This is a genomic window from Streptomyces cavernicola, assembly GCF_029968035.1.
GTDB lineage: Bacteria > Actinomycetota > Actinomycetes > Streptomycetales > Streptomycetaceae > Streptomyces > Streptomyces cavernicola.
Genome location: NZ_JASCIQ010000055.1, coordinates 1 through 49,287, shown reverse-complemented (window position 1 = coordinate 49,287; position 49,287 = coordinate 1). Strand labels below are relative to the sequence as shown.

At 69.1% G+C, this 49,287-nt stretch carries 50 protein-coding genes and 2 pseudogenes; 12 read left to right on the top strand and 40 right to left on the bottom strand.

What is annotated here, in order from left to right; genetic code table 11:
- Nucleotides 1-23: 23 nt before the first annotated feature.
- Nucleotides 24-1,028 carry a MerR family transcriptional regulator gene (locus QIS96_RS34670; protein ID WP_282546822.1) on the bottom strand — a complete coding sequence of 335 codons (1,005 nt, stop codon included), beginning with the start codon at nt 1,026-1,028 and terminating at the stop codon, nt 24-26.
- A 145-nt stretch (nt 1,029-1,173) separates the two neighbouring features.
- On the opposite strand from QIS96_RS34670, the gene QIS96_RS34665 reads away from it, so the two are divergent.
- Nucleotides 1,174-1,749 (top strand): sigma-70 family RNA polymerase sigma factor, encoded by a 576-nt coding sequence (locus QIS96_RS34665; RefSeq protein ID WP_282546821.1) that lies wholly within the window; start codon nt 1,174-1,176, stop codon nt 1,747-1,749.
- 7 nt (nt 1,750-1,756) lie between these two features.
- Here QIS96_RS34665 and QIS96_RS34660 read toward each other — a convergent pair whose 3' ends face one another.
- The gene (locus QIS96_RS34660) at nt 1,757-3,136 is read right to left on the bottom strand and encodes a cryptochrome/photolyase family protein (protein WP_282546820.1); all 1,380 of its coding nucleotides are present in this window, start codon (nt 3,134-3,136) and stop codon (nt 1,757-1,759) included.
- A 37-nt stretch (nt 3,137-3,173) separates the two neighbouring features.
- Nucleotides 3,174-4,775: an SDR family oxidoreductase gene (locus QIS96_RS34655; RefSeq protein WP_282546819.1), complete on the bottom strand. Its 1,602-nt coding sequence runs from the start codon at nt 4,773-4,775 to the stop codon at nt 3,174-3,176.
- A 767-nt stretch (nt 4,776-5,542) separates the two neighbouring features.
- Between QIS96_RS34655 and QIS96_RS34650 the strand changes: the two genes are divergently transcribed.
- The gene (locus tag QIS96_RS34650; protein WP_282546818.1) at nt 5,543-6,118 is read left to right on the top strand and encodes a fasciclin domain-containing protein; all 576 of its coding nucleotides are present in this window, start codon (nt 5,543-5,545) and stop codon (nt 6,116-6,118) included.
- 177 nt (nt 6,119-6,295) lie between these two features.
- Nucleotides 6,296-6,499: pseudogene (locus QIS96_RS34645) on the top strand (DUF255 domain-containing protein); the annotation flags it as partial.
- Between the two features lie 26 nt (nt 6,500-6,525).
- Here the strand turns inward: QIS96_RS34645 and QIS96_RS34640 are convergent.
- From QIS96_RS34640 to QIS96_RS34625, 4 genes are all read right to left on the bottom strand, one after another.
- Nucleotides 6,526-8,106, bottom strand: a complete 1,581-nt coding sequence (locus tag QIS96_RS34640; RefSeq protein ID WP_282546817.1) for a hypothetical protein — start codon at nt 8,104-8,106, stop codon at nt 6,526-6,528.
- Nucleotides 8,107-8,429: 323 nt separating this feature from the next.
- The gene (locus tag QIS96_RS34635; protein ID WP_282546816.1) at nt 8,430-9,044 is read right to left on the bottom strand and encodes a hypothetical protein; all 615 of its coding nucleotides are present in this window, start codon (nt 9,042-9,044) and stop codon (nt 8,430-8,432) included.
- A gap of 3 nt (nt 9,045-9,047) precedes the next feature.
- Nucleotides 9,048-9,392 carry a helix-turn-helix domain-containing protein gene (locus QIS96_RS34630; protein WP_282546815.1) on the bottom strand — a complete coding sequence of 115 codons (345 nt, stop codon included), beginning with the start codon at nt 9,390-9,392 and terminating at the stop codon, nt 9,048-9,050.
- 9 nt (nt 9,393-9,401) lie between these two features.
- Nucleotides 9,402-10,505 carry a tyrosine-type recombinase/integrase gene (locus tag QIS96_RS34625; RefSeq protein ID WP_456316904.1) on the bottom strand — a complete coding sequence of 368 codons (1,104 nt, stop codon included), beginning with the start codon at nt 10,503-10,505 and terminating at the stop codon, nt 9,402-9,404.
- Nucleotides 10,506-10,609: 104 nt separating this feature from the next.
- On the opposite strand from QIS96_RS34625, the gene QIS96_RS34620 reads away from it, so the two are divergent.
- The gene (locus tag QIS96_RS34620) at nt 10,610-11,353 is read left to right on the top strand and encodes a class I SAM-dependent methyltransferase (protein ID WP_282546814.1); all 744 of its coding nucleotides are present in this window, start codon (nt 10,610-10,612) and stop codon (nt 11,351-11,353) included.
- Nucleotides 11,354-11,449: 96 nt separating this feature from the next.
- Here QIS96_RS34620 and QIS96_RS34615 read toward each other — a convergent pair whose 3' ends face one another.
- From QIS96_RS34615 to QIS96_RS34575, 9 genes and pseudogenes are all read right to left on the bottom strand, one after another.
- Nucleotides 11,450-11,854, bottom strand: coding sequence for a hypothetical protein (locus tag QIS96_RS34615; protein ID WP_282546813.1), 405 nt, complete (start codon nt 11,852-11,854; stop codon nt 11,450-11,452).
- A gap of 103 nt (nt 11,855-11,957) precedes the next feature.
- Nucleotides 11,958-13,718, bottom strand: a complete 1,761-nt coding sequence (locus tag QIS96_RS34610; protein ID WP_282546812.1) for a relaxase/mobilization nuclease domain-containing protein — start codon at nt 13,716-13,718, stop codon at nt 11,958-11,960.
- Entirely contained in the window at nt 13,718-14,215 is a 498-nt protein-coding gene (locus tag QIS96_RS34605; protein WP_282546811.1) for a plasmid mobilization protein, read from the bottom strand. Before QIS96_RS34605 ends, QIS96_RS34610 begins: the two co-directional genes overlap by 1 nt.
- A 142-nt stretch (nt 14,216-14,357) precedes the next feature.
- Nucleotides 14,358-14,582, bottom strand: a complete 225-nt coding sequence (locus QIS96_RS34600; RefSeq protein WP_282546810.1) for a hypothetical protein — start codon at nt 14,580-14,582, stop codon at nt 14,358-14,360.
- A 101-nt stretch (nt 14,583-14,683) separates the two neighbouring features.
- Nucleotides 14,684-15,722: pseudogene (locus QIS96_RS34595) on the bottom strand (DUF2637 domain-containing protein).
- A complete protein-coding gene (locus QIS96_RS34590) occupies nt 15,719-16,285 on the bottom strand; it encodes a WhiB family transcriptional regulator (protein ID WP_282546809.1) in 567 nt (188 codons plus the stop codon). Before QIS96_RS34590 ends, QIS96_RS34595 begins: the two are co-directional and overlap by 4 nt.
- Nucleotides 16,286-16,404: 119 nt before the next feature.
- The gene (locus QIS96_RS34585) at nt 16,405-17,112 is read right to left on the bottom strand and encodes an ATP-binding protein (RefSeq protein WP_282546808.1); all 708 of its coding nucleotides are present in this window, start codon (nt 17,110-17,112) and stop codon (nt 16,405-16,407) included.
- The gene (locus QIS96_RS34580; protein ID WP_282546807.1) at nt 17,112-18,131 is read right to left on the bottom strand and encodes a hypothetical protein; all 1,020 of its coding nucleotides are present in this window, start codon (nt 18,129-18,131) and stop codon (nt 17,112-17,114) included. The genes QIS96_RS34585 and QIS96_RS34580 overlap by 1 nt, the downstream gene beginning before the upstream one ends.
- 1 nt (nt 18,132) lies before the next feature.
- Nucleotides 18,133-18,459 carry a transcriptional regulator gene (locus QIS96_RS34575; protein ID WP_282546806.1) on the bottom strand — a complete coding sequence of 109 codons (327 nt, stop codon included), beginning with the start codon at nt 18,457-18,459 and terminating at the stop codon, nt 18,133-18,135.
- Nucleotides 18,460-18,885: 426 nt separating this feature from the next.
- On the opposite strand from QIS96_RS34575, the gene QIS96_RS34570 reads away from it, so the two are divergent.
- Complete coding sequence (locus tag QIS96_RS34570; protein WP_282546805.1) at nt 18,886-19,320, top strand: Secondary metabolite protein; 435 nt, start codon at nt 18,886-18,888, stop codon at nt 19,318-19,320.
- Nucleotides 19,321-19,348: 28 nt separating this feature from the next.
- Here QIS96_RS34570 and QIS96_RS34565 read toward each other — a convergent pair whose 3' ends face one another.
- Complete coding sequence (locus QIS96_RS34565; protein ID WP_282546804.1) at nt 19,349-20,200, bottom strand: helix-turn-helix domain-containing protein; 852 nt, start codon at nt 20,198-20,200, stop codon at nt 19,349-19,351.
- A 338-nt stretch (nt 20,201-20,538) separates the two neighbouring features.
- Here QIS96_RS34565 and QIS96_RS34560 point away from each other — a divergent pair, with 338 nt between their 5' ends.
- The 4 genes from QIS96_RS34560 (at nt 20,539) to QIS96_RS34545 (ending at nt 24,235) form a co-directional block, all read left to right on the top strand.
- The gene (locus tag QIS96_RS34560) at nt 20,539-21,081 is read left to right on the top strand and encodes a regulator component (RefSeq protein ID WP_282546803.1); all 543 of its coding nucleotides are present in this window, start codon (nt 20,539-20,541) and stop codon (nt 21,079-21,081) included.
- On the top strand, nt 21,078-22,256 hold the full coding sequence (locus tag QIS96_RS34555) for an MAB_1171c family putative transporter (protein ID WP_282546802.1): 1,179 nt from the start codon (nt 21,078-21,080) through the stop codon (nt 22,254-22,256). The genes QIS96_RS34560 and QIS96_RS34555 overlap by 4 nt, the downstream gene beginning before the upstream one ends.
- Nucleotides 22,257-22,260: 4 nt before the next feature.
- The gene (locus QIS96_RS34550) at nt 22,261-23,412 is read left to right on the top strand and encodes a cytochrome P450 family protein (protein ID WP_282546801.1); all 1,152 of its coding nucleotides are present in this window, start codon (nt 22,261-22,263) and stop codon (nt 23,410-23,412) included.
- 229 nt (nt 23,413-23,641) lie between these two features.
- Nucleotides 23,642-24,235 (top strand): RICIN domain-containing protein, encoded by a 594-nt coding sequence (locus tag QIS96_RS34545; protein ID WP_282546800.1) that lies wholly within the window; start codon nt 23,642-23,644, stop codon nt 24,233-24,235.
- Between the two features lie 238 nt (nt 24,236-24,473).
- Here the strand turns inward: QIS96_RS34545 and QIS96_RS34540 are convergent, their stop codons facing one another.
- The 13 genes from QIS96_RS34540 to QIS96_RS34480 all read right to left on the bottom strand — a co-directional run bounded on the left by QIS96_RS34540 (nt 24,474) and on the right by QIS96_RS34480 (nt 34,035).
- A complete protein-coding gene (locus QIS96_RS34540; RefSeq protein WP_282546799.1) occupies nt 24,474-24,938 on the bottom strand; it encodes an NUDIX domain-containing protein in 465 nt (154 codons plus the stop codon).
- 64 nt (nt 24,939-25,002) lie between these two features.
- Nucleotides 25,003-25,878 (bottom strand): glycosyltransferase family 2 protein, encoded by an 876-nt coding sequence (locus QIS96_RS34535; protein WP_282546798.1) that lies wholly within the window; start codon nt 25,876-25,878, stop codon nt 25,003-25,005.
- Between the two features lie 94 nt (nt 25,879-25,972).
- On the bottom strand, nt 25,973-26,767 hold the full coding sequence (locus QIS96_RS34530) for a nucleoside phosphorylase (protein ID WP_282546797.1): 795 nt from the start codon (nt 26,765-26,767) through the stop codon (nt 25,973-25,975).
- The gene (locus QIS96_RS34525) at nt 26,764-28,584 is read right to left on the bottom strand and encodes a B12-binding domain-containing radical SAM protein (RefSeq protein WP_282546796.1); all 1,821 of its coding nucleotides are present in this window, start codon (nt 28,582-28,584) and stop codon (nt 26,764-26,766) included. Before QIS96_RS34525 ends, QIS96_RS34530 begins: the two co-directional genes overlap by 4 nt.
- 18 nt (nt 28,585-28,602) lie before the next feature.
- Entirely contained in the window at nt 28,603-29,808 is a 1,206-nt protein-coding gene (locus QIS96_RS34520) for a DegT/DnrJ/EryC1/StrS family aminotransferase (RefSeq protein ID WP_282546795.1), read from the bottom strand.
- Between the two features lie 34 nt (nt 29,809-29,842).
- Nucleotides 29,843-30,310: an RpiB/LacA/LacB family sugar-phosphate isomerase gene (locus QIS96_RS34515; RefSeq protein ID WP_282546794.1), complete on the bottom strand. Its 468-nt coding sequence runs from the start codon at nt 30,308-30,310 to the stop codon at nt 29,843-29,845.
- 182 nt (nt 30,311-30,492) lie between these two features.
- On the bottom strand, nt 30,493-30,999 hold the full coding sequence (locus QIS96_RS34510; RefSeq protein WP_282546793.1) for an NUDIX domain-containing protein: 507 nt from the start codon (nt 30,997-30,999) through the stop codon (nt 30,493-30,495).
- A 247-nt stretch (nt 31,000-31,246) separates the two neighbouring features.
- Complete coding sequence (locus QIS96_RS34505; RefSeq protein ID WP_282546792.1) at nt 31,247-31,714, bottom strand: DUF6082 family protein; 468 nt, start codon at nt 31,712-31,714, stop codon at nt 31,247-31,249.
- 79 nt (nt 31,715-31,793) lie between these two features.
- The gene (locus QIS96_RS34500; protein ID WP_282546791.1) at nt 31,794-32,342 is read right to left on the bottom strand and encodes a hypothetical protein; all 549 of its coding nucleotides are present in this window, start codon (nt 32,340-32,342) and stop codon (nt 31,794-31,796) included.
- A 113-nt stretch (nt 32,343-32,455) separates the two neighbouring features.
- A complete protein-coding gene (locus QIS96_RS34495; RefSeq protein WP_282546790.1) occupies nt 32,456-32,656 on the bottom strand; it encodes a DUF5999 family protein in 201 nt (66 codons plus the stop codon).
- The gene (locus tag QIS96_RS34490; RefSeq protein WP_282546789.1) at nt 32,580-33,158 is read right to left on the bottom strand and encodes a DUF6302 family protein; all 579 of its coding nucleotides are present in this window, start codon (nt 33,156-33,158) and stop codon (nt 32,580-32,582) included. The genes QIS96_RS34495 and QIS96_RS34490 overlap by 77 nt, the downstream gene beginning before the upstream one ends.
- The gene (locus QIS96_RS34485; RefSeq protein WP_282546788.1) at nt 33,155-33,634 is read right to left on the bottom strand and encodes a DUF6415 family natural product biosynthesis protein; all 480 of its coding nucleotides are present in this window, start codon (nt 33,632-33,634) and stop codon (nt 33,155-33,157) included. The genes QIS96_RS34490 and QIS96_RS34485 overlap by 4 nt, the downstream gene beginning before the upstream one ends.
- Complete coding sequence (locus tag QIS96_RS34480) at nt 33,598-34,035, bottom strand: ATP-binding protein (protein ID WP_282546787.1); 438 nt, start codon at nt 34,033-34,035, stop codon at nt 33,598-33,600. Before QIS96_RS34480 ends, QIS96_RS34485 begins: the two co-directional genes overlap by 37 nt.
- A gap of 680 nt (nt 34,036-34,715) precedes the next feature.
- Here QIS96_RS34480 and QIS96_RS34475 point away from each other — a divergent pair.
- Entirely contained in the window at nt 34,716-35,672 is a 957-nt protein-coding gene (locus QIS96_RS34475; RefSeq protein WP_282546786.1) for a hypothetical protein, read from the top strand.
- A gap of 3 nt (nt 35,673-35,675) precedes the next feature.
- Here QIS96_RS34475 and QIS96_RS34470 read toward each other — a convergent pair whose 3' ends face one another.
- The 3 genes from QIS96_RS34470 to hpf form a co-directional block, all read right to left on the bottom strand.
- Entirely contained in the window at nt 35,676-36,707 is a 1,032-nt protein-coding gene (locus QIS96_RS34470; RefSeq protein WP_282546785.1) for an NAD-dependent epimerase/dehydratase family protein, read from the bottom strand.
- Between the two features lie 296 nt (nt 36,708-37,003).
- Nucleotides 37,004-37,945, bottom strand: a complete 942-nt coding sequence (locus QIS96_RS34465; RefSeq protein WP_282546784.1) for a 4-phosphopantoate--beta-alanine ligase — start codon at nt 37,943-37,945, stop codon at nt 37,004-37,006.
- A 270-nt stretch (nt 37,946-38,215) separates the two neighbouring features.
- Nucleotides 38,216-38,533, bottom strand: a complete 318-nt coding sequence (hpf, locus tag QIS96_RS34460; RefSeq protein WP_282546783.1) for a ribosome hibernation-promoting factor, HPF/YfiA family — start codon at nt 38,531-38,533, stop codon at nt 38,216-38,218.
- A gap of 338 nt (nt 38,534-38,871) precedes the next feature.
- On the opposite strand from hpf, the gene QIS96_RS34455 reads away from it, so the two are divergent.
- Nucleotides 38,872-39,876 (top strand): hypothetical protein, encoded by a 1,005-nt coding sequence (locus QIS96_RS34455; RefSeq protein ID WP_282546782.1) that lies wholly within the window; start codon nt 38,872-38,874, stop codon nt 39,874-39,876.
- Between the two features lie 184 nt (nt 39,877-40,060).
- Nucleotides 40,061-41,248, top strand: coding sequence for an alpha/beta fold hydrolase (locus QIS96_RS34450; RefSeq protein ID WP_282546781.1), 1,188 nt, complete (start codon nt 40,061-40,063; stop codon nt 41,246-41,248).
- Nucleotides 41,249-41,288: 40 nt separating this feature from the next.
- Here QIS96_RS34450 and QIS96_RS34445 read toward each other — a convergent pair whose 3' ends face one another.
- The 7 genes from QIS96_RS34445 to QIS96_RS34415 all read right to left on the bottom strand — a co-directional run bounded on the left by QIS96_RS34445 (nt 41,289) and on the right by QIS96_RS34415 (nt 48,938).
- On the bottom strand, nt 41,289-42,671 hold the full coding sequence (locus tag QIS96_RS34445; RefSeq protein ID WP_282546780.1) for a condensation domain-containing protein: 1,383 nt from the start codon (nt 42,669-42,671) through the stop codon (nt 41,289-41,291).
- Nucleotides 42,668-43,942: a cytochrome P450 gene (locus tag QIS96_RS34440; protein ID WP_282546779.1), complete on the bottom strand. Its 1,275-nt coding sequence runs from the start codon at nt 43,940-43,942 to the stop codon at nt 42,668-42,670. The genes QIS96_RS34445 and QIS96_RS34440 overlap by 4 nt, the downstream gene beginning before the upstream one ends.
- A 43-nt stretch (nt 43,943-43,985) precedes the next feature.
- Nucleotides 43,986-45,185, bottom strand: a complete 1,200-nt coding sequence (locus QIS96_RS34435) for a cytochrome P450 (protein WP_282546778.1) — start codon at nt 45,183-45,185, stop codon at nt 43,986-43,988.
- A gap of 90 nt (nt 45,186-45,275) precedes the next feature.
- The gene (locus QIS96_RS34430; protein WP_282546777.1) at nt 45,276-45,839 is read right to left on the bottom strand and encodes a hypothetical protein; all 564 of its coding nucleotides are present in this window, start codon (nt 45,837-45,839) and stop codon (nt 45,276-45,278) included.
- A gap of 108 nt (nt 45,840-45,947) precedes the next feature.
- Nucleotides 45,948-47,141: a cytochrome P450 gene (locus QIS96_RS34425; RefSeq protein ID WP_282546776.1), complete on the bottom strand. Its 1,194-nt coding sequence runs from the start codon at nt 47,139-47,141 to the stop codon at nt 45,948-45,950.
- Nucleotides 47,142-47,306: 165 nt separating this feature from the next.
- Entirely contained in the window at nt 47,307-48,527 is a 1,221-nt protein-coding gene (locus QIS96_RS34420) for a beta-ketoacyl-[acyl-carrier-protein] synthase family protein (protein ID WP_282546775.1), read from the bottom strand.
- A gap of 78 nt (nt 48,528-48,605) precedes the next feature.
- Nucleotides 48,606-48,938: an acyl carrier protein gene (locus QIS96_RS34415; RefSeq protein WP_282546774.1), complete on the bottom strand. Its 333-nt coding sequence runs from the start codon at nt 48,936-48,938 to the stop codon at nt 48,606-48,608.
- Nucleotides 48,939-49,287 lie beyond the last annotated feature (349 nt).

The following is a 49,287-nucleotide window of genomic DNA, read 5'->3' as shown; positions in this document are numbered from 1 at the left end:
CTCGGGATGGCACTCCGTCGTCGTCACCGTCGACTGAGCGTCGACGGCATCGGCTGTGCGCCCGTGCGGAAGAACGATTCAAGGAGGGCGAGGCCGGAGGCGAGTCCCGTGAGGCGGCTCGCGCCCGGCTCCGGGGTTGTGCCCGCCCAGCCCGGTCCCGCGAGCAGGACCAGGGGATGGCTGCGGGCGCCGCGTACGCCCCATTCAAGAGTGCGGAGCGCGCGGACCACGGCCAGGTCGGCGGTGCCACGGGACTGTGACGACAGGACGACGGCGCCCGGCCCGGTGCGCCGGGCCGCCGAGTGGAGGGCTTCCTTCGGCAGCGCGGCCCCGAACATGCGGGTGGGCAGGCCCCGTTCGGTCAGGGCCGCCCACAGCGCTTCGATCGGCAGGCTGTGCTGCTCGTCCGGCATACAGGCCAGGAGGATCGGTCGGCGACTGTCCGCGGCCGGGGTGACCGCCGAGCGGAGCGTGGCCGACACATGCCAGGAGAGGAGGTGCTCCACCTCGACGTACGACTCGTCCGACGTCGACCACTTACGGCCCACGGCGTGCAGGGTCGGGGCGATGATCTGCTCCCAGGCCACCACGATCCCGTACGCGTCGATCGCGGAGCGGAGCTCGGCCTGCACCGCCGAGGCGTCGAGTCGCACGGCGGCGCGCGCCAGGCCTCGGCTCTCCGGCCAGACCCGGCCCAGCGGCAGATCGCGGAAGCCGCCCGGAGTTCGGCCTTCAGCGCGGGGCCGCGGCGCTGCCGCCGTGGGGCGGCCCGGCGCCCGGCCGTCGTCCGCCATCGCCAGCCGTGCCGCTTCCGCGGGCGTGACACCCTGCGCGGTCAACCGGCACATGTGCTCCAACCTGGCCACGTCCTCGGGGGACCAGCGCCGGTGACGCCCCTGCTCGCGGTGGCTCGGGCCGATGCCGTAACGACGCTCCCACGTGCGCAGCGTCGTCTGCGCGACACCGAGCCTCCGGGCGAGCGCCCCGGTGGTCAGTGAGGCCCGAGAGGCCTCGGCGGAAGCACTCACGTTCCCTCCTCCTCATCGCCGTCACCGACTACACCGCCACCTTCCAGGCTAAACGATGCACAAACGACGCATCTTGTGGACGGGATCTCCTCGCGATCACTCTGACGACAGGCGCGACGAGGCGAGTGCTGAGGGAGTGCTGACGATGGCCACGACGCTGCGGCCTCGGGACGATCAGCTGATCGTCGAGGCGTTCCTGCGAGGCGACGAGGACGGCTGCAGGCTGGTGTACGAGCAGTGGGCGGGCCTCGTCCACGCCCTCGCGCGCCGGGCGCTCGGCGACCCCTGCGAAGCCGAGGATGTGACGCAGCAGGTCTTCATCGCCGCCTGGCGCGACCGCCGCGGGTTCCGTCCCGAGCGGGGCACCGCCGCGTCCTGGCTGGTCGGTATCGCCAGGCACAAGATCGCGGACGCGCTCGCGGCACGGGCCCGTCGGGCCCGCCTCGCGGACGCGGTGCGGTCGGATCAGGACGTGGAGCCACGGCTGCCGGAGGGGCATGTGGCGCAGCAGGCCGTGGACCGTGTCCTGGTCCAGTACGAACTGAGCCGGCTTCCCCGCGCGCAGCGGGAGGTTCTGCAGCTGGCCTTCTACGCGGACCTCCCCCAGTCACAGATCGCCGCCCGCACCGGGCTGCCGCTCGGCACGGTCAAGAGCCACGCCCGCCGGGGGATGCACGCGCTGCGGCTGCGTCTGGAGTGCCTGGATCAGACCGCGCGCTGATGGCTCGTCAGTCGCGGCCGCGGGCCCGTTTGAAGCGGGTCAGGCCGTCGGCGAGGTCGATGAGCGGTTCCGGGTAGCCGAGCCCGGCGCGGGTCTCGCCGGGCAGCCGCCAGGGCTCGTGCACCAACCGGCCCTCCACATCGGCGAGTTCCGGCACCCACCGGCGGACGTACGTTCCGCGCGGGTCGAAGCGCTTGCCCTGGACCACCGGGTTGAGAACGCGGTGCGGGCGGGTGTCCGTGCCGGTGCCCGCCACCCACTGCCAGTTGAGCTGGTTGTTGACGACGTCCCCGTCGACGAGCAGGTCCAGGAAATGCCGGGCTCCGATGCGCCAGTCCACGTACAGGGTCTTCGTGAGGAAACAAGCCGTCAGCAGGCGGGTGCGGTTGTGCATCCAGCCCTCGTGGCGCAGTTGGCGCATGCCCGCGTCGACGACCGGGTAGCCGGTGCGTCCGTCCCGCCAGGTGGCGATGTCCTCGGCCGCGTCGTCCTCGCCTCGCCAGTGGTCGTGCCGGGTGCGGTAGTCCACGGTGGCCGCGTCGGGGCGGGCGGCGAGTACCTGGTGGTGGAAGTCGCGCCAGCACAATTGCCGTACGAACGCCTCCGCACCGGGGCCGCCGTGCGCGCGGGCGCGCTGGACGAGTTCGAGGGGTGAGAGGGCCCCGAAGTGGAGGTAGGGCGAGAGGCGGGAAGTGGCGTCGCCCGCCAGGTCGTTGTGCTGGTCCTCGTACCCGGACAGGTCGCCGGACCACCACCGGGCGTAGAGGGCGCGGCCGGCCGTCTCGCCGCCCTCGGGGAGTCCGGGCGAGGTCGCGTCGACGTCCGTGGCCGACGACGGGGCCTCGCCGCGCGACGCGTCGGGGACACGCACGGTACGCGGCGGCGGCAGCGGCTCGCGCAACGACAGCTGCGACCAGCGACGGAAGTAGGGGGTGAACACGGCGTAGTGGTCGGTGCCGGACCCGGCGGGTGTCACCGCGCCGGGGGCGACGGCGGTGGTCACGGCGTCGTGGACGTGCAGTGTCACCCCCGGCGCTGCCAGCGCCTCGCGCAGCCGTTGCTCGCGCCGCTGGGCGTACCCGGTGACGGCGGCGGCCATGTGCACCTCGGTGGCCCCGCACTCGGCGGCGACGGCGGGCACCTCCCGGTCGACGGCGCCGGTCCGCACCACGAGGCGGCCACCCCGGTGCCGGAGCCGCTCGTCGAGGTCGGTCAGACAGTCGGCGAGGAACGCCCGGCGGTTGGGCACGTCGAAACCGGCAGCGTGCACCCCCGGATCGCGTACGAACAGGGGGACGACCTCGTCCGCGGCGCGCACGGCGGCGTGCAGCGGGGGGTGGTCGTGCAGACGCAGGTCCGCGGTGAACAGGACGACCGCGACGGTCATTTCGCCACTCCAGGGGGTGGTGGTACGAGGGGACTCTTCACCGCTCTCTTCGCCGGCCGGCCGCCCGTCGGATGCGCTCGACCGGCGAACCGGACGACGACCGCGAGGCGCCGGTGCCACGACCGCCAGCCGCGGCGTGGGCGATGTTGCGTGCCATGCCCCCGAACACGACGGCGTGGAAGGGCGAGACCGACCACCAGTAGGCGTGCCCGAGGAGCCCGCGGGGATGGAACAGGGCGCGTTGCCGGTACCGGGTGCGCCCCTGCTCGTCCGTGTCGACACGCATCTCCAGCCAGGCCAGACCCGGCAGCCGCATCTCGGCGCGGAGCCGCAGCAGCCGGACGGGTTCGATCTCCTCGACCCGCCAGAAGTCCAGGGAGTCGCCGGCCCGCAGCCGTTCGGCGTCACGTCGTCCGCGGCGCAACCCGACCCCGCCGGCGAACCGGTCGAGCCAGCCGCGCACGACCCAGGCGAGCGGGAAGGAGTACCAGCCGTTGTCGCCGCCGATCCCCTCGATCACCCTCCACAGGGCCTCGGCGGGCGCGGCGACGGGGAGTTCGCGTTCGTCCTCGTACAGGCTGCCGCCGGCCCAGTCCGGGTCGGTGGGCAACGGGTCGCTCGGCGCGCCCGGCGCCCCGGCGGACGACCAGCGGGTGGCGACCTGCGCCTGCCCGACCCGCCGCAGGGCGAGGGCCAGCGCGTCGTCGAACGGCAGCGGGCGGCCGGGCGGGTCGGGCACGTACCGGGCGATGTCGTGTTCGTCGCAGACCACCTCGTGCCGCAGCGACTCGGTGAGCGGGCGGGCGATGGACGCGGGGACGGGCGTGACGAGCCCGACCCAGTGGCTGGAGAGCCGGGGCGTAAGGACCGGGACGGGGACGATGACGCGCGGCTTCAGCCCGGCGACGGCGGTGTAGCGGGCCATCATGTCCCGGTACGTGAGGACGTCGGGCCCGCCGATGTCGAAGGCCCGGTCCACATCGGCGGGCAGGCGGGCCGAGCCGACGAGGTAACGCAGCACGTCACGGACGCCGATGGGTTGCGTACGGGTGTGCACCCAGCTCGGGGTGACCATGACCGGCAGGCGTTCGGTCAGGTAGCGCAGCATCTCGAAGGACGCCGAACCGGACCCGATCACCACGGCCGCCCGCAGCACGGCGGCGGGCACGGGGCCGTCGAGGAAGATCCGGCCGACCTCGGCACGGGACCGCAGGTGGGGCGAGAGGTTGTGCTCGGGGACGCCGCGCGGGGTGAGCCCGCCGAGGTAGACGATCCGGCGCACCCCGGCAGCGTGCGCCCCTTCGGCGAAGACGCGGGCCGCGCGCCGGTCGGTCTCCTCGAAGTCCGGTCCGGTGCCGAGGGCGTGCACCAGGTAGTAGGCGACATCGATGCCCTGTAGGGCGGCGGCGACGGACTCGGCGTCGGTGACGTCGCCCCGTACGGCTTCGACCCGCGGGGCCCAGGGGTGGTCGCGGAGCTTGCCGGGGGTGCGGACCAGGCAGCGGACACGGTGGCCCGCGTCGAGCAGCTCGGGGACGAGCCGCCCGCCGATGTATCCGGAGGCCCCGGTGACGAGACAGTGCAACCGAATCCGACGCCGGACCGCACTGTCCACCTGACCGTTCACCTGCTCGCCCATGACTCCCTCCTCAGAACTTGCCGCTCTCCACCTCAATACTTCGGAACGACCGCCGCATCCGGATGCACGCATCAGCACCCGCTGCGAGAGCACACTCGGCCACCACGCGCGGGGCACTATGTCGTTCACAAGCGCGGGCACAAGGAGTGAGCAGACGCCCAGGGTGTCGAGGAAGGCAACCTGGTCGCCCTTCCTGGCAGCGCCGAAGAGGGCTGCGCACCATGACCCAGCACGCGGCGACGGGGCCCTCGAAAATCGACATCCGCATGGTCACGCTCGCCGACGGGCGAGTCCTCGACCTCACGCCCGCCACTCGCCCCGGCACGGCGTGCCTGGCCGACGAGGAGTCGCCCTACCTGCTGCGGCACGCCGGCACCTGTCGGCCGGTGACCCTGGGAACCCGCCGCCTTCGAGACCTCGCCGCAGGGGGGCGGCTTCGCAGGCGGTTGCGCCTACAGGATCTCGCCGGCTCGCCACGCGCGTGGGCACAGTCCGCTGCCACACCCGCGCAGGAACCTCGGCGACGAGCACGACGCGTTCGCGCGCCGCCATGGCCGAGGGTGGTGAGCTTCTCTGCAGGACGGCAACCAGAACCTGGGAAAGATCCAGAATCCGACACATCCGCCGCCACGACGGCTCCGAATTACCCGTAGGTGGAAGCAGAGCGTCAGGCCGAAAACCTCGGCCTTCCGCTGCCACCCGGCTTCACAGCCGACCCAGGGTGCGGAGGGTTCCCAGAGTCCTCCACCGCCCGGAGAGGTTTGATCATGACTGCTCTACGCGTGCGCAAGGTTCTCGTCGCCGCCGCCGTCCTGGCACTGCCCGCTTCGGTGGCGCTGTCCACATCGGCCACTGCGCAAGGCATGGACGATCCGTTCGGTCCGGCGTGTGCGTCGGTGCCGAAGGACGGCGCGGGCTCGTTCGACGGGATGGCCAAGGACCCGGTGGCCACCGCCGCATCGAACAACCCGGCCCTGTCGACGCTGGTCACCGCGGTGAAGAAGGCCGGTCTGGTCGACACCCTGAACAACGCGAAGGACATCACGGTCTTCGCCCCGACCAACGACGCCTTCGCCAAGATCCCGAAGGCCGACCTCGACAAGGTCCTCAACGACAAGGCACAGCTCACCAAGATCCTCACCTACCACGTCGTGGGTGAGCGGATCACCCCGGACAAACTCCAGGACGGCACGTTCAAGACCCTCCAGGGCGGCGAGTTGACCACCGCCGGCTCGGGTGAGGAGTACAAGGTGAACGATTCGGCGAAGGTCGTCTGCGGCAACGTCAAGACCGGCAACGCCAACGTCTACATCATCGACAGCGTCCTCATGCCGAAGTCCTGAGCGAAGAGTCCGGGTCGCGCGGGCCGCGCGTGGGCACATTCCCGCGCGCGGCCCTGACGCAGGCACCAGCCCTTCCCGCAGACCACGAACGTGCCTCTTTATTCCCGCCTCCGACGCAAAGGCCGGCGGGACGTTGCAGCCGTAGACCGACAGAATCAACCGCGTGAGGTACCCGGCGTGGATTTCCCACAAGCCGCACGACCTAGGAACCGACTTGCCAATGAGTAGTCGCCCTACCTACTCCAGCACGCCTCCAATCCAGTGGACTGGTGGCCATGGGGAGAGGAGGCGATGACGGAAGCTAAGGGGCGGGACGTACCCATCCTCTTGAGTGCGGCGTATTCGTCCTGCCACTTACAGCTTCTGCCAATTTGCTGGTGCCCGAACGGCGGGTAGAGGTCCGGGGGTCAGGGAGTTCGGCGTCCTCGTTGTCGGTGGACAAGCACGGTGGCGTACACGGCGTCGTCGGCAGCTGCGATGCGCTGCCAGGTGTCGGCGGTGGTCTGGCACAGGCCGAGCAGACGGCTGACGACCACGGCGGGCAGTTCGCCGGCGAGTTCTATCAGGGCGGTGCTGCGGGCGATACGCGCGGGAAATCCCAGCTTTCGCAGGTGATGGGACAGGTAGTCGCTGCTGATGTGTTGTCCGGGGAACCGGCCCGGGAAAAGCCAACGGACCTCTGGTGGCGCCCCGGTCTGGACCGCCTGGTCGTGCAGTTCGCGGAGGTAGGCGTCCAGCGGTGGTGGCATCTGGGCGGGTACGTTGCCGAGCTGCAGGGCGAGGTTGGGTCCGTCGAGGCGGATGTCGCGGGTGGTCAGGGTGACGATCCGCGTCAAGGGTTGGGCGAACAGGAGCACCAGCAGGGCAGCTGTCCTGTCGCGGACGGACAGGCCGCGGTCGTGGAGGAGTCGATTCACGAGGGCCCAACGGGCGTCGGCGGCGAGCAGGTCGGCCTTGATGATGGGCACGGGCAGGGGCACGCGCAGGAGTTGGGTGTGGCCGCGGGTGCTGGCCCAGCCGACGAAGGTGTAGACGTGCGTGTGCGTCTGCCGCTGGTCCAGCCACGCATCTATGTGATCTTGGGTGCAGGCGCGGAGCGTGGCGCCTTGCTCGGCAAGCCAGTTGAGCAGGCGCACGGTATGGCGTACCTGCGCTCGGGCCTGGTGGACCTGCATCGAGGTGAGCGGGCGGCGCTTCGAGCAGGCTCGAAGACGGCGCATCAGATGCCATGTGGTGAAGGAATGAAGGACGCGACGTGCTTCTGCTTCCTGAACGCGCGCGAGAGCGGTGGGGATCCAGCGTTGCAGGGCCGCGAGCCGTTCGTCGCGCGGGGGAAGGGCGCCGCCGGCCATCAGGATGGTCCGCAGGTTGTTGACGATCTTGGCAGGGCCCAGCTGGTCGAGCGTCTGGTGGCCGACTGGGCCATGCCCGGCGGCGAGGGCGCGCAGGAGGGTGGCCCGCTGGGGGCGGCGGGAGAGCCACGAGATCATCGCCTGGGGATCGCGGCGCAGCAGAGCGTCGAGGACGGGCTGGACGTCCGGGCGGACGCGGCTGTGGGTGCTGAGCAGTTCATGGAGCTGGTGGTGCGCCGCGCAGGGGGCGCACCGTCCCGCGGCGACGAGGTGGGTCACTTCTCCGCACGCGCGGCAGGCCCGCTTGCTGGCGGGATGGCTGCGCCAGCACGTCGTGCACAGCCCCGCGCCGTCGGGAGCACGCGTGTTGATGCGAACCGTCTTGCCGCAGCTGGCGCAGGGACGGCGCTTGGCTCCGCACAGGGTGCACCAGCCTCGTCCGTCGGGCGTGCGGTAGCTGACGTAGTGCTCGCGTCCGCAGCCCGAGCAGGTTTCGCGTGGGCGCAGCTTGTGGCGGCATGCATCGCATGTCGGGGTGCCGGCATCGATGTAGAGGCAGGGACGTTCCGCACCGCAGCGCACGCAGGTCGCCGTGGGCGGCGTGTAGCAGCGGCCGCACAGTGCCTGGTCGTCCACGCGGGCGTGGATCGGGCGGCGCCGGCCGCACCGGTCACAGGTGCGCTGGGCGAGCGGGTCGCGACGCCGGCACGTGCCGCACAGGGGGCGGCCGTCGAAGGTCCGCCCGATCACCGGGCGCCGACGGCAACAGGCGGAGCACTCGGCGACGTTCGTCTCCGTCCGGCACCGTTGGCAGCAGCGCACGCCGTCGACGACCTTCGTGAGCGCCACGGTGCGCCCACACCGCGGGCACGGCGGAACGACCAGGCCCTCGGCCCCGCGCCGAATCAGCGCCTTGATCAGCGCGGTCGTCCTGACCGGGCCCTTGGCGCCGCCGCCGGTCAGCAGGTCCGGATGGTCCGACAGGGCCCACAGCAGCTGACGCTGGCGGTGCCCGGTGGGCTCCACTTCCCGCACCGCCCGGCGATCGTGGCCATCGAAAGGCCAGGACATGCCTGCTTGATCGCGGAGCACACCGCATCCAGGGGCTGCGCTCCGCCCTCGGGCGGATGCCGTTTGCAGTACGGCCGGCCGTCGCGGTCGCGGAAGGCGACGGACCGGGTTGCGCACACGGCGCAGGCGGTGTCCCGGGTCGTGGTGCGCACGGCGCAGGCGCCGCAGATCCGGGTGCGCCCATCTGCCTCCAGGGCCTTCAGCGGCCGGGCCTGCCCGCACCGTCCGCAGCGCGGCTCTCGTACCTGGTGAGCACCGCAGTGCCGCAGTTCTCGCACCAGCCGCTCCAGCAGCCGCGGCGACTGCGGGCGCCCGGCCGTCAGCCACTGCGGGTCCCCCACCAACATCGCTGCCAGGGCCCGGCGTTGGGGCGCGCGGCGCAGGGTCGCCGCGAGCACCCTGCGTACCGTCTCGGCATCCAAGTGCGGCTCGATCGTCAGGACCGCTTCGGTGATGATCGCTTCCGGGTCGATCGCGTGGCGCGGCAGTTCAGCAGCAGGCACCGGCTACTCCTCGGGTCGTACGACGCGGGCCCGCTTGGGTCGGAACTCCCCGACACCGTCCGCCTCGGCCGGCATCGGGGCGCTGCTCGCGGCGGCCTGGCGACGGGATCCGCGGGCGGCGACGGGCTCGATGAGGTGGTCCATCGAGCAGCCCAGGATGTCCAGCAAGGCCATCAACGTCTTGAGGCTGAGCCGTTCGGGACGTTCCGTGACCAGCCGATAGACCTGGCTGGGCGAGAGATCGATGCCTCGTTCGGCCAGCTTGGGCCGCAGGTCGGTCGTCGAGAACATGCCCTGGGTGGCCATGACCTCCCGCAGGTGCCACCGGTAGTCGAGTTTCTGCGTCACCACTTCTCCTCACTGCCCGCCGCGCAGCGCCCTGTCCAGCACGGTGCGCATCATCGTGTTCATGAAGTCGCCGCTGACGCCGGTGTACAAGGCGGTCGTCGAGGCGTATTGGTGCCCCACCTGCCGTTGGACGAAGGCCGGGTCGGCGCCGTCCTCGATCTGGTGGGTGACGTAGCTGTGCCGCAGGCAGTGCGGCACGAGGTCGCCGTCCAGGCCGAGCGCGTCACGGTAGGCGGCGAACCGGTCCTCGATATCGCGCACCTGCAGCCGTCCGCCCCGCTCGGTCGGCCACAGCACCGCGGCCGGCGCCTTGGTGTACCGGGGGCGGATGTTGCTGACGTAGTCGTCGACCGACTCTACGGCCCAGGGCATCACGCTCAGCACGGTGCGGCGCTTGGGCGGCGAGCCGCGCGTGCGCTTGCCCCAGCGCACGTGCAGCGACCCGAACCGCCCCAGCTCAGGCGCCTTCGCGTTGCGGTACCAGTCGGCGAGATCCAGCCGGGCGCACTCCGAACAGCGCAGCCCCCAGCCGTAGATGACTTTGAAGACCGTGGCGTCCCGGTACGCGGCCAGGGCGCCCTTGCGGCCCAGCCTGATGGCCCGCTCGACCTGGGCGTCGGCGTAGTCGAGGAAGTACTGGATCTCCTCGCGGGTCATCGGGCGGCGAGCGGCTTCGCCCTCGTAGTCGACGAGGTGGGCGGCGGTGTTCCACTCGTGGCAGATCTGCACCGGGTGGGTGCCGAAGCGCAGCTCGCACTCTTGCGGCCACTGGTAGTACGGCGAGGTGATGTAGTCGCAGAAGAGCCTGATCGCGGTCTGGTACGCGCGGATGGTCGACTCCGCCCGGTGGAGCTCCGCGATCAGGTAGGTCGTCCACTCGTCCATGGCTGCGGCCGACCAGGTCCACGGGTACGCCTCGGCGAAGCTGTTGAAACGGCATACGACACGCGCGCGGTCGTTGATCGTCTTCTGTTGCAGGCGTCGGCCGCCCCGTTGCTGGCGTGCCCAGCCTTCCAGCATCGCCTCAAAGACCATGTCTTCGGGATGCAGCAGCACTGCTCCGTTGAGCAAAACCAACTTGGCGGAGCCCGTGGGCAGATCGGTCGTCGTCACGCTCCCTCGCTTTCAGAGAGTGCGTGAATCGTGCAGCAGATGCGAGATCCACATCAAGAGGGCAGCTCAGCCCACCCCAACTTCGTTTCACTGGCGGTACGTTGATGCCGCAGGTACCGAGGCCGTCCGATTCCGAATCGCGCATCGGATGCAATTCCCCGGCGTTCCTCAACGCCAAGAGCTGGACCCTTTACGGTCGGCGCCAACTGGAGCACGCCTACGTACCACCCGTCCCCGAGCGCATCTCCTGGGGCCCATGGAAGGACGTCGGCCCGGGGGCCGAGGTGCTCGGCGACATCACCGGCAAGCGAGTGCTCGACATCGGATCAGGCGCCGGCTTCCACGCCGCTCACCTGGCCCGCACATACGGCGCTCACATCACCGGCATCGAGCTGTCCCCGACCCAACACAGCCGAGCCGTCGCCAACTTGGGTGCCGAGCCCGGCGTGCAGTCCCTCTGCAGCGACGTTGTCAGCCATCTCGACGGTGCCGAGCCACCGCTCTACGACGCGGCGTACGCGATCGGCACGCTCGCATACATCGATCCGTACCAATCGCTGCCCGCACTACGTCTGGGACTGCACCCTGGTGATCCGTTGGTGTTCTCCGTTCTGCACACGGACTTGAACGGGAAGGGGCCATCCACCACCGTCGCGCCGCGTGCGCAAGAGGTCCGCCTGCGCCAGGACCCACCAATTCCCGTTCAAATGTGGGTACTTACCCCACAGGTGTGGCAACACCTGCTCACCGACACCGGGTTTGTCGTCGACGACATCCAGCTCCTCAGCGCCCCAGACGCCGACAACCCCGTTATTCATCAGGTGATCTGCACCCGCCGCCGTCTTTGATACTCCTTGTTCTCCGCTTCCCGTGTCAGATAAGAACGCCGAGGAGCGCCACCGATTCGTCGGTTGGCGATCCTCGGCGTTTGGTCCCGTGCTCGCCTACTTCAGGTAAATCCCGGAGAAGACACCGTCGAAGCCGAGCGCGACGAGGCACTGCTCGACGCTGGTGTAGTTGGTGACGTCCGGGCTGTCGATCAGGGCGTCGAAGTCGGCGCGGCTGATCTCGGGTTCGAGCCACTGGTTGCTGCATCGGCAGCGGATCCAGACATTGCGGCCGTGGTTGATGAGCAGCCAGTCGCGTCGGGCCCGGCAGGTTGAGCACGTCGCGGGGATGCCTCCGAGGGCGAGCTCGTGGGGGTGGCTGAGGCAGCGGGTCGCGCCGGGGCCGTTGGCCGGTCGGGGCTCGTACTGGAGTTGCAGCAGGGGGTCGGTGCCGGCGGGAAGGACGGGCAGCGCAGGTGCCGGCTCCGTGGTGCGGTCGGTGGTTCTGAGCACGATCGTCATCTCCCGGTCGAGGGCTTCCTGTTCATCCGTAACAGCCGGTGGAACCGGCTGTCCAGGCGTTTGATGGTGTCTGGCTGGTCGGCGAGCGCCTTCTCTAGTTCGCTCAACGGCGCGGTGGGCGGCTTCGCGGATCGGATGCAGCAGGACGGACCGCCGGTGCAGGGGTGTTCCGTTCGTTGGTGCGGTTGGCCGAGGTCCTATTCGGGCGGGTGCCGGACTGCGAGCGACGGTCGGCTTCGCCGGGGTGGGCGGGGAGGTGGGCGATCCGGCGAAGGCGCCAGACCAGGACGTCGTTCACGTCTGCGGCGGTGTCGAGTTCACGCATGTCGATGGCCTGCTGCAGGAGGGCCACGGGGTCGTGCCCCGCCTGCTCGACCTGGGCAAGGGTCGCGACCAAGGCATCGGTATTCGTCGACGGACTGTCTGCTCGCGGTCCTTGCACCGGCAGAGCCGCGCGGATGGTGGTCTCGTAGGTCCGGCGTTCGGCCTCCGGAAGGGCACGGCCCTGGTCGTGCAGCAGTCGCATCGGCCCAGCGGCGGCCTGCTGGTAGGCGGTCCGCAGGTGCTCGGCTGCCTGTCGGGAGGCGTGGGCCTGCTGGGCGTGGCCGCGGGCGGAGTGCCAGCGGGCGGCGGCGAGGGTGACCAGGACCAGGGTGGAGACGAGCATGGCGGTGGTGTCTCCGTCCTCGCCCCGGCCGAGAGCGCCGCCGGCCTGGACGATGCCTCGGGCGGCCGAGCGGAGAGCGCGGGTGTCGGCGCGTTCTGCTCGGACGTGGCTGCGGGTTGCCCGCTCGAAGGCGGTGGCGGCTGCGCGCAGTTCGGCGCGGGTGGCGGCCGGGGAGGTCTGGGCGACTGCGTCCATGAGTTCACCGACTCCGACGAGTTGGGCGGAGGCGGCAGCATCGTCGTTGGCGTCAAGGAGTACGGCGGCGCGTTCGGCGGCCCCGGTGGCGCTCCGTCGCTCTCGGGCAGGTGGGGACCACTCCGGTCGGCTGCCGGGGGCAACCGCGGATGGCGTCCCTTCGATGCCGTCGACCAACCGTTGTCGGATCTTCGGAAGGGACAAGTCGGGGGCCAGCTTGGAGCCGGGGTACCAGACCGGTTCACCGTTGCGGTTGCGGTCGCCGGGCAGGGCCACGTTGTAACCGAGGGCGTCACCCGACGGAGCGTGGCGCATTTTCACGCGCAGGCCCGCCTCGTGGAGCCGGGCGAAGAACTCCTCCTCGTCCTCCGCTCCCGCGACGGCCTGGCGGACGGCTTCGCGGAGTGTCTCGCGGGAGGACTCGGGGCGGCCGGTCCATTCGGCCTTGAACTTCTCGGCGCTGGTGGGGTTCTGGGCTGCGGTGCCGTCGCCTGCGTTGAGACGACGCAGGCCCATCTCCTTCTCGATGCGTCGGGCTTCGGACTGGGCCTTGTTGAAGTCGTAGTTGAGGCGAGGATTGCGCAAATCGCCGCGGACCAGGGTGGCGACGATGTGGATGTGGTCTTCTGCGTGGCGGACGGCGATCCACCGGCAGCCGTCGGGATCACCCTCCGGGGCGATTCCGGTGGCGTGGACGATGCGCTGGGCGACGGTGTTCCACTCGTCGTCGGAGAGCCGCCGGTCGCCGGGGGCGGTCCGGACCGAGCAGTGCCACACGTGCCGGGCGGGCGCGCGGTCACCGGCCTGCTTGACCCGGAGGTCGAGGGCGGCGGTGAGGCGGGCGAGAGCGACTTGCGGATCGGTGTCGCGGCCGGGGTCGAGGGCGAAGCCGTCCCAGGAGCCGACGAGGTGCGCGTCGGTGTGCTCCTCGCGCCTACCAGGGCCGTAGAGGTAGACAAGGAGTCCGTGGGTGCGGGAGCCGCGTCCGATGTCGGGAACCATCAAAGCCTCCTGGTCACCAGGTCGTTCGCAGCGTCGTCGAGGCGGCCGAGCGACGCGGTCAGAACGTTCAGGGCCTGGTCCAGTTCGCCGGGCCGCGGCTGGCCCCCGGCATTGTGGACGTAGGCGATCTGGTTGATGTTGTTGCCGATCCGGGCCAGCGCGGTACGCAGGGCGGCGAGTTCGTCGATGGCCGTGTCGAGTCGTTCGTTGGAGTGCAGGACGGTCGAACCGCGGGCAGCGGCAAGGCCGGCGGCAGCGAGGAAACGGGCGACGGTGATGCCGCGCTGCGCGGCGGCGGCGACGATCTCGGCCTTCTCGTCGTCGGAGAGGCGGGTGGTCGTCTTACGGGTGCGCTCGCTCGGGTTGCGGCTGCGGCGGCGCGGTTTGCGGTCAGGAAAGGCGGGCGCGCTCGGGCTCGGCTGCTCGCGGTGGTCGGCGCGGTCGGCTTCTCCCCCGGTGACCGGCGCCCCCTGGTGCCGGTCACCCGGCTGGTTCACGAGCGCCCTCGCTCGGGAACCAGCCGGGCTTCCCCCGCCTCCTGGGCGGGGGCAAGTGCGTGCGACGGGCCGTAGGACCGTCGTACGCGATAGCTTGCTCCGCCAGGAGCCGTCGTGGGGTCACGCTGCTGTTCGGCCGTGGTCACCGGCTCGTCTCCGGATCCTGCTGCTGGATTTCGCGGACGAGTTCCTCGATCCAGTCCATGGCCAGGACCGGGTGGTGCAGGGTCCAGGGGCGACTGCGCTGGTCTCGTTGCACGACCCAGGTGGTGTCGGGGCCGGACTGGGCACGGTGGAGGTGGCCGCGCTGGTGCAGGACGGTCAGCCAGGAGTCGACTTCGGCAGGCGTGGCCGGGAGGGTACGCATCGGGTGTCTCCGCTTCTGCGGTGGAGGGTTGTGAGACGGGCGTCCGGAGCGGGTGACCGACCGAGGTGACCGGCTCGGTCACCCGCTCCGGTGGTGTCTCGTCAGGTCCGGGCAGAGGTGACCGGCTGGCCGTGCTGGGCGCGTAGCTGGGCCATCAGGGCGGTCAAGGTGTCGCTGGACAGCGGGATTTGCTGGCCTCGGATCGCCTGGGCGACCACCTTGCGGGTCAGTTTGTCCTCTGCCCTGACGGCTGACCGGGCGATCTTCAGCAGTTCCTCGGTGTCCGGGTCTGGCCGCCGGGCACCAGGGATCCGCGCCTCTCGGTCAGTCACTGGCGCAGGGGTGATCGGCGAGGTGGGGACCGGCTCCGGGCCGTCCTGGTCACCAGTGACCGGCGCTGTGCCGTCGGGGCGTTCAGCGACAGGGGCCCCCGTGTCCGGCTGTCCGGGCAGGTCGGCGGCTTCGCGCGTCTGACCCCGATCACGGGTGACCGGCTGGCTGCTGTCCGCCGAGGTCCTGTCCTCGGCCAGTGACCGGATGGCGGAGGTCGGCTTGTCCAGGGGCAGCGGCGGCCGGTCGGTCAGGGCAGTGACCGGCTGACCAGCCGTGATCTGACCGGCCTCCGGCTGCTGCCCGACCCGGTCGGGCCGGGTGACCTCGATGCCATCACGCTGGTCCGCCTGACCGAGGTCCTCGCGGTCACTTCCCTCGACCGGCCCCCGGGCGATGAGGATGTAGAGGTGAACCGCTCCGGCCAGCGCGAGCGGGGCAATGGTGGACAGCACCGCGACCACCATGTCCCCGAGCCGGAGACCGGTGCTGGCGACCTCGTCCACGTTGAGCCGCACCGCGTGGAGCGCGTTGGCCCAGATGCTGGCGGCGGTGGCTGTACCGAAGAGCGTCCAGACGGGCGCGCAGGGGCGCGTTGCGGAGGACCAGGAGCGCTCGGATGCCGTAGGCGATGAACCCGTCGATCACCAGAGGGAAGAGGTAGGTGAGGAGGCCTCGGATGTGGATTGCAACGGCCATCTGCTGGAGGGCGTCGTACGACAAGGCGCATCCCGCTCCGCCCAGGGCGACGACGGCCGCGCGGTCCCATCCGGATATGTGTGCCGCCGTCGGCGTGCTCATGGTGGTCATGCCGCCGTCCCGAAGTCGTCGCGGCCCAGGTGCTCGTCGTCGGTCTCGGTTGGTTCGGCGGTCTCCGAGGGCTGGTCGAGTTCTCGGTTGCGCAGGGCGCGGCGGAGTTCGCGGTACCGCTTCTGGGCGTGCTCATCGGTGATCTTCAGAAGCCAGGCCAGGCGCTGCTCGGTCACTCCGTGGCGGTACGCGGCATGGACGACCGCGCGGCGTTCGGCCTTGGTGAGGTGGACGTCCCGGCCTCCGATCGTGTCGTTGACGCGGCTGTAGTCGAGGCGGTGGGCGAGCTTCTCGTGCAGCGGCCCGCGCTCCTCCTCAGTCAGTCCGCCTCGGATGCCGTCGGTGTCACCACCTTCCAGTGCGGCGTCCAGGCAGACCCGGCGGACCGGGCACTGACCGCACAGCGATTTCGCGGCGGCGATCTTGTCGGTCTCGTCGGGCTCCGGGAAGAAGGCCTCGGGGTCGACCGGGTTGTACTCGGTGCTCTGGCAGACGGCATCGGCCTGCCAGGTCTGGTCGCCGAGCGACCGGTGGCGGGCAGGGCTGTTCGTGGTGCTGGTCATGCGGGTTGCTCCGATCGCTCTCCGCGCGCAGAGGCGTCGGCGGAGAGGGGCGCTGGGTCGGGAGGGTCTTCGGGGTGGCCGGTAGAGGGCGCGACCCCCGCGTGGCGGCCTGCGGCGGGTCAGGCGGCGGCGCGGCGACGTCTGCGGTCGACCGGCTCGAACTCGACCCGGGTGGTCATCTGCGCGAGCCTGCTGGTCACGCGGTCACCGAGATAGGACCGGAGGTCCTTGATCGCCAGGTTGGTGGTGATCAAGGTCGGGAGTTCGTAGTTGTACCGGCGGTTGATCAGCCGGTACGTCACTTCCTCGACCCACTCGCTGGCCTTGGCCGCGCCGAGGTCGTCGATGATCAGCAGCGGGCAGCGGCTGACCGCCGCCAGCTCCCGCTCGCTGTCGACCCCGGGCCGGGGGCGCAGTTCGGCGTACAGGTCGGCGGCGGTGGTCGCGCGCCAGCGCACGCCGACTCCGCTCTGCACCAGCCCCCGGACCGCGCCGTACGCCTGGTAGGTCTTGCCCGCTCCGACAACCCCGGCCATCAGCAGGCTGGGACCGGTGGTGACCTGCGGCCTCGCTCCCCGGCTGGGGGCGACGGCAGCCTCAGCGACCCCCCGGGCCCAGGCCAGGACCTGGGGGTGGTCGGCGACAGCGGACTGGTACCGCGGGGGCATTCCGGCCAGCAGGGCGTCCAGCGGGGAGAACGGCTCGGGCTCATCGGGCAGCGCCGCGACATCGGCCTGGTCGATGTCGCGGGCGGCCAGGATCCGGGCCATGCGGTCCAGGGTGCCCTCGCTCCCGAGCAGCTGCGGCTCGCGGTGGCGGGTGCGCATCACAGCTCCTCGGCGTAGGCGGCGGCAGCGTTGGCCGGGTTGGTCCACGCCTGGTGGGCGGGCACGTTAGGCCGGATTCCCGGCCGCGCCAAACCCCCGGGGCGGGCGTTCATCGCCTCGTTGACCATGCTGGTCAGCACGCTCGGGTGCTTCGGGTTGGCAGCGAAGTTCGCCAGCCCGGCACGGATGTGCTCCGGAGCGATGCCTTCGGCAAGGAGCTTCTTGGTGATCCGCCCGAGGTGTCCGAGCACGTCGCTGGGCGGGCGCTCGTCGCAAGCGGCGACGTACTCGCCGACGAGCTGGCTGGTCGAGATGCTGGCTGCGGGCGCTGTGCGCCCCGTAGGGACAAGAGATCCAGGATCCAAGATCCTAGATCCAGGCGCCGAGCCCTCTCCGACGCTTCGGGGAGGGCTCGGGGAGACCTCGGAGAATGCGCCCTGACCTGCGCTTTTTGTTCCAGGACGGCCGGGAGCGTCGACCATGCAGTCGGCGGCTTCCTGCCCACCGTCAGGAGCCCCGCCCGGGTGTCCAGGAGACGCCGAGGCGGTCTTCGCAGGCAGATCGAGGGTTCCGGGAACGCTCGGCGAAGTCTCGGTGAGCCCTCGGGGAGCGGTGGACGAGCCCTCGGTCCGCTTGGTGCAGACGCCCTTGCAAGGAGCGCACCGGTCGGAGGCCTGGTGCTGCGGGCAGGAGGGCAGGCGCGACTGGCTCGGCTTGTCGATCTTCTGATGGCCGGACCAGGTCACGATGTGGAGGTACCGGCGTCCGTCGCAGCCGGTGTACCGGCAGATCAGGTCGGCGTTCGCGAGCTGGTGGAGGTCGTCTTCGACGTGGACCGATGTGTGCTCGGCGCGGAGGGGCCAGAGGAGCCCGGCGATGATCGCGGCGTTGTCGCGGTGGCGGCCGTGGTCGTCGGCCTGGGTGAGCAGTCCGAAGAAGGTCCTCTCGGCTTCCACGGTCACTTCGGCGAGCGACTCCGAGAAGAACGCCTCCGGCTTGATGGTTCGAATCCGCGCCATGTCAGCAGCCCCGGCCTGCGGCGACCAGGTCGCTGCGGGTGAGGCTGGCGTCGACGAGGTCGAAGGTGTGCGGTCGCGTCCAGTCCGCGTCCGGCCAGACCCGCAGTATCCAGCGGCCCGCGACCCTGGCGGTGGTGCGGGACAGCTCCATGGTCTTCCCGGCCTCGTCCTTGGCGATGGCGTGCAGGTGAGGCCACGTCTGCGTCGGGTCGCTGAAGCTGACCCGGATGGTGGCCGCGCCCGGGATCATGTCGGCGAGCTGTGCAGCGAGGCGGTTCTGGCGGCCGGTGTCCGGGCAGGCCAGGGTTACGCTCGGCATGGCGAGCATGCGATACTCCGTTGTTCGTAGGAGCGCGGTGCGGCGGTTCTCGTGCAGAAAGCCCAGCCGCCCGCGAGATGTGAATCGGCATCCTTCGGGGTGCCGGCCCGGCGCTTGGGAGTTGGTAGCTCCCGGGCGCCGGTCTCTTTGCCCCGCGGTTCATGGCCCGCGCGCGTGCATCGCCTTCCCCTCCCGGTTGGCCCCGCCGGTGTTCTCGGTTGCGCGGGGACCAGCACCGTATGAGGATCCCTCGCACAAGTCCAGGCCCTTCGCACCCGCTCCGACCAGGCGCGGAACACTTAACTGGACGACTGCGAGGAAGAACGTACACCGCAATGGCACGCAATCGTCAAGTGCGGTGGCGGCGGATGGGGCGAGGTCAGGCGCGAGCACCACTGGAGTGGATAGGATGGCCCTCATAACGAAGGGCAGGAGATGACGACCGAGAAGAGCTTCGCGGAGCTGCTCGACCACCTATTCCAGACGGTGCACCCGAAGGGGCGTGCCTTCACGTACGCGGAGGTCTCTCAGGGCATCCGTGACGCCTCCGGCGTGGCCATCTCCGCGAGCGCCATCCAGCAGCTTCGCACCGGGGTCAACAAGAACCCGAAGATGCAGACCATCCGGGCGCTGGCCGGCTTCTTCGGGGTGGAGCCCAGCTACTTCTTCGACGAGGAAGAGGCCGAGCGCCAGCGTGCCGAGATCAACGTGGTCGCTGCTATGCGCGACCAGGGCGTGCGCCGGGTCGCCTTGCGCGCCAATGGGCTAAGCCCGGAGAGCCTGGACATGCTGACCGCCGTGATCAATCAGGCCCGTCGGCTTGAGGGGGTGCCGGACACTGAGGACTCGGACTTGCTCGACGACGAGTAGGCCTGCCGGAAGCAGCAAGCCCCTACCCTCAATCAGGCACCGCCGGACCCAAGGCAACCTCCAACAGCACGACCACGCGGAGGAGTTCGCTGCGCATCGACCGCAGGGCGACGAGACGGACAGCCACCTCGCGCCCCTGGTGGTACGGGAGCTTGAGTCGGCGTAGAGCACCGTGTGAGTGCTCTACCACCTCGCAGCGATCCCACATCTCCCGCGCGAGGGACGACCCCGCGACGACGTCCCTCTCCAATTGCAACAGCGCCTGATTCTTCGGGTGACGGGTGCGCTCGTAGCGAATCCGCCCCAGGAAGGGGCGTGCCCAGTCCTTCTCCCAGGCCACGAGTTGCTCACGAGCCTCCGGCTCCAAGAGCGTCCATCTCATCTGATTGGCGGCCCGGCGGGCGACCCAGGGGAACCAGTCCCGCATCGGCTGGTTGTGGCCGATCACGTTCCATTCGAGATCCGTCGCGAAGGCGGGGGCTGGGGCCTGAGTGTCCAGGAACTGCTGGAGCAGCACCTCATCCACCTCCGCCGCCTCGCCTGCCTCCGGCAGCGCCGCAAGGATCGGCGGGCGCCCAACCGCCTTCAGGTACAGGGCACGGCGTTCCGCGGGGTTCAGTCGCAGCGCGGACGAGACCCGGTCCAGGAAGTCGGCCGAATAGTCGGCTTTGACGCTGCGCTCCAAGGCGCCGTACCAACGGACACTCACGCCAGTCAGGCGGGCCACATCGCTCTGCGTGAGCCCTTCACCCCGCCGCCCGGCGACCGCCAGGCCCGGGATCTTCAGGGGGTTTGTGCGCCTGCGCCATGACCGCAACAGCACAGGCAGAGGCTCGCCGTCGAGGTCACCGCCCTCGTCCCGCTCACCCTGAGTTTCCATGACCTGAAATTAGATCCCGCCCCAGAGTGATATGCACCACGGAGTCACCCGAATCCCCGTCACCGGATCATGAATCCGTCATTCAGCGTAGTCGGGCATAACGGGTGATCAATTCTTCAATCAAAATGCCAACACGTACGTTCCCCCGGGCTGGTCTGCATCACTCGTTCCGGCAAGATCCGAAAGGTGCGCCACGCGCTGATCGACGACATCCCCGCAGCTCACTTTCCGTAACCGGAACTACGACTTCCGGGAAGTGCAAGTTCCGCCTTCCTCTTGGCATCCTCATGGCCGCTCACCAGCAAAGTGGCACATAGACGAGGTCGAGGGGAATTTCCATGCCCTTGCCAGAGGATGGCGAGAGTCGACTGCGCGATTGGTGCGAGGAGCAGGTCGATCTCCTGCACCTACCGTACCGATTCAGCACGCGGGAATTGCGCGAGGCGATATCCGAACAGCGCGGGAAGCGGATCATTTTGAACCCGCTGACCACGCTCGGAGTCGTCGACGCACCTTGCGGCATACGCCTCGAAACCCCGGCGGCGGACCTCCTCTTCTATGAAGAAGGCACCTCTATACACCACCAGCGGCACATCCTCACACACGAACTGTGCCATGTGTACTGCGATCACCCGGGAAGCCTGGAAGTCGACGCGAAGACGGTCCGCTCCCTCGGAGTGAACCCCACTCTGGTGATGCGCATGTCGGGACGTACGAGTTACTCGTCAGCCGACGAACGTCAGGCAGAAATGATGGCCACGGTTATCCGGTGGCGAATCTATCGTGACCGCGAGTTTCCTTCTCTCCAGCCGGAAAAGGGACCGGATAGCTGGGACGCGCTCTTTGCCCAGCCCTTCAAGAGGGGTCGGTTCGGCCGATGAACGTTGTGTTCCTGGGCATGGCTTTCCTGCTCGCGCTGGCGGCCGGCTACTGGACGTTCGGCCGAGGGTCGCCCCGTCCGGCTGGCACACGGGCCATGGGCGCGCTCCTCGGAGCCTTCGCCCTGGCATTCGCTTCCTACTCGCCGCTGGTCCAGGACGCTGTTGAGACACTGGTGCCGCACGTCGCACGCCTGCTGAGCAATTCCGCGTCGCTGGCGGCGGCTACGGCAGTCGTGGCCGTTGCCCTCCAGCTCAACCTGGACCCCCTGGAGGCCCGCCGCCGGATCCGAGTGAACCTCGCCCTCCTCGTAGCGGCGATCTCCGGCATGACCGTCCTGTTCGTCTTCGAAGGGCTGACCCACCGTTCACCGCAGGTGTACGCGCTCTACTTGTTCGTATACGTCTCCTGCCTCGGACTGGCGGTCGTCAATTTCCTGAGACAAGCCATACGCCAGTCGAACTCGACACGGCGAAGCAGCGTCCGAGCAGGCCTTCGGATGGCAGCGGCGGGCTGCGCCTTCGCCCTGCTCTACGTCGCCTACAAGCTGACACGACTCGTCGACCTGGGCCTCGGGCTGGGTCTCATCGACAACAATTCGCAGTGCTCCTCGCTCGCCGGCACATGTGCCTTCAGCGTCATGGCGCCCGCGCTCGCCGTCCTCCTGATCTGCCTCGGCCTGACCTGGCCCGCCGTCGCCTACCCGATCAGCCAGGCACGCCGTCGGCGGTGGGAAGTGCAGTCCTTCGAGGCGCTCGGCCCCCTGTGGCAGGACCTGACGGCCGCACTGCCGCATGTCGTCCTCTCGTCCGTGGACGCCGAACACGCGTCGGCTGACTCGGACTTCATGCTTCAGCGGCGCGTCATCGAGATCGCCGACGGCATCCTCGCGCTAGGGCCCTACCGGTCCCGCGAGGTACAGGAAGCGGTTCAGGGCACCGTCGACGCCGGGACGGTGCAAGGCGCCGCAGTGGTCGAGGCGACCGTAGTAGAGGGCGCGCTCATCGGCCTGAAGAGCGGACGGTTCTCCGACAGCGTCGCCCCGCCATCGTCGGAGGCCGCCTCCCGCAGAGATCTGCGCGCGGACACGGAGTGGCTCCTTCTGGTGGCGCGCGCCTATGTCAGCCGTGTCGGACGTGATGTCGATGGCGGCCAACCGCAGTCCAGTGGAACCTGAGTTCATGACCGACGAGACTCAGGACCCCTACGTGGCCATGCGGTCCACGTGCCCCGTGCAGGCCGTACCTGCCGGCTCCGGCAGGCGTCCCAGCTATCTGGTCACCGGGTACGCGGAAGCCAGAGAAGCCCTCGGCGACGCCCGGCTCTCGAAAGACACGGCTGTCTTCTTCGCGGGCAAGCAGTCACGTCGCCGCCTGCACCCCGCGGTCGCCCACACCATGCTGGCCAGCGACCCTCCCCAACACACCCGGCTACGCAAGCTGGTGACCAAGGCATTCACAACTGGAGCCGTCGCGGAACTGCGTCCATACATCACCCAAGTCACCGACGAGCTGCTCGACCAATGGCCCGCTGACGAACCGTTCGACTTCATGGCCGGCCTGGCGGTGCCGCTGCCGGTCATCTTGATCTGCGAGTTGCTAGGAGTTCCGCAGGCCGACCGGCCCGCTGTCCAACGTTGGTCCGCCGATCTGTTCGCGGCGGGAGAGCCGGATGTCATCGACGCGGCCTCGCACGCGATGGCCGACTACATGATTGGCCTCATCGCCTCCAAGCGCCTCGCCCCCGGCAGTTCCCTTCTCGACCGGCTGATCTCAGCTCGCGACGGAGACGACCACCTCAGCGAGGAAGAGCTCGTCTCCCTGGCCGTGCTGCTGCTCACGGCCGGACACGAGACCACCACCAACGCACTCGGCAACGCCCTCCTTGCTCTGCTCCTGCACCCGGCTGCGCTGGAGCGACTGCGAGTGAATCCAGATGAGATCCCTGCCGCGCTGGACGAATTGCTTCGCGTCGGCTCTCCTGTGAGTACGGCCACCTTCCGGTTCACCAAGGAACCCGTCACGCTCGGCGATACGGATGTACCAGCTGGCGTCCCGGTCCTGGTCGCCCTCGGGGCAGCCAACCGAGACCCAGCGCGGTTCCCGGCACCGGACCAGCCTGACCTGGACCGCAACGCGGCAGCCCACCTTGCCTTCGGCCACGGCATCCACCGCTGCGTCGGCGCGCCCTTGGCCAAGGCCGAGCTGGAGATCGCCCTACGAGCAGTGCTGACCCGATTCCCCGGTATCCGCCTTGCCGTACCGATTGACCGGCTGAACTGGAAGCACACCCGTCTCGTCCGTGGACTTGCTTCGCTTCCCGTCCGGCCGTAACCGCGAAGCAGGTGTGTTCTGTGACGGTGAAGACAGTGGCGTGCCGCATGCTGACCTGGGTTGATTGGGTTCGACGACGCCAATGTGCGTCATGCCCTCGACCGCTGGCGCAGGAACTCCGAAGCCACCTGGGCTAGGTGCGAGTTCGGCGAAACCTTTCGCTGCGCGGTGGATCCGCAGGATGACGAATCGGGGTGCTACGCAGAGTGGACCCACGAAAGGAGCATTCATGCGTTCACTCCCTGCTCGTCGTCTCTGCACCGCCGTACTCGGTCTCGGTCTGACGGCCGCCGCGCTGGCGCCCGCGTCCCCGGCGGCCGCCACCGATTTCGAGATCGACGATGTGCAGATCGTCAGCCGGCACACCGCGGGCATGTGGCAGGCCCAGAGCAACGGGACCGGTGACGGCACCCAGGTCGCCACGTACCGCGAGGGCGGTGACCACGACAATCGGCTCACGGACCGCTGGAGCCTGGTCTTCACGGCAGGCTGGGTGCAGTTCAAGAACGCCCAGACCGGCAAGTGCGCACAGATCATGGACGGCGCGATCGAGTACAAGGAGCTCCATCTCCAGCCCTGCAACAGCGCGAACGACCTCCAGTTGTTCCGCGTGAGCACCGACCCGATCACCAACGGAACGGGCGGGGAAGCCACCCTCGGCGACATCACGCAGGGCAGGACCGTGTTGATCAAGCCCAAGGGCAACCCCCGGCTCGCCGTCGCCCTCGAAGAGCAGGGCAACCGTCACTGGACCCAACTCCAGCTCCGCACCGCCGAACCCGCCACCGACCGGATCTGGATGGTCGAGCGCTACAGCAGCTGAGGCGCACCAGCAGGATCGCGGCGAGACCGCGCTGCGCTCGAAATGGGCGGCCACCCGCTCCGTGGCACCGGTGGCCGCCCGGTCTCCAGCAGCCGATGCGCCGACCCAGGCGGGACGGCGCATCTCCCGCCTCTGCGACCGCAGATGTACGCGACGCCCCGCCCCCGCCGCCCTCGGGTCCGGCCACGTGCGCCGATGGCGCGAGTCCGGGCGACGCCGGTCTACCCGATGTGAGGGCTCAGCCGCGGCGCCCGAGATAGACGGCACCGCGAGTGTCACCGTCTTCCAGTGCAGCAATGCGCTCTCGGTAGTCCGGATCCAAGGTACGAAGGGTGAGGACTTCACCCAACGGAACCCATTCCAGGCCGAGTTGCTCAGGGTCCTCGTTGTGGCCGCCGGGCAGCTCCGGGCTCCCGGTCAGCGTGCAGAGGAAGGTGATCTCGACGCGGTGGACCGGCTGCCCGCCTTCGTGTCCGTAGGGCTTCTCGTGTACGAACAGAAGTCGGTCAGCGACGACGGTCAGGCCTGTCTCTTCGAGGACTTCGCGTTCTACCGCGTCGGGCAGTGCCTCGCCTGGTCGCTGTCCGCCGCCGGGGAGGAAGTGGCGCTCCTGGCCCTCCCACAAGTTTCGGGTGAGCAGGACACGGCCTTCGTGGACGATGACAGCCTTGGCCGAGTTCCTGATGCGCGGCTTCGGGTCCATGAGGTGAGGTTCCTTGAGGAGACGCTCGTACGGAGCGGCTGAGCGGGATGGCTCGGGCAGGTCGTCAGACGATGGGTGGCCGTCCGGCGAAGGAGAGGCGGGCCACGGTACGCCAGGTCATCGGTGAGCGTTCGCCGTGGCCTCCTCGCAGGCCCTCGCGGAACCCGTCGAACGAGGCGCGCAGGGCCGACCGCGTACGCACACGGGTGAGCGTCAGGAGCATCCAGACGGCGAGGTTCAGGGGTGCCAGTGGGGCGGGGAGGGCGCGGCGTGCGAGCCAGACGCGGTTGCGGGCGCTCAGCCGGTAGAAGGTGGCGTGCCGCGCGGGGTCGGTCGCGGGGTGGTTGACGATGATCTCGGGGGCGTAGTGGCCGGTGTGGCCTTGGTTCCACAGCCGCCAGGCGAGATCGATGCCCTCGTGGAAGAGAAAGAAGTGTCCGGGCCAGCCGCCGACGGCGTCGAAGGCGGTCCGGCGGATCATGACGACGCCTTCGGCCATGACGGTCACGGTGCCCCCGCGTTCGGGGTCCCCGGCGCGCAGGCGGGGCACCCAGCGTCGCAGGGTTTCTCCGGTGGTGGGATCGCAGATGCGTGGCTGGGCGTAGGCCGCGTCGGGCTTCCGCTCAAGGAGCGCGGCGAGACGGGCGAGGGTGTCCGTGGAGGGGAGGAGCGCGTCGTTGTCGAAGAAGAAGATGTACTCGCCCCGGGCCTCCCGGGCACCGACGTTGCGGCCCTCGGGGATGCCTACGTTCTCCCCCAGGGTGACGGTGCGCACGCCGGGCGGAACCTGGTCGGGGGTACAGCCGTTGCCGACCACCACCACGTCCAGGTCCACGCCTTCCTGTGCCAGGAGCGAAGCGAGGGCCTGGGGGAACTCCACAGGCCGGTCGTTCATCGTCAGGACCACAGCACCGATCGTGGGGCGTGCTGTCTCGCTCATCCTCGGGATTCCTCTGCTCGCCGGACAGTGTTCGCCTGTGCATCACCGCGTCGTCATGCTGGGATTCCGTACCTTAGCGGTCTCCCTCGTCCGCCTACGGTTGCGCGGCTGCGGCGACAGCGGTCAGGGCACCTTCCAGCGCGGTGCCGAGCGCACGCCGGATGCCGGGGGCGTCCCGGCGCGGGCGGCGGTCGATGAGCGAGTCCGCCGCGACGAACACCGCCGCAGCGGGGACGGCGCGGTGCTGGGCCACTGCGAAGACGGCCGCGGCCTCCATGTCGGCTGCCAGGACACCGCGAGCACGATGGTGGGCGACCTCGGCGGCGGTTTCGCGGTACGGAGCATCCGTGGTCCAGGCCATGCCCTGTCGGACCGGAGTGCCGAGTGCTGTGAGAGCCCCCGCCAGCCGGCCGGTCAGGGTCTCGGACGGCTCCACGGTTGTGCCGGGCGCGAGGTAGTGGTGGGAGACCCCTTCGTCGCGCAAGGCCTGGGTGCACACCACGAGGTCACCAGCGGTCAGGCCGGGCTGGAGCGTGGCGCATGTGCCCACGGTGATCACGCGCCGGGCCCCGAGCGCGATGATCTGTTCGAGGACGAGGGCGGTCGCGGGGGCACCAGGGCCGAAGCCGCCGCAGATCCCGAGGGCCCGGCCTTCCCGATCCAGGAGCCGGAGGTGCCCGCGGACCCAGCCATCCTGCGGGCGGGTGGGGTACACCTCCTGGGCGTGGTCCATCGTGCGCTGCTGGTAGAGGAGGACCACGCCGTCGAGTTGGGTGAGGGTGGCGTCTGGGTGCCGGTCGCGGACGTAGGCGGCGTGCTCGCCTGGGTCGACGACCGACGGCAGGGCGTGCTTGCCCTCGTACAAGGGGAACGACGGCTCGGAGGTCATACGCCGGATTCCCGGGCGGCGAGCTGGATGCCGAACTGCGCCTCAGCCTCGCGGTTGACGTCGTCGACGGTGTGCCAGGGCAGGACGGCGTCGTCCATGTGGCGAAGGTGCCGTTCGTAGTCCAGGCGATGTCGGCTCAGGGCGTCGACGAGCTGTTCCTTGGTGACGGTGTTCAGGTCGGTGCCGGCGTCGTAGAGGTCTTCCAGAACATGGCCGATGCGGCGGTCGCCGCGCGAGCAGACGACTTCCAGGTGCATGCGGCTGGCTCCGTTGGTCAGCACCCGGTAGTGCTCGCCGAACTCCTCCTCTCCCACCAGGGACCGGAGTTGTGCGGCGATCTCTTCGCCGTACCGCTCGGCGACGTCGGGGTCCTCCATGCGCAATCGCTGGGAGACGGTGCCGGGCTTGGGCATGAACTGGTGGAGTTTGACGATCACGAAGGCGTCGTCGCCGCCGAGGCGGGCGCGCACGTCGCGGGCGTAGTCAGCGACGGCCATCCGGTCCGCGTGCGTCTCGCCGGGGGCGCCGACGATGAAGTACAGCATGACCGTGTTGACGTGCCCCGTCTCGCGGCACAGGTCGATCGCCTTGTCCACGCGCTCGCGGGTCATGGTCTTGCCGTACAGGGCTACGAGGTCGCCGGATGCCCATTCGGGGGCGACGGTGATCACGCCGCGGGCTCGGGCGGGGAGGTTGAGCTCGGTGAAGAGGTGGCCGAAGTCCCCGAGGCTCGTGACGGCGTCGAGGTAGTCGGTGCTGATCTCGTCCGCGCGGATGGACCCGATGATCGTGGTGACCTGCTCGCCCTTGGCCTCCGCTCGGCGGGCGTATGCCTGGATGTGCTCCAGGAGTTCGCGGCGGTGCTTGTACTGGGTGAAGGTCGGCGCGCTGATGATGATCGTGCGTACGCCGTGGTGTTCGAGCTGGTCGATGTAGCCGGTCAGCATCTCCAGCGGCGCCTGCCGGAATGGGGGGACGCCGAGGTTGCAGAAGCCGCAGGTGTGGCGGCAGCCGCGTACGGGGTGCAGTCCGGCGGCGGTGCCGTCGGTGACCGGGTACAGGAAGTGCGAGGAGCGCAGGGAGCCGACGGGGTGGTACTGGGCGTGTACGGCAGGGGGGATGGTGAGCCTCTTGGGGCGGATCGAGGTGACGCCGCCGCCGGGCGCGTAGGTGGGCTCGTAGAGACTGGGGACGTAGAGGCCGGGGACGCGGGCGATCTGTTCGAGCAGCGGCATTCCGTCGGTGAGGTGGCGGTCCTGGCGGTGGGCGTGGAGGGTGCGGATCAGCTTCGGAAGGCTGGTGTCGGCCTCGCCGATGGCCACGACGTCGAGGTAGTCGGCCAGGGGTTCGGGGTCGGCCAGGCCCTGGTTCCCGCCGATCACCAACGGGTGCACTCCCGGAGTGCGGTCGGCCGAGCGGCGCGGGATGCCGGCCAGATCCAGGAGCCGTAACACGCTGTGCAAGTCGCCCGCGTTGATCGCGGAGATGCCGACGATGTCAGCCTCGGCCAGGGGCAGTTGGGACTCGATGCTGCGGTACGGCTCCCCGTCCGGGGTGAGAAGCCGGTTCCCGTCCCGTACGAGGCAGTCGTACTCAAGGGCCCGCTCGGCGACGGCGGGAAGGTCCGGGGTGCGGTTGATTAGGTCGTGCAGGCTCATAGGCCCGTTGCACATCAGGCTGTAGGCGTGCCCGAAGGGGATGGCGAAGACCATGCGCAGCAGGCCGACTTCGCCTGCCGGGTCCTTGGGCGGATAGGGGCCGGCGAGCTGGATCTCGCGGGCTCGGATCGTCTCGACTTCCTTGCCGATCTGGGACATTCGGGTGGTCCTCTCGGTTCAGGAGGCGTCGTACGTTTCCGCGACCGTGGCGGTCGCCTGACGGATGGCGCCGCAGATGGCCGCCTCGTCGTGCTCGCTCATGCGGGGGTGCAGGCAGGGGCACAGCAGCCGCGCGGCGAGTTGTTCCGCGCGCGGGCAGTGCTGGCCGGTGGTGTGGGCGCGGATCAGGTCGTGGCTGAGGTAGGTGACCGGGTCGTTGACGATGGAGCCGACCTTGTGCTCGGCGGCCAGGGTCTCCATGAGCGCGTCACGGCCTGAGCCCGCCCAGGCCTCAGGAACGAGGAGGTTGTGGCGGTAGTACAGGTGCGTCTGGTCGTGCACGGTCGGCGGCAGCGTCAGCTGCTCGATTTCCGCGAGGTGCGCGGTGCGCTCGTGCGCGCGGGCGATGCGGGCGGTGTTCATCTCGTCCAGCCGCTCCAGCTGGACGATGCCGACGGCGGCCTGCATCGCGCTGAGCATCTGGTTCACGCCCCACTGCGTGCGCCCGCCGTAGGTACGCAACCTGCGCAGGTTCTCCGCGAGCGCGCGGTCCTGCGTGGTGACCATGCCGCCCTGGCCGAAGGTGGTCATGAGCTTCTTCGACTCGAACGAGAAGACCGTGGCCCAGCCCTCCGCGCCGACCGGTGCGCCCGTCGGGGTGCGGCCGCCGCAGGCCCTGGCCGCGTCCACGATCACCACGGGCGGCCCGTGGACCGGGTGAGGGTGGTTGTGGGCGAGATCGAGGAAGGGCCGGATGTCGGCGACGGCCCCGTTCCAGTGGGTGAGCAGGATCGCCCGTGTGCGTTCCGAGAGAACGCGTTCGGCATCTGCCGGGTCCAGGTTGAGGGTGACCGGGTCGGGCTCAGTCAGGACCAGGCGGCCGCCCTGGCCGATCACCGCGAGGTGAGGGCCGACGAAGTTGATCGCGCACGAGACCACCTCGTCCCCCGGCTGAAGGTCCAGGTGGCGCAGCACCATCTCCAGCGCGGTGCCGCCGGAGTTGAAGGTCACGGCGTAGTTGGCGCCGGTGTGGGTGGCGAACGCTTCCTCGAAGTCCGCCACCGGGGCGGTGTTCTTCCACCCGGTGCGCCAGTCGTCGCAGGCGGCCAACATCTCGCGTACCGCTTCGTGTTCAGCGGCGGTGTACCAGCCGCCTTGCGCGGGCTCGACCGGCCAGCGCAGGCCGGTCAGGGTGCGGGGCACGGTTGCAGGGTTCGTCGGCATGCAGAACGCTCCTGAAGAACATCCGGAACAGCGGTCAGCTGTGGCCCTGTTCGAGGGCGGAGATACGGGCGACCTTCGCCGCTGCTGAGCAGTCCGGGTCGAAGCGGCAGGTCAGCCATTCGGCAGTGAGCCGGCGGGCTACGGCGAGGCCGATGATTCCCTGACCGAGGCACAGCACTTGGGCGTTGTTGGACAGCACCGAGGCTCGGACGGAGACCTCGTCGTGAGCGCAGGCGGCCCGGACGCCGAGGACCTTGTTGGCGGCGATGGCGACGCCGAGGCCGGTGTGGCACACGAGCAGCGCGCGATCTACTTCTCCGGCGGCGACGAGCCGTGCGGCCGCGGTCGCGATCTCCGGATACGCACCGGGGCCGTCGCCATGCACTCCCACGTCGGTCACGGAGGAGACCAGGTTGCTCGCGTTCAGGTCGGCCCTCAGGGCCTCCCGGTACTGGCGGCCGGCTTCATCCGAACCTACGGCGATACGAAGCTTCCTCACCACGAACAGCCTTTGCTTAGAGGGGTGTTGGAGCTGGCGAGCATCGCGTCTCTTTGAGTGTTGGCGGCGCAGAGGAAGTCCGGGGATCGGCAGGTTCCCCTGCGCCGCTCATCCGGCACCGAGCCTTCGATTCAGGTCCGCTGCCAGGTCGCGCACCCTTCCGCCTGCGTCGGCGGAAGGGCCGTCTAGGAACGGGGCGGTGAGCCGGATTCCAGGTACTGGGCCCCGGACTCGCCCTGGAGCACCGCCAACGCCGCCGCGATGCGACGGTGGTGGTAGGGCTGGCAGTGGGCATGGAGCCAATCGGGGTGGACGAACGCGAAAGAGCTCAGCTCGCTCTCCTCGCCCTCCGGGGCTTCGGGCAACGAGATCTTGCCGAGGGCCTGTTCAGGCAACGTGCCACCGTCGAAAACGAAGTTGAAGCCTTCGACAGACCCGGTCTCGGGATCGGCCTCGACGTGATCGACGACCAAGAGGCGCTGGGGCTCGATGTCGAGGCCGAGCTCCTCCCGGGCTTCGCGTCGCGCGGCAGCGGATGCGCCTTCGCCGGGCTTCGCGCCGCCGCCGGGCACGATCCAGCCGGGCTTGTACGACGGCCGGACCAGGAGTACGTCCCCGTCCTCGCTGCGGATGAGGAGCTGACCGCCGATGCGGCGGTGCCCGGGAGCAGCGTAGTCGGTGTCTTGATGCACGACGGAGAGGTCCCCTTCATGGATAAGTCGCCTGCGGCGATTCGCGCTGGAGGCTGAGGAACATGGGCGTGGGGGGCTGGGCCGGCCGCGGCTCCCCTACAGAGCGCGGCCGGGGCGCCGTTGCGCGGCGCCGCCTCCTGATCGGGGGACGGCCTCCGGCCCTCGGTGCACGGGCACGGTGGTCCACACGGCCGCCAGGAGGCCCCGGCTCAGGGCCGCGCGTCTCGGGCGGCGCGCGGCGTGGAGGTCAGACCGCTAGCGGGTCCGGGTCGTCCCAGGCCTGGTCCTGGCGTGCGTAGAGGCTGTACTCGTCGCGCATGACCGAGTTGAAGTAGCGGTCCTTGCGGCCCGTCTCCTCGTCCTCACGCTGACCGGCGAAGAGCTTCCAGTAGTTCCGTGCGGCTTCGCGCTCCATGAACCATCGGGCCTGCATCCTCAAGCCGTGCTTGTCGAGCAGCCCCGCGTGGAACTTCGCGGAAAGGAAGCTGAGCAGCCGGTTGCAGCACAGGTGCTGCAGGTGCTCCTCATCCGTGACGTCCCCGCCGGGAGGCGACCAGATCCTCCGTAGGTCCGCATCCGCCGCCACATCCGAGATCCACTTCTGATGCAACGTGGCGACACGCAGCCTGAGTTGCTGCCGGTGTCGGCGCTCGGCGAGCGCGGCCCCTGCGACTCCGATCCCGGAGGCGGCGAGTACGGCGTGCGCAATTTTCATCTCAATTTGCCTTTCATTGCTGGGAGTTGGCGACCAACACGGATCACCGAATGTCGGCCACGAGGGGGCGAGGGGGCGTTCAAGCAGCCCGTCGGCGGATCGGCGTGAGATCGCGCAGGTCAACGACCTGGTACTGCCGCAGCTCGCGCACGAGCTGCGAGGCCAGGAACCAGCGCAGGCGCGGGTCGCCGTACGGAACCGGGACGTCGTCGCCCGCCAGCGCCTCGGGCCCCGTCCTGCCGAAGCGGTACGGCGTGCCGATCACCCCGAACAGAGGACACCGGGTCGCCAGAAGCGCGACGTGCCCTTCGCGCATGAGGTGCGGGCACCGCTCGGCGGCCATCCGGGCGTGCTCCAAGCACACAGGCGGCTGAGCGGTCCTGATCGGGCCACTGAGACCGTTCACGTCACCCGCGTCCGCGGTCTCCAGGAACAAGGTCCCGGCCCCGGTCTTGGCACGCCCAGCGCACATCTGGCACCGCAGATAGAGCATCGTCTCCCGCTGCCGAGCAGGGTGGACCAGCTTCCACTGCGGGTTGCCCGTGGGCTGGTTGTCCCGGCCGAGCACTTGCGAGACCCGCGCCCACAGGACGTCGCGCAGATCGCGGTCGTCGACCGCCTCATCCACGTACGCGAGCCTCGGCCCGTCCGCTTCCCGCCGAGGACACAAAGCGATCAAACTGTCCGCTTGTTCGCCTTCCCGACCAGTGATGTAGGGGACGGCCGTGGTGGCGATCCGGCTCATACAGCGACCTCGATCCCCGCAACACCGGGCCGGCGCGGCGCCACGACCTCACCGCTCGGAAGCAGCTCTCCGGTGTCGAAGAGAACGACCCGGTTGCACAACAACGTCCAGCCCTGCACGTCACAAGCCACTATCGCCACTGCCGCTTCCCTGTCGGAGGCGGAGGCCGGTGGACACGGGGGCTTGTGCAAGCACATGAGGCTGGTTCCTTTCAAAGCTGGTACAGAAATCGGGAGTTGGACCCTCTCCGGCAGAGACGTAGCCATGAGAGAACGGTGCGATGAGCGCCGAAAAGGAAGGCGTGGAGGAGGCGCCATGGATGAACTCGGCGATGGCTTCCTCGCAGTAGCCGTAGAACCGGCCACGCTCCACGTCGTCCCAGCCGGGAGCCTCGCCACCCCACTCGACCACGTGGCAGGTGTCCCGGAACGGGGACCAACGCACGCGGAGCCTGGTGAAACCGGGCTTGCCTTCCAGGAGCGAGCGGACCTCCAGCGCATCCGTCAGCAGCTCGAAGGACATGCACCCGCCGCGGCGAGTGCCGCCGACCGGAACAGCGAGAAGGGGCGCACGAAACCGGCAGACGGCCACCGCCTCGCCCAGCACGGACGAGTCCGCGAGCAGAGACCGGAAGTGCTCGTAGTCATAGGCCTCCGTGGCAGGCAGCACCCGCAGGGGAGGGAACACCCTCGACGTCACGCGGCCTCCCGCACGCAGTTGAACGCGACGAGTCGGTCGTACAGCTCGTTGGTGATCCAGCCCAGACGGCGGAGGTAGGGCAAGGCCTCGTGGTGCTTCCCTGGAAGTGGATCGGCGTGCAGTGCACGCGCTCGCCGCACGAGAACCGCCGCGCAGGTGTCCCGATCAGCTGCTTGGCTGCTCAACGCGATACTCACCAGGCTTTCCAGGTGTCCTTTGAGGTTCTCGGCGATGTCCTCGATCGTGGCTGGGCTCGGGGGGACTTCGTCCAGCGCTGAGGCCACGTCGTCCAGAAGGGCACCGCCGTCGAACGGCACCCAGCTCCGCAACCGGTCCCTCAACCGCTGGAGCCCCACCACGTCAAGGGGCGGCTGCCAATGGGCAGTTGAAGAAGCGGTACGCCCGCTGTCGATGTCAGGAACCCCTGGCCTGGTTGCCGTCAGCACGCCGTCCTCGCAGCGATCGAGAACGCGCACCACGTCATCGTTCCGTCGGGGCTGACGCCGAAGCTGTCCGCGAGTGCGGCCACGAGGAACAGCCCTCGGCCGTTCTCCTCAGTCAGCTCCGCGGAACGCACTTGGGCCGGGACCGGGTTTCCGTCCGTGACTTCGATACGGAGATCCTGGGCGGAGTACTTGACGCTGAACCCAACAGGATGTCCGCCGCCGTGCAGTACGGCATTGGTCACCAGCTCGGAGACCACAAGGCTCACGTCGTCCACCAGTGTGCTGAGACCCCAACTCCGTAAGTTCTCCGCGGCCTTCTGCCGCATCCGACGTACTTGCGGCTCGGCCGGCGGGAAGCGCGTCTCGAAGGCGAGTACAGCCGCTTCGCCCGTGTCTGCAGCATCCGACGCAACAGCTTTGGTGCGGGTCATCGTGGCTCCTCCAGCGCCTTGCTCTTGAGCCCTTGGCGACCGACGTGAGCAACAGGAACAGGTCCAGGACCACGTCGGTCGGTGCGGGGGATCAACACTTGCGCTGTCGGAACGGAGCGACCATGTCACGGCGGGTATCACTTCGCGCTTGGTCGGGTGACGCGGGTATCACCGACATGTCATTTGGCATCCACATCTGCCCAACGCCTCTTTCCCCCAGCATGGTTGGGCAATAGTGGGTTGGGGCAGCTGAGCCGCCCTGCCAGTCGCGCTCACGGGTCAGGAGGGATCCCACGATGAAGTTGCAAGCGAGATCGCTGCTCCAACTTCTCGTATGGGAACGAGGCTGGACGTACAACCAGTTCAGAGACGAGTACGAGAAGGCGGCCCGCGAGGTCTCAGCAGCGGCGGGCAAACCCCTGTCGACCGCCACGGTAGAAGAGCAGACGTACCGCCGATGGACTTCGGGGCGTGTGCGGGGAATTCCGAACCGGCCGGCTCCTCAGGTCCTGGAGCACATGTTCGGCCATCCCGTTCGAAGCCTGCTCAGCCCGCCGATGGAGGAGCCACCGGCTCCTCCGCACCAGCACGTAATTGCACTCAATGAAAGTGAACTCGCTATGACGGCTCGGGATGCAGCTGCACACGCCAGCGGTGCCGCCTCCCTCAACGTGCCAGACATGACCCTCGACCAGCTCGACGACGATGTCATTGCTCTGGCCCGGGACTACAACCGCACGTCGCCGGTCGAGGTGTATCGGCGAGCCAAGGAGCTTCTGAGCATCGCGCAGACCTTGTTGGAGCGGACGGAGGTTCCCCGCCAAAAGGAACGGGCGTACCTCGCAGCCGGCCAGTCGGCTTCCCTTCTGTCCGCGGTCTGCTTCGACTTGGGGTCGCTGCCCGCGGCGGTATCCCTGTCCCGCACGGCGGCGCTGTACGGGCAGGTCATCGAGCACGGCCCGCTCCAGGCGTACGCTCACGGCGCACTGGCCTTTCTCGCGTTCTGGGGCGGGCGACCGTCGGAATCGGCCCGGCTCATCCAACAGGCGCAGCGCTTCGGCGGGCTCGGGGACACGGCACGGACCCGTCTGTCCGTCATCGAGGGCCGCGCTTATGGACACTTGGGCAACACGGCCGCCGCCGAGCGCGCAATTCGCGACTCCCTAGACCAGAGCACCGGAGACCGCGACGATCTCCATGACGACATCGGCGGTGAGTTCGGATTCGCCAGCGAACGCGTCGCGATGAGTAACGCCACGACCTACCTGCTGCTCCGCGACTCCGAGGGAGCCGAGGAAGCAGCAAGCACCACCTTGGAACTGCTCTCGGCCCTACCGACGGACGAGCAGCCGATCCTCATCTCGTCCCAGGCGTCCGTGGACTTGGCGCGCGCCCGGCTGCTTCGTGGTGAACTCGCCGGTGCCCACGAGGCCCTCGAACCGGTCTTCTCCGTACCGACGGCGTGGAGGAGCGCAGGCGTCCTGGAACGGATGGCCGCCGTACGAGCGGAGCTCCGCCGCCCCGACTTCAGTGGCGCGGCGGAGGCGGCCGGCCTGGGCGAACGCATCGAAGAGTTCTCGGCAGCCGCGACCGCACAGAAACTCAGTTCCGCCGCGCCACTGGCGATCGAGGCCTGACCCTCAGCCACCCAGCTTGGCCAGGACTTCCGCTTCCTTCTCGGCCGAGATCCCGTGCTCGGCCCAACGCGGGTGCTCCACCGGCGTACCGCCGCTGCTCAGCCACTCCCACGTGTCGGCAACGGTCTCGGCGAGCGGCCGGCACCGTAGCCCGGCCTGCTGAGCTCGGGTGGAATCGATCCGCCACGCGCCAGCGTGCGTACGCCACAGCGGCAGCTCGGTCCACTGCTGCACACCGTGGTCGATCAACAGGTCATCGGGTGCCCAGACCAGGCGACCAGCCCCTCCCGTCACCTCCAGGCACGCATTGAGGAAGCCACTCATCGTCTCGTGCCCGATCGGGGCCGTGACGTTGTACGCATGGCCTCCTACGGCCTGCGCCTGGTCGAGCGCAAAGTCAGCTACATCGCGAACGTCGATGGGTTGGATCCCCTGGGCAGGGTCCCCCGGCGCGAGGATCTGCCCGCCGCTCTTCGCCCGACTCAACCACCACGGCAGTCGACCCACGTACTCGCCCGGCCCCAGGATGACTCCGGGGCGGAGGACCGACACCCTCTCGACGCCGAAGGACTCCAGGGCAGCTCGTTCCGCGCCGGCCTTCTGGCGCCCGTAGTACCAGTCCGGCCCGTCCCAGTCCGCGGGGAGCCGACCGTAGTCGATATCCGCGTCGGCGGGGCCGTCCAGAACCTCTGACGCCTCCGACAGCGGCTCGTTCGGCCAGCCCCGGTAGGCGTTCACCGTGGAGATGTAGACGTACCGTCCCGCGACCGGCTCCAGGGCTCGCGCTCCAGCCAGTACGTCACGAGGAGCGAGCTCGGACGCCGAAGTATCGACCACCGCATCCCAAGGGCCGTGCGAAGCCAGCTTCGCAAGATCGCCCCGGATGGTTCGATCCCCACGGATCTCGGTGACGCCTTCGGGCGCAACCCCTGAGCGCCCTCGGTTGAAGGCACTCACCTCCCACCCTCGGTCCAGAGCCGCCTGAGCAACCGCCTTCCCCAGGAACCACGTTCCACCCAGCACAAGAATCTTCATGGCTCGATCCTGCCCGCCGCACCCTTGCACGCGCCATGCCCTTCGGGCTGCTACGCATCCGCCGCGACCAGGTCAATGCACCCACAGTAGGCCCAAGGACTTCGCGGGCAGTGTGGAGTTCGCGCACCGGAAGTTTTCGTTCCAGGTCGCGCCGTCCTTGTTCCTGGACCCGCACCAGTCCTGGGTGCTGAAGGGTCGGCGAGGCTCCCTTTTCGTCAGCCCGTCCCGGGCTAGGCGCGCGATCTGGGTCGCTGCGGGTCCGCCGGAACGGTCTGTGCGGCGCCGACAGACGCGCTTCATCCACCTGACTGCGAGCTGGGCTCCAGCTGCAAGGGCATCGCGTCGATCAGCCGGGTTCCGCCCACCTGGACTGCGGCCAGCAGCCAGGCCGGCCCTTGCTCAGGTGCGGATTCCAAGCTGGGACCAGCCAGTTGCAGGTAGAGCGTCCGGACGGGTACGTCGCCGCTGTCAGCGGCCTTGAGGAGGTTGGCCGCTGCGGCGAGGACATCGGCTGCCCCGCCCTGTTCGGCTGCCACACCCACTCCGGCTGTCAGGGCGCGCGGCAGGGCCAGCGCCGCTTCGCGCTCGGCGGTGGACAGGCGTGTGTTGCGGCTGGAGAGCGCCAGGCCGTCGCTCTCGCGCACGGTCGGCACGCCCACCACTTGAACGGGCACGTCCAGGTCGAACACCATGCGACGGAACAGCGCCAACTGCTGGAAGTCCTTCTCGCCCAGGAACACCGCGTCCGGCCCCACCAGGTTCGTCATCTTGAGCATCACGGTCAGCACCCCGTCGAAGTAGCCGGGCCGCCCCTCCGCTTCGAGGACTTCACCGCGCGCACCGGGTGCCACGGTGATCAGCGGGCCGCCGTCGCGGTACACCTCGGCCGTGTCGGGCATGTAGAGAACGTCGACGCCCTCCTCGCGGCACAGCCGGGCGTCCTCGTCCGGGGTTCGCGGATAGACGGCCGGGTCTTCGTACTGCAGCGGGTTCACGTACACCGTCACCACGACGTGGTCGTGAAGGCGCCGGGCTTCCCGGATCAACGACGCGTGCCCCTCGTGCAAGGCCCCCATCGTGATCACCAGGCCAACGGTCCCTGTCCAGCCGACGCGCATCTCCGCCAGCCCGATCCGTTCCTCCACCACGATCACGCGATCCGCCCCCTCGTCCTCATGGAACCGTGCCGAATGCGGCAGCGAACTACCCAGCTCTTTCCGCTCGCCAAACGCGGGCATCGTGGGTTGGGTGCGCAGCCCCTCAAGTCCAGTGCCCATTTGGACAGTTCCGAGACCGCCGCCGTGCGCGGAAGGCATCCATTCAGGGCGACGAGCGAGACGTCGTGGCCGGACTGAGGGTGCCGCCGCGTGTTCGATCCAGCTGCCGAACAGCGTGTCGGTGGCTGGGCCGATGAGGGTCCACCGGCCGCCGATGAAGCTGTGGCTCGGTGGACCCTTCGCTGCCTGACTCGTCGTTGCGGCCTTTGCCAACGGCCGCAAGGAGTGGCGTTAGCCGAGTCCCGGTACGTTGATCCGGCCGACCGTCCGAGTCGTCTTCGTACCTGACGTGATCTTTGACTCCAGCGTTGAGACGACACGATCGATGGACTGGTACATGTCGTGATTGCGTTCCGTTGCGTAGTACCGAGAGTCTCCTGCTGCCAAGGCAACCTCGGCGATGAATTCACCGCCCTCGGTGCTCAGGGTGACCTCGGCGGAAGTTCCTGTACGAGGGAGGTGTTGCTGCAGTGCCGCCACCCGTTCCTCAACACCTCTGCGAATGACGTCAGTCCCAGTCATGTGCCGAAAAGTAACGTTGATCTCCATGGGGGGGCATGGTCCCTTGATCTGACGGAGCCCCCGCCCATTCACCTGATTGTGAGTGCGTCTCCGCGCGCCGTTGAGCGACAGGGCCGCCCGTCTCGGCGGTGCCTGCGGCAATGGGACGGACAGTCCGCCGCACCGCACTTCTGCGATGCAATACCCAGCCATTGGCCGCACCGCATTGCCGGCCGGTGGGCCGAGCTGGACGTATGCCTGCCGCCTCCGGTCAACGCCTGTGGCTGTGCCGCTGGTCGGCCCATGTATCTGCGGAATGTGACGGATCGTTTCGTCACGGCGTGTAACGCTCTGGGATGCGGAGCGACGGGTGGGAGCCTGGCTTCGTGATCAAGACTGAGAATCTGACGCAACAGTCTGTGCGCGACTTCGTGAAGGCGTTCAACGAGCGGGACGACGATGCGTTGAGGAATGCCGCCCCGGAATTCACCTTCACGATCGGTTCCATGAGAGGCCTACCGACTCGTGAACTGCGGTCTCGTTTCAAGGCTTTCGTTGCCGTCGAGGAGCAGGACGACGGGCTCACCCTCACCGGGTTCGCGTCCCAAGGACTTCGTCTCGTGCCGGTCCGGTGGACGTTCACGGTCGACATGTTCGACCGCGTAGAGCAGCTGGAGGTCTTCCTGGGCGTGAGCGTCTCGGAAGACGGGATGCGCGACATCGAGACCGAGCTGCGGGAGAACATCCCCGCCCAGGCCGCCGCCGCCAAGTTCGCCCGCGCCCGTGACGAGAACGGGCGCACCCACCCCCAGGGAACAGCCCGCCGCATGCGCCTGGGAGACCACTACCTCGTGCACCGATGGGAGGCGGGCTCGCTCAGGAACGTCGACTGGGTCAGCACGTCCGAGAAGGCTGACGACGACGTCTTCCGGTCCGTGCGCAGCCCTTCCTCCGGCGACCACGACGACCGCGGCGGCGGCCACCGGAACGTCAGCAGTGTCTCCTCCCACTTGGAGCTCCAGCTCGGCTGGGACGGTGACGGCTACCAGAAGGCCACCGTGTCCTACTGGGCCAAGCCCTACTACTGGGATGCCGTCAAGTGGTACGCAGAAGTGCGCACCCTGTCCGACCAATACGTCCCGAAGATCACCGGAAAGCTGACGCTGACAGACCCCGCCGGCACGGAGGTCAGCGCCGAGAAGATCACCATCAGCGGCGGCCGGAAACCGTACAAGCGCACCTTCTCCCGCGAGTTCGAACTCGGGAACCTCACCCCCGGGACGTACACCCTCTCCTTCACCGACGCGTTCAAGACCGGCGGAACCTGGGCCGACAGGCACCAGGACCGAGTCGAACTGACAGACCACACCGTCACGTTCACCATCGGCTGACCAGACGCACGCACGACACCAGGCCTGTCCAATGGGCCGCACAGACGTCGATTTAGGGTATACGTCACGGAACTTCGGCGTATCTCCCTAGCCAGGCTCCTTGGTTCGGATAGTTAGTGGATCTTCCCGATTCCCTGACCGAGGAGCCGTCGTGCTTTGTCGTCGTCCCCTGGGCAGGCGTGCCGTGGCAGCGTTCGCCGCCGCAGCCTCCGCCGTGCTCACCGTCCCCCTGTCCGGCGAAGCTGCAGCCACCGAGCAGTTGCCCGCGCAACAGCAGCCGACGAGCCTGCCCGCCGAGAACGGCGACGTGCTCAGCTCGGAGCCGGGCGTCTTCTACCTGGATCCCCTCAAGGCCATCAAGGTCAGGGCGAGCGTGCACCGGATCATGTACCGCACCACCGACCGCACCGGAAAGCCCATCGCCGTCACCGGCACCGTGCTGAACCCCGTGACCTCCCCGTACGGCCAACGCCCGATCGTCGGCTTCGCCCCCGGCACCCAGGGCCTGGCGGACAAGTGCGCCCCCTCCCGCCAACTGGCCGAGGGCACCGAGTACGAGGCGCTGCCCATCAAAAAGCTCCTCGACCGGGGCTTTGCCGTGGTGGTGACGGACTATCAGGGGCTGGGCACACCCGGTGTCCACACCTACATGGACCGCGAGGCGCAGGGCCGCGCCGTGCTGGATTCCGTTCGGGCGGCCCAGCGTCTGGACTCCGTAGACCTTCCGGATGCCGGGCCGGTCGCGCTCTACGGCTACTCCCAGGGCGGCGGCGCATCGGCTTCTGCCGCCGAACTCGCCTTGACCTACGCGCCCGAACTCAAGGTCAAGGGCGCAGTCGTCGGAGCTCCACCGGCGGACCTGAAGAGGGTCGCGGACAGCATGGACGGCTCCGCCTACGGAGCGTTCTTCAACTACTCCCTCTCCGGCCTGTCCACCTCGTACGGCATCGACATCGGCCCGTATCTGAACGCCCGCGGCAAGCGCGTAACGAACGATCTGCGGGACAACGTGTGCACGACGCAGGCCCTCGCCAAGTACCCCTTCCTCAACTCGCGTTTCCTGACCGCGGACGGACGCCCGCTCACCGAACGCCTCCAACGCGCCCCGTGGAACGCGATCGTGGCCGACCAGCAACTCGGCAAGCGCAAGCCCGCAGCACCCGTCCTGCTCTCCCACAGCGCCCTGGACGACGTCGTCCCCCAGCAGGTCGGCAAGAACCTGGCCGCCGACTGGTGCCGCCAGGGCACGCGCGTGAAGTTCGCAGGCAACCACATCCCCGGCCACATCGCCGCAACCCACGGCACCAGCACCGAGGGACTCCCCTGGCTCGCCAACCGCTTCGCCAACCGGACCGCACCCAGCACCTGCTGACGACGGAGTGCACGGCCCGAAGAACTGCCCTACAGGTCCGTCATCTTGATGCACCCGCGTAGGCGCGCAGCGTACGAATGAGCCTGTGGACCAGGGCGTTTACTGTGTGCCGTGCTCGCGGGGTGTCGGCATGGAGGGTGTTCAGGTGCAGTCCGCTGTGGTTGCGATGGAACCAGAAGAAGGTTCCGTTGGAGGCGGGGTACCACAGGTGCACTCTTGCAGTGCGTGTTGATGGGTGTTCGGCCCCGGGGGCGGTGCGGAAGTCCAGGTAGGAGAAGAAGTTGACGGGATGGTGGTCGGTGGCGGTGTCCTCCGCGTAGCCGAGCAGTTCTTGTGCGCGCGCGGAGGCCACGGCGACGTGTCGGCGCCCTGCTTCGTAGCCCTGGAGCGCCTGGGCGATCAGGGTGTTGAAGGGGGCTTGGCGCGGGGCGGGGATCTCGATGGGTACGGCGTTGACGAACCAGCCGACGGAGTGGGAGTAGCGGTCTGGTTCGCGCCGGTTGAGCGGCATCAGCGCCCGGTAGGTGTCGGGGCCGCCTTCGTCCCGGACAGAGGTGGCCGTTGCGGCGAGGAGTCCGGTGAGCAGGGTTCCGCCGGAGGCACGGCAGGCTGTTTCCACCCGTTGCGTGAGGTGATCGGGCAGCAGGGTGTGGGTGCGGTTCAGTGACGGGTAGCGGTGGTGCGGCTGGACGCCGAGGTCGAGGGGGAAGCTGGGGAGGAACTGCGCTCCGGGGGCGGTGAAGTCCCGCCAGCCCCGCAGTTGGTCGTCTTCTGCGCGCAGTGCGCGGTTGAAAGTGCGCTCCTTGCGTGCGAAGTGCCAGAAGGTGTCCGCGGGTGTCGGGTCAGGTCGGCGGTTGTGGGCGAGGTCTTCGTAGGCGCGGGTGAGTTCTGCGACGGTGATCGGTGCGGAGAGTACGTCGGCCACCAGGTGGTCGTAGACGACGTGGACTGTGGCCGAGTTCTCGCGGACGACGGCTCCCATGACTACCAGGGGTCCGGTGATCGGGTTCACCTGTCGCAGGAGCTGGTGCAGGTGGGCGCGGGTCGAGCTTGGTGAGGTGAGTGGTCCTGCCTCGATGTGTTCGAGGTGGGTCTCCTGGGGTGCGTGGGCGTGGGCGGAAACGCCCCATGGGGTGGGGCGGCAGCGGGTGCGGAGGACCTCGTGCCGATGTGCCAGGTGGAGGAAGGCGGCTTCGAGAGCGGGCACGTCGATGCGGCCGGGCATCTGGAAGCCGCAGGCGATGGCGAAGGTGGCCGGCCGGTTCGCGGTGTGCGCGGACCAGGCTGCGCCGAGATGCACCGCCTGGTTGTAGCTGATGGGCCGGCGCGAAGCCGGGGCTGCGGGGGCGTCCGGGAACGAGAGGCGCCAGGTGTGGGCGTGGCCGGGCTCGAACTCGACCTGGTCTGGTGGCAGTTGGATCACGTGACGGCCTGGGGAGCGATGCTGTTGGTGCACACCGGGACGTGCTCATAGCCGCGTTCGATGAGCACTCCCTGCCGGCGCAAATCGGTTTCCGCGACGGCTGGGCGGAGATCGGGAAACCTGCGGAAGAGCGCGGTGAGCGCGACGGTCGCCTGCAGGCGGGCGAGGGGCGCGCCGGGGCAGTAGTGCGGGCCGAGCCCGAACGACAAGTGGCCGCCGTGTCGGTCCAGGCGCGCGGTGTCGGGTTCCGGGAAGGCCGCCGGGTCGCGGTTGGCGGCCGCCAGCGCGACCAGCACCACGGAGCCCTGGGCAATCACGGTGTCGTCGAAGGTGATGTCGTCGAGGGCGAAACGCCAGACGGAGACCGGGAAGGGACTGGTGATCCGGAGCAGTTCCTCGGTGATCCGGCCCATGGCGGCTTCGTCGCTGAGGGCTTGGCGCAGTTCCGGGCTTCGCATGATCTCGATCGCTCCGCAGGCGATCAGTGTCGTGGTGGGTGAGATGCCCCCGGAGAAGAGCCCCCAGGCCACGGAGAGAAGCTCCTCCGAGGAGAGGCGCCCCTGGCCGTGGGCGAGGGTGAGATGGGTGAGGAGGTCGTCGCCGGGCTTGCGCCGTTTGTGGCCGACGATGCGTGTCCACACCCCGAACAGTTCGGTCCTTTGTCTGCGGACGGCGGGGTCTTCGGGGTCGACAGCCCTGATCATCTCCAGGGTCAGGCGGCTCAGTTGCTGTTGTGCCCCGGCCGGGACGCCCAGGATCGTCGCGGTGATCCGTACGGCCAGCGGGCGGGCGTAGTCGGCGACCAGGTCCGGCCGGGCGGCTGCGGCCATGTCGTCCAGGAACTCGGCACAGGCGCGCGCGATGAACGGCTCCCATCGCTGCGCAGCCGTACGGGACAGCAGCGGAGCGAGGACGTTCCGCAGGCGGCGGTGGTCCGCGCCGTCGCTGTTGAGCAGGTGCCGGCCTTCGGCGGAGAAGAGGTCGTCGGGGTAGCGGCGGCCGCCGAAGCCCTGCCGAGGATCGGGCAGTCGGCGCATGTCGTGGGCCAGACGCGCATCCGCCAGCGCCTGCCGTGCCTGAGCTGCGCCGGTGATCAGCCACGCGACGAGGCCTCCGGGCAGCACAACCTGTTGGACGGGGGCCTGCTCCCGCAGTTGTCTGAAGGCCCTGGACGCGTCCCAGGACGAGGGATCGCCGGTCACCAGCGGCGGGTGCGGGCATGACGGGGCATCAGGAAGGCGGTGCAGTCCCTGCGGGCTGACGGGCGTCATGTTCGCTGGTGGCTTCCGTTCGCCGAGGGCGGAGTGTGATGGGTCAGGTGAGGGTGACGGGGAGCTCTGTCACACCGCGGATGGTGGCTGTGATGTCCTTGTGCCGGACCGGGCCAGGGGACAGTTCGATGCTGCGGGTCCGGGCGAGCAGCCGGCCGAGGGCCAGGGAGGCTTCCAGCCGGGCGAGCGGCGCACCGAGGCAGTAGTGGATGCCTGCGCCGAAGCTCAGGTGCGGGTTGGGTGCGCGGCCCAGGTCGAGCTGGCCGGGGCGGGCGAACACGCGAGGGTCGTGATTGGCCGATCCGATCAGCAGGGCCACCGGTGTCCCCGCATCCAGCGGCGTGCCCGCGATCACGGCCGGGCGCTGCACCGTACGGAAGGTGATCTGGATCGAGGAGTCGTAGCGCAGCAGCTCGTTCATCGCGGTGCCGTCCAGCTGCCCGCTGCCGAACTCGCCCCGGGCGGCGGCAAGTTGGTCCGGGTGATGCAGCAGAGCGAGGGCACCGTTGGTGATGAGGTTGGCGGTGGTCTCGTAGCCGGCCATCAGCAGCAGGGCGCACATCGGCAGCAGGTCGTGGCGGGTCATCGTGGACCCGGAGTCAGCCTCGGCGATCAGGGCGCTGAGCGCGTCGGGGCCGGGGCGCCGGCGTCGGCCGTTGATCTTCCGGTGCAGGTAGGTGACGAATCCGGCGGCCGCGGAGTGAGCGGCGGCCAGGTCGTGCTCGGCGAGGGCGTAGGGCGGGTCGAGGAGCCGGGCGATCGGTGGGGTCTGCTCGCGGATCCACGGCTGCTCCTCCTCGGGCAGCGCGAACAGTCCGCACACCACACGAAGCGAGAGGGGATACGCGAAGTCGGTGAGCAGGTCTACGTGTTGCTTCTCCAGCGCGACGTCGAGCAGGTCGTCTACGAAGGCGGCGATCCGCGGGGCCAGAGCGCTGATGGCCGACGGGCTGAAGAAGCGTGCCGCGATGCGCCGTAGCGGCCCGTGGTCGGGCGGATCCATGCCCAGGAAGGAGAAGATCCGGTTCGGCGCGGTGAGCGGCCCGTGCCCCAGACGGTTGTCCCGCAGGGCCTGCGACACCTCCGCATGGCGGGTCACCACCATCAGGCCGTGCGGCCCCTCGCACAGGGCGGCGGCACCGCGTGCCGAGGCGTAACGGGCGTACGGGTCGGTGTGCAGGTCGGGATCGAACGGGTCGAAGTACGGCCGTACGGCGAGCCCGGGGGCCGGTGGCGGGTTCATGCTCAGGTCTTTCGCGCGGGAGTGTTCACGGGTGCAGGGCGCGTCGGGTGTGGCAGCACCCCAGGGGGGACTACCACACCCGACAGGCGGTCAGGGCGTGTAAGTGACCCTGCCCGTCTGCGCGTTGACGATCTCTCCGCTCGGGTCGACCCCCACGCGTACTGACTGCCCGGCGGCCGAGACGGACCAACCGCCGAACCGCGTACTGCCGACGTCGTTGGCGCCCTTGATGGTGAGCTCCAGGACACCGTTCTCGCCCGGCTCCGTACGGAAGTCGGTGAACGTGCCCGTGGTCACCGTGCCGTCCGACCAGTCCACCCGGCTACGGAACACGGGCTTGCCGCCTGCTGCGATCGCATCCAGCGAAGGCAGTGTGCCGCTGAACGTGCTCTCGCCTTCGAGGTAGGGCTCCCCCTGCGCGTCACGGCAGGTGACGGTGCCCGTTCCCTCGAAGCGCGGCTGGCTGGGAAGGCCGATCTGCGGGGGTTCCAGCATGCTGCGGGACGTGGTCTCGCAGGTGACGGGCTGCGGTGCCGCAGTCGTGGCGGACGCGGCCGGTGTCAGCACCGTCATCCCCGCGCACAGGGCCGCGGCGATGAAGGTGACGGTCGGCAGGCGCCGGGCGGACCAGGCCGTTCTGAGAGAGGGACGCATGGGTTCTTTCCTTGCCTTTCCTTGGGTGACGTGTCCCGAGCGTGCGGTGCCGGGACCGGCTGGGGGGGGGAGGCTGTGCCTGGGAGATCGCCGTGCGACGAGACCCGGTCAGGGGTCGAGCACGACGGGGAGGTCCGTCCAACCGCGCACGTTTACCCGGTCGTTGGGACACGGGGAACCGGCGGGCATCATGCGGGGAAAACGCCGCAGCACGGCAGGAAGTACGAGGGAGGCTTCCAACTTTGCCAGTTGAGCGCCGAGGCAGTAGTGGGGACCACTGCCGAAGGAGAGCAGCCGGCTCGCGGGCCGCTCCGGCTCGAAGCTGTCCGGATCCGGGAAGTGCCGGGGATCGCGGTGGGCGTCACAGATCCACGCCATGACTTCCTGGCCTGCCGGAACCCGCACATCGCCGACGTTCACCTCGTGCCGGGCGATACGGGTGATCAGCCCGATGGGCGACGCGAGGCGCAGGGCCTCGTTGATCGCGGCGTTGAGGGCGTCCGCGTCGCCGGATGCAACCGAGGCTCGCGCCGGTGAGGCCATCAGCCCGCTGACCGCGTGGTCGAGCAGCGTCAGCGTGGTGTCGAAGCCACCGGCCAGCGCAAGGGCGAGCGCGGCAGCCGCCTCGCCGTCGTCGAGAGAGCCGGCGACCGACGAGGCCAGGTCGTCCACCGGCCTCGCCCGCCGTTCGGCCACCAGCCTGTCAAGACAGGGCCGCAGAGTCTTCGCCGCACGGTCCGCACGCAGCAGCGTGCGTGGTCCGATCTCGGGGTCGAGGAGGGCCAACAGCGGCTGCACCAGCTCGTAAAGAAGCGGACCGTCCTCCTCGGGCACGCCGACGAGAGCGCATCCGGTGCTGCGCGTGACCGGGAGCGTCAGCAGCTCGTGCAGATCGACGACGTCCCCACGTGGCCGCTCGTCGAGGAGGTCCAACCGGCGCTCGACGGTGGCGCGCACCACCTCGCCCAGCGCGCGCAGCCGAGCCGGCTTGAACGCGGGCGACATGACCTTTCGCAGCCGCTGGTGGCTCGCCCCGTTGTGGAACAGCATGTTGGTGCCGAACAGCCGCATGCCCGCGCTCTGTTGCCAGCCCGGGAGATGCGCGTCGAACCAGTCGGCGTCCTTCACCACGAACGCCGGGTCCCGGGCGATCACCGCCACGTCGGCATACCGCCTGAACACCAGGACGTCCCGCCCGGCCCGCAGACCGGGACCGGCCTTGCCGACGGACGACAAGGATCCAGGGCCCGGTCCGGACCCGTGCCCTGTGCTGTCCGGGACCAGGTCCGCGGTGTTCTGCACGTGCGCTTCCCCTTACGCTGCGACAACCCGACGACTCCGACGAGTCGGGATCGGACCACCCAGGGCAACGACCTCTGACCTCGAAGGACACGTGAGCGCGGCCGGATCCCCCTGATGCCTCACGCCGCACACCAGAAGGGCGGCCCGATCCCTCTTGTACCTACGTCAGACAGCTCCGAACACCAACGCCGCGTTCTGCCCGCCGAAGGCCGAGGACGTCGACAGCGCGCGGCTGAAGGCCACGCTGCGAGGAGCGCCGGTGACGATGTCCAGTTCCCGTCCGGGGTCCTGCTCGTCGACATTGGCCGTCGGCGGCACGGACTGCCGCTCCAGGGCGAGCACGGTGACCGCGGCCTCGATGGCCCCGGCCGCACCCATCGTGTGGCCGATGACGCTCTTCGTCGCCGTCACCGGGGGCACGCCGTCAGCGAAGACCCGTCGGAGCATGACGGCCTCCGCGGCGTCACCCAGCACGGTCGAGGTGCCGTGCGCGTTGACATGGCCGATGTCGCGCGGCAGGCATCCGGCGTCCGCCAGAGCCTGCCGAATGGCTTGCTCCGCGCCCGCCCCTTCAGGGTGCGGGGCCGTCGGATGGTGGGCGTCGGCAGAAGCCCCGTATCCGCACAACAGCCCGCGGATACGGGCCTCGCGGGCCTGCGCAACGTCGAGCCGTTCGAGTACGAGGACGGCTGCTCCCTCACCGAGGACGAAGCCGTCGCGGTCACGATCGAAGGGACGCGAGGCGAGGGGAGGCCGGTCGGTCCGGCGGGACAGCGCCCCCAGCTGGGAGAAGCAGACAGCACTCATGCGCGACCACGACTCACTGCCGCCCGCCAGGACCACGTCGCACAAGCCGCCAAGGAGCATGCCCCGGGCCACACCCAACGCGGTGCTGCCCGAGGCGCAGGCGCTGGAGACCGTGAAATTCGGCCCCCTGGCCCCGATGTCCAGGGCGATCTCACCGGCGACCATGTTCGGGACACTCCGAGGGAGCGCGAGCGGGGAGACCGCGGCGGGCCGTCCCTGACCGAGCCGCGTGAACTCGGCAACGTACGTCCGCAGGCTGTTCGAACCCACCCCGAGTACGACGCCGACCCGCTCCGCAGGACCGTCCTCGATATGCAGGTCCGCGTCCTCCACGGCACGGCGGGACGCCGCGATCCCCAGATGAGCGAACCGGTCCAGGCGCCGAGTAAGTCGCCCGCCGAGTTCGATCAACGGATCAAAGTCCGGCACATCACACGAGATGTCGACTGCCAGTCCCTCGAATTGCGGGTTCTTCGCGGCCAGCGAACGCCCGGAGCACAGGTTCTTCCAATTCGTCTCGGCATCACAGCCCGCCGGCGTGAGCAAGCCGATCCCGGTGACAGCCACCGCCTCACCCATCGGCCCTCCCCGCGATCCGGGCAGCCGAGTTGAACAGGCGGACGGGGCCGGAAACGAACAGCACACAGACACGGTCGGTCATCGCGCCAGAACACGCGCGATCGTCCGGGCCACCTGGTCCAGGGGCTCGGACCGGGACATGCCGTCCACCAAAGTGCCCATTTCCACGCCGGTACGTTCCTCGATGACCACACCCATCTCCATCAAGGCCAGTGAATCCAGGCCCAGTTCGTCGAGGGTCGTCGTGGGCGTCAGCATGTCGTCCGGGAACTCGAACAACTCCTGGAGAAGACCAACGAGGCTCTCCGTGCCGAACTCCTCGACCGTTTTTTCCGCCATCAACTCGTCCTTCCGTCCAAGGTGTTTCCACGGAGCAAACGACAACGGCACAGGGCGGTTACCGCTCTGCACGGCTGGACATCGAAGATCCGATACACACCTCTGGCAGGCCCGGCCGCGCCGAACCGGTGACAGTGCGGCTTGACTGCGGATCACACACTCAAAGTCGCGTGGAGCCGCCGGCGGTGAAGCCGAACACAGCGAGGGATGGGGCCGCTCAACCCTTTCGAGAGCATCGAGGGCTCTTCGTCGTGGGCCCCGCACCCAGCAGACTGGGCGGTGCTGGAATCAGCGGTCTGACCGGCCGAATCCCAGCCGACGACAGGGCCACCACCGGCGACCCGTTCGTCTGCCCATCTCTGGTCCAACGGGATGAAGCCTGCCGTGCCTACGCACCGGGGCCCGGAACAGGGCCGCTATA

Coding starts and splice junctions, on each gene's coding strand:
- QIS96_RS34665 (WP_282546821.1), top strand. CDS start 1,174: ATGGCCACGACGCTGCGGCCTCGGGACGATCAGCTGATCGTCGAGGCG.
- QIS96_RS34660 (WP_282546820.1), bottom strand. CDS start 3,136: ATGACCGTCGCGGTCGTCCTGTTCACCGCGGACCTGCGTCTGCACGAC.
- QIS96_RS34655 (WP_282546819.1), bottom strand. CDS start 4,775: ATGGGCGAGCAGGTGAACGGTCAGGTGGACAGTGCGGTCCGGCGTCGG.
- QIS96_RS34650 (WP_282546818.1), top strand. CDS start 5,543: ATGACTGCTCTACGCGTGCGCAAGGTTCTCGTCGCCGCCGCCGTCCTG.
- QIS96_RS34620 (WP_282546814.1), top strand. CDS start 10,610: ATGCCGCAGGTACCGAGGCCGTCCGATTCCGAATCGCGCATCGGATGC.
- QIS96_RS34615 (WP_282546813.1), bottom strand. CDS start 11,854: ATGACGATCGTGCTCAGAACCACCGACCGCACCACGGAGCCGGCACCT.
- QIS96_RS34610 (WP_282546812.1), bottom strand. CDS start 13,718: ATGGTTCCCGACATCGGACGCGGCTCCCGCACCCACGGACTCCTTGTC.
- QIS96_RS34600 (WP_282546810.1), bottom strand. CDS start 14,582: ATGCGTACCCTCCCGGCCACGCCTGCCGAAGTCGACTCCTGGCTGACC.
- QIS96_RS34590 (WP_282546809.1), bottom strand. CDS start 16,285: ATGACCAGCACCACGAACAGCCCTGCCCGCCACCGGTCGCTCGGCGAC.
- QIS96_RS34585 (WP_282546808.1), bottom strand. CDS start 17,112: ATGCGCACCCGCCACCGCGAGCCGCAGCTGCTCGGGAGCGAGGGCACC.
- QIS96_RS34580 (WP_282546807.1), bottom strand. CDS start 18,131: ATGGCGCGGATTCGAACCATCAAGCCGGAGGCGTTCTTCTCGGAGTCG.
- QIS96_RS34575 (WP_282546806.1), bottom strand. CDS start 18,459: ATGCTCGCCATGCCGAGCGTAACCCTGGCCTGCCCGGACACCGGCCGC.
- QIS96_RS34570 (WP_282546805.1), top strand. CDS start 18,886: ATGACGACCGAGAAGAGCTTCGCGGAGCTGCTCGACCACCTATTCCAG.
- QIS96_RS34565 (WP_282546804.1), bottom strand. CDS start 20,200: ATGGAAACTCAGGGTGAGCGGGACGAGGGCGGTGACCTCGACGGCGAG.
- QIS96_RS34560 (WP_282546803.1), top strand. CDS start 20,539: ATGCCCTTGCCAGAGGATGGCGAGAGTCGACTGCGCGATTGGTGCGAG.
- QIS96_RS34555 (WP_282546802.1), top strand. CDS start 21,078: ATGAACGTTGTGTTCCTGGGCATGGCTTTCCTGCTCGCGCTGGCGGCC.
- QIS96_RS34550 (WP_282546801.1), top strand. CDS start 22,261: ATGACCGACGAGACTCAGGACCCCTACGTGGCCATGCGGTCCACGTGC.
- QIS96_RS34545 (WP_282546800.1), top strand. CDS start 23,642: ATGCGTTCACTCCCTGCTCGTCGTCTCTGCACCGCCGTACTCGGTCTC.
- QIS96_RS34540 (WP_282546799.1), bottom strand. CDS start 24,938: ATGGACCCGAAGCCGCGCATCAGGAACTCGGCCAAGGCTGTCATCGTC.
- QIS96_RS34535 (WP_282546798.1), bottom strand. CDS start 25,878: ATGAGCGAGACAGCACGCCCCACGATCGGTGCTGTGGTCCTGACGATG.
- QIS96_RS34530 (WP_282546797.1), bottom strand. CDS start 26,767: ATGACCTCCGAGCCGTCGTTCCCCTTGTACGAGGGCAAGCACGCCCTG.
- QIS96_RS34525 (WP_282546796.1), bottom strand. CDS start 28,584: ATGTCCCAGATCGGCAAGGAAGTCGAGACGATCCGAGCCCGCGAGATC.
- QIS96_RS34520 (WP_282546795.1), bottom strand. CDS start 29,808: ATGCCGACGAACCCTGCAACCGTGCCCCGCACCCTGACCGGCCTGCGC.
- QIS96_RS34505 (WP_282546792.1), bottom strand. CDS start 31,714: ATGAAAATTGCGCACGCCGTACTCGCCGCCTCCGGGATCGGAGTCGCA.
- QIS96_RS34495 (WP_282546790.1), bottom strand. CDS start 32,656: ATGTGCTTGCACAAGCCCCCGTGTCCACCGGCCTCCGCCTCCGACAGG.
- QIS96_RS34480 (WP_282546787.1), bottom strand. CDS start 34,035: ATGACCCGCACCAAAGCTGTTGCGTCGGATGCTGCAGACACGGGCGAA.
- QIS96_RS34475 (WP_282546786.1), top strand. CDS start 34,716: ATGACCCTCGACCAGCTCGACGACGATGTCATTGCTCTGGCCCGGGAC.
- QIS96_RS34470 (WP_282546785.1), bottom strand. CDS start 36,707: ATGAAGATTCTTGTGCTGGGTGGAACGTGGTTCCTGGGGAAGGCGGTT.
- QIS96_RS34465 (WP_282546784.1), bottom strand. CDS start 37,945: ATGCCCGCGTTTGGCGAGCGGAAAGAGCTGGGTAGTTCGCTGCCGCAT.
- hpf (WP_282546783.1), bottom strand. CDS start 38,533: ATGGAGATCAACGTTACTTTTCGGCACATGACTGGGACTGACGTCATT.
- QIS96_RS34440 (WP_282546779.1), bottom strand. CDS start 43,942: ATGACGCCCGTCAGCCCGCAGGGACTGCACCGCCTTCCTGATGCCCCG.
- QIS96_RS34435 (WP_282546778.1), bottom strand. CDS start 45,185: ATGAACCCGCCACCGGCCCCCGGGCTCGCCGTACGGCCGTACTTCGAC.
- QIS96_RS34430 (WP_282546777.1), bottom strand. CDS start 45,839: ATGCGTCCCTCTCTCAGAACGGCCTGGTCCGCCCGGCGCCTGCCGACC.
- QIS96_RS34420 (WP_282546775.1), bottom strand. CDS start 48,527: ATGGGTGAGGCGGTGGCTGTCACCGGGATCGGCTTGCTCACGCCGGCG.